Genomic DNA, 57,671 nt, shown 5'->3' on the forward strand with positions numbered 1-57,671 from the left:
GGAGGTTCTGCAACAACTTCATCTGTAGGTTCTGCAGTTCATGATTCCTGTAATTTATTAATAAGCAAAGTGCTTGGGCTGGCAAGTGAAAATCCATCTCTAAAAGGAATTCCGATTACAGATTTAACTTTTTCAAATGGTGTGATCTCTTCTAAAAAAGATAGTTCCAAAAAGGTTGGTTTAACTTCATTACTTACTGCAAATAAATTAGAAGGAATAGAAGTTGAAAACCAATCGAAAGGTACAGAGGAAGCTAAGAAATATTCTATTTATTCATTTTCAGTGCATTTTGTAAAAGTATTAGTGAATCCGAATTTGGGTAAAATACGATTAGCGCATGTGGTTTCCTGTGCCGATATCGGAACGGTTATCAATCAAAAAACATCCGCTGGGCAAATGTACGGCGGTGCAGTAGGAGGAATTGGAATGGGATTGATGGAAGCACTCGAAATCGATCATCGTTTCGGAAGGCCAATCAATAATAATTTCGCCGATTATCACGTTCCCGTAAATGCCGATATTGAAAAGCAGGAAGTTTTCTTCGTTAATAAAAAAGACCCAATCAGTAACCCAATGGGAACAAAAGGTCTTGGAGAAACCGCTTTGGTAGGAATGGCGCCTGCAATTGCAAATGCTGTTTTTAACGCCACTGGAAAGCGAGTAAGAGATTTACCAATAACGCTCGATAAAATTATAGAAACTGCAAAGGTTTAAAACAAAAAAAGAGACATTGAAAAATGTCTCTTTTTTTTAATATTTATTATTTTTAGATTTTGATGGAAAATCTAAGCTTAAAGTGTTAGTTTTAAAACTTTTCAAGGATTTAAGATTATTCTGTGAAATATATTTTTGCACTAAATTTAATAGAAATTTTTATGGCAAATTTAGCTGAAGACATCAATGAATATGCTGCTTGGGTAGTGAATGCCTTTAAAGCTGATAATTACAATTTAGATTATTCTATTAATAGTTTAATTGAAATTGATAGATTTTTTCAAAATAATCTTATTAGCAATAAACCAAAACCTAACGGGAGACTAAGTGAAAATTTGGGAAGTATTATTTTTGCTGTCTCCAGTTATGTAGCAAAAACTTTAATACGGAATGTTCCAAATTCTATATTGATTACAGATGACACTGATCCTAAAGGAGAAATAAATTTCTCAGTTAAACTTCCAAATCAAACGGTTTGTTTTCCTGCGCAAAAAACTATGAAGAGAGTAGAAAATGGTTTAGAAGATGGTATTTATCCCTATGGATATTCACTAACAAAAGAGTTTGTTAATGAACCTTTTAATGAATTGTTTTGGCAGATAGGCAATTAGCTAATGTAAAAAAAGAGACATCGTAAAATGTCTCTTTTTTTTATATCTAATAAACGATTAATTATTTAATCGTAATTGGCAATTCAACCGTTGTTTTATCCCATCCTATAACTAAGTTGGCAACAGAACCCTGTGTAGTAAAAGCGATTGATAAAGCTTCGATTACATCAGATACTGGTTTAACAGGAATTGAAACTCTTACAACATCTTTACTTTCGTCATAAGCATATCCACCCCATAAATCCAATTCTTTGTTGATAATAATAGTCCATTTATCTTTTTCTGGAATAGCAAATAAACTGTAATATCCTGCAGGAACTTTTTTACCGCCAATAGTTACATCTTTGTAAAACTTAATCTCTGTATTTTCATTAGCACCAACTCTCCAAACCTCTCCGAATTTCACTACGTCACCAAAAATTGTACGTCCTTTTACAGAAGGTCTTGAATACAGAACTTTTACAACTGGATTTGGATTATCTGTTTTTTTGAATTTTACTGCTTTGTTTGGGAAATAAGAAATGTCAACCGGACTTGCATCAAGCGGAGCAAACTTTACTATGTCTTGAGCTTGAACTGTGAAGGCAGCAAATAAAGTAACTGCCAGTAAACTTAATTTTTTCATAGGATTACAATTTTTAGAATAACTACAAAGTAAGTTAATAATGAAGAAAAATCATATAATTACAGTTTGTTTTTTGTTAATGAATTGATAACAGTTTTTATTTCTGATTGAAATGATATGAATAGTTTTTTTCTTATTCGTTTTTCTTTTTGGCGTACCAGTCCTGCATAATGTAAAAAGCTTTCTTTTTATTACCATCGTTTGAAATTAATCCTTTACGATTGTATCCATCCTGAATACCGGGAAGAAGACGTTTTGGAGATCTAAAATCAACTAAAATCCATGGACTTAATCCGCTTAAGTGGGGAATTTTTTCGATCATTTTTAAGTTCTGAATGTATAAATATTCCTGATATTCTTCTGTCCAGCGTTCGTTCTTTTCTCCGTGAAAACCTTGCTTGGCATCTCCTCCAAATTCAGAAACAATAATAGGCTTATTATATTTCGATTTCCATGTTATTTTTTCAGCATCTTCAAGATTACCGCCGTACCAGCCTAAGTACTGATTAAAAGCTACAACATCCAATATTTCTCCAATTGGGTCATCAATTGTTTCTTTTTTAGTTAATAAAGCCGCGCTGACTAATCTCGTATTATCTAGTACTCTTGTATGTGCGGCCAAATTTGTGATAAATGTATTTCTCGCATCTGAGATTGGTGTTTCATTCGCCATTGACCAAATAATAATCGAAGCTCTGTTTTTATCTCTGATGATAGAAGCCGTTAATTGATCTTCAGCATTTTGATAAGTTTCTTTGTTAGTAAATTCTACCGTCCAGTAAACTGGAATTTCTTCCCAAACCATTAATCCCATTTTATCCGCCTCTCTAACCATGTTTTCGTTATGCGGATAATGTGCCAGACGAACATAGTTGCAGCCTAGTTCTTTTGCCCAATTCAATAAACGCAATGCATCTTCTTCAGAATTAGCGCGTCCGCCTTTAGCATTTTCTTCGTGAATTGAAATCCCTCTTAAAAAGATTGGTTTTCCATTTAATAAGATTTTGTCTCCTTGCGTTTCAATTGTTCTAAAACCAATTTGATCGTTTAATTTTTGTCCGTTAAAATTAACAGTTACATCATATAATTTCGGATTTTCTGGCGACCAGTAAGAGATTTTTTTGGCTGGGATTTCAAAGTTTAAAATACCGCCGGCAGCAATTTTTCCTTTGTAATTAATCTTCAATTCAGGAATAGCAATCGAAACTTGATTTTGTGCCGAGTTAAGATTATTGATTTTAATGAATCCAGAAATAATACTGGCATTATTCTTTTTAAGCTGAATCGTATAATCTTCAACAAATGAATTTTCTTCCTCAATTAAAGTTATATCACGAGTAATTCCGCCATAATTCCACCAATCGGTATTCACAGTTGGAACATCTTCTTTATGGCGCGTATTATCCACTTTTATAACCAAATAATTGTCTTTTGGCTGAACAATCGAAGTCACTTCGTAATTAAACGGCGTAAAACCACCAATGTGAGTTCCGAGTTTTTTCCCGTTTAAATAAACATCAGCTTTGTAGTTGATGGCGCCCAAATATAAAAACAGACGTTTGTTAGCTGCTAAATTGTAATCGAAAGACTTTTTAAACCATACATTTCCTTCATAATATTTCAGTTCCGTAACCTGCGAATTCCAATCGCCTGGAATAGTAATAGTTGGCGATTTATCAAAATCATATTCTACCAGCTCCTGTTTGTTTTGAGCATGGTAATTAGTGAAAAATGCGCCTTTTGCTGGTTTTTCCTGTTTGTCGTACTGATCAAGGTGAAAGCTGTAAAATCCCGTTTGATAAGGATCTATAATGTAATTCCAAACGCCGTTTAAAGAAGTCGTATTTCGGTTTGGAACGTTTGAGATTAAATTTTGTGCAAATCCCAGAAAGGAATAGGTAAGGAGTAATGTGGTTAATAGTCTTTTCATTGTATTATAATTTGTTTTGTAATTGTGTTTTGCCACGAAGACGCTAAGGCACGAAGTTTTTTTACTATTTTTTTGTCAGGATGACAACTAGACTAAAAAAAACTTAGAATCTTAGTGCCTTAGCATCTCAGAATCTTTTTACTCAACAGAAATCTTTAAATATTCCCCTTTAAAACTCTGATTCAATGCCGTCATTTCAATCGGATTGCCTGAACCGTCTGGAACAACTTCAATAGAAGCCTTTCCGTTTGCCATTCTTATAGATTCACTTCCCGTTGGCGTTCCTTGATTTTTTAACGTTTTACCGCCTTTCATACATTGAAAATAAACACTCGCTTCATAATCCAGACAGCGTAAATTATTGTTGTCAATTGCAATTGCTGTTACCAGATAATTACCGTTTTTCAGTTTTTCTGAAGATAATTGCAACGAAGAAGCCGTATCATTTTTATTGAAACGGTAATTGACTTTTATGGTGTCAGAAACCGTTTTGCCATCTTTATTTTTACCAATAGCAATTAGGATATTTTCTCCTTTTTTAAAATTGACATCCCAAGTTAAACCATTTGCAGGATATAGCGAAAGATTTCTTTGTTTTTCGCCAAGAGATTTTCCGTTATGAAGTAAAGTCACTTTCTCGCAGTTACTAAAAACACTGATCGTTCTCGGAGTATTTTCTGGACCTTGTCTTTCTGTCCAGGTATGCGATTCTATGTATGTAAAAGGCTCTTTTGCCCAATAGCTTTTAAAAACATAATACGCATCTTTTGGAATTCCGTTTCGGTCTGTTAATCCTTTTTGGTTCATATACGGAATATCATCTTCTGGACGTAATGGCGTTGCAAAATCCTTAAATGCCCATTGAATATTTCCCACAAACGTTGGATCATTCTCGGATATATGCAAATGCCAATCGAACAAATCAACTATATAATTTTCGCTCCAATCTCCAATTTGAGCAATGTTAGCGATTTTAGTCTGTACAATGGCTTCTTCCCATCCTTCTGCTTTTATTACATTTTCGCCTGTAATTGGATTTTCGCTATGACGGCCAACATGACTGTCTCCGCCATATTCGGCATGAATAAAATGCTTGTATTCTTTTTTATAAACATCAATTGCTTTCTGGTAGCTTTTATAACTTCCAGAATACCAGCCCGACCAAATCGAAGGTGAAAAAACATCCACAATATGCGATCCTTCGTAGTATTTTCTAATCGCGGTTTTTCTAGTTGGATCCAGTTTATGAGCAATTTCGTTTAGCTCATTTAAAAAAACATTGGTTTTATCTGCATTATCTCCATCAGGGAAGTCTGGAAGCCAATTGATTTCGTTTCCTAAAGACCAGATAATAATACTCGGATGATTGTAGTTTTGAGTAATGATTTCCTCAAGCATGTTTTTGGTATTGGTTTTCCAGACATCGTTGCCAATTCCGCCACGGCACCAAGGCAGTTCATCCCAAACCAAAAGACCAAGTTCATCACAAGCTTTATATATTTCAGGGTCTTGTGGATAATGTGCTAAGCGAACAAAATTAGCGCCCATTTCTTTGATTGATTTCATGTCTGCCCAATGCTGTTCGTTGCTCATAGCGGCGCCAACTCCCGCTTGTTCTTCATGACGATGCGTACCGCGAATTAGCAAGCGTTTTCCGTTAAGGTAAAACGGACCATGATCTTTAAATTCAAACCATCTAAAACCTACTTTTTCAGAAACACTGTCCTTAATTTGATTTTTTTCTGATAAAATAGCGCTTAATTTATATAAATTAGGTTTTTCGGTATCCCAAAGTTCTGGATTTTTGATGTTTTCGAAAGTGACTGTCGAAGTTTTATCGGTAACAGGAATTGTTTTACTTGCCACTTTTTTTCCTTTCGGATTTTTAAGTGTTACGGTTAATGATAAATCTTTTGAATTATCTGAATTAACAAAAGTAGAAACGATTTGCACTGAAGCTTTTTTGGCAGAAACTTCAGGAGTTGTAATTTTTATATTTTCGATATGATTTTTGTATTTCGAAACCAGCCACACATCGCGCGTGATTCCGCCATAAATAAAGAAATCACTCTTTTGAGACGGGATAATTTCGATGTCGTAACTATTATCAACTCGAACAAAAATATCGTTGTTTCCTTCTTTAATAAAGTTGGTAATGTCAATTGAAAAGCCAATATATCCGCCAATATGCGAACCAGCTTCTTTTCCGTTTACATATACTTTTGTGGTAACATTTGAACCTTCAAAATATAAGGAATAAACACGGTTTTTATCGATTTGCGGAATGTCTAGTTTCTTCTGATACCAGCTGGCATCGCGTCTGTAACCCGGATATAAATCGGTTGCATCTTCGGCGTTCCAGGTATGTGGTAAATTAAGAGAAATCCAGTTTGAAGCTTTTTCGGCTTCGCTGAGGTTTGTTGTATGATTTTCTAAATAAAGCCAGTTGTCATTAATGTTTCTTTTTGTCTGAGCAAAGCTGCTCAGACAAATTTGAAACAAAACAAAAAGCGCAAAAATTGAAAAAGTTTTATTCGGTTTATTCATAGTTACAAAGGTTCATAGTTACAAAGGTTTAAAGGTTTTCTGGCTCAAAGATTCAAAGATTCAAAACCTTTGTTACTTTGAACCTTTGAGCCTTTGTACCTTTATTAATGCTTCTAGAAAATAATAATCGGCGTAGATTATTGGTTCGTCAATTTCATCGTGTTTAGGCCAGTTTCCTGTACTGTGGTCAAAAAGAAAAGGCGCTTTAATTGTGGTGTCTAAAATGTATTTATCGGTTTGTACCGAAGCCATCAGTTTATCGGCGAAAGCCAGATAAGTATCATTTTTAGTATAACCATACAGCTCATATAATGCTGATGCCATAACCATTGCTGCAGAAACATCTCGAGGAGAATTTGGAATACTCGGATCTTTAAAATCCCAATACGGAATTCCATCTTCTGGCAGGTTTTTATTGGTTATAAAAAACTTAGCTGTCGCTTCGGCTTGTTTTAAATAGGCAGGATCTTTTGTATATCGATAGGACATCGTAAATCCGTATACTGCCCAAGCTTGCCCACGTGCCCAAACCGAATCGTCATTATAACCTTGAAGCGTAGTTTTCTTTCTCACTTCGCCAGTCGTTGGATTATAATCGATAACATGATAACAAGAGCTATCTGCTCTAAACTGGTTTTTTAGAGTTGTATTGGCATGCTGAATCGCTACATCACGGTATTTATTGTTTCCAGATAATTTTGAAGCTTCAAAAAGCAATTCCAGATTCATCATATTGTCGATGATTACAGGATAATCCCAAATTTCCTTGTTGAAATCCCAAGAACGAATCGAACCCACTTTTGGATTGAACCTTGTACACAAAGTTTCAGCGCCTTTAATAATTACCGCTTCGTATTCTTTTTTGTTTTCCACTTTTAGAGCTTCTCCAAAACTGCAAAACACTTTAAAACCTACGTCATGCGAATTACTGTTGACACTTTCTTTTTTGCTGAAAGGAGTCCATTTTTGAGCTTGTTCTTTATATTTTGAATCGCCTGTAAGTCGGTACAATTGCCAAAGATTTCCAGCAAAAAAACCGCTTGTCCAATCTCTCGACGGCACTTTACGAATTTCAAGAGTTTTTATATTCATACTTCTAGGCATAGACATCGAATCGACTGGATAATCGAGTAACATTTTGTAACGCGTTTCCAGTTTTTCTGTCGCTGCAGAGGTAGTTTTTGTGTGAGTATTAATTCCGGATTTGCACGCTGTTACCAGCGATGCAAACCCAAGAATTAAAGAAATGAAACTGACATTCTTCATATTAAATATTTTGTGATCGTAATTTTTAGACGCGGATTTGACAGATTAGCTATCGCGAAAACGCGGATTTATACGGATTTTATTCTCTCGCAGATTTGGCAGATTTGGCAGATTTTTTTTTACTTTATCTGCTAAATCTGAGGGAAACCAATTACGCGTGACGTAATAAAAAAATCCGTTTGATCAGCGTTTTTGCGATAGCAAATCCGTTTCATCTGCGTTTAATTAATACCCAGGATTATTTGGTTTTAGATTCGGATTGATTGCCAATTCTGTTCCAGGCAATGGCCATAAATAATCTCTGTTTGGATCAAAATTTGGATGAGGTTCAAGACCATTCGGACCAAATACTTCAGGACCATTTTTTAGTCTCTTAATATCGTACCATCTAATGTATTCGAATGCCAGTTCTAATCTTCTTTCGTCAATTACCATTTTTCTAAAATCTGTCTGAGACAATCCAGGTGTTACATTTGCAGGAAAAGAAACCAGTTTTCCAGCTTTGTTTCTCGCTCTTGCACGAACACGGTTTACATAGCCGTCAGCTTCTGTTGTTCCGGGATTGATTTCGTTTAAAGCTTCAGCAGCCGTTAGTAGAACTTCTGCAAAACGCATTGTAATGTAATTGTGCTGCGAAGTTCTTCCGTTAGCACCTGCTTTTCCTGGAAAGCGGAAATATTTAGCAATGTGCGGACGAGGCGCTTTCTCATTATCGCTTGAAGGATAAACTTGCAGTGAACCGCCTGGACCAGTTTTCTTTCTGATAATCGTATCAAAGCTTACTGCTCTTCTATAATCTCTTTGATCCCAAGTTTGAAATACTTTTAAAGATGGAACGGCAACAGAAAACCCTTGTCCGTAGCTGTAACTGTCATCTTTTAAAGATCCTGTAAAAAATGCTGTATAATCCTGACCGTAGTTTCCAGATGTTAAGTTGTTAAAATCAACTGTAAATAATGGTTCTTTAAGTGAAGCTGTTTTTGTGGCATTGAATAAATCTTGAAAATCAGCATCTAAACCTAAACCAAATTTGGCTTCGTTTGTAATTACATATTTGGCTTCATCATAGGCTTTTTGGTAATTGCCTAAAGTCAGATAAACAGATGCTAAATAACCGGCTGCTGTACCTTTTCCTGGCACTGCTTTTACTTTTGGTTTATCATCCAGCCATTGTTTTGCAAATTCTAAATCGGCAATTATTTTTGGGTAAACATCTGCTTCTTTGGTTTTACTTAAAGAGTTTACCTGCGCCACATCATTTACAACAAAATCAACATATGGAATATCTCCAAAAAGGCGAACCAAATGATAGTACGTAAAAGCTCTTGCAAAATAAGCCTGAGCCACAATTGCATTTACTTTTGCAGGATCGCCAGGTGTTTTCTTAGCGCCTTCAATAGCTTGATTGGCTGCGGTAATTATTACGTACGACTGCGGCCAAAAGTTTGCAACAAGCGCATTAGTATCGTTCATACTCATATCATTTACATCGATACGCGCGGCCTGAGTAGTTCTGTCGCCAATATCTGCCATATCATCGCGAAGCATTAAGGCAATTGTAAATTCTCTTCCCCAATAGTTATTGTGGGCAATATTGGCAAAAGCACCGTTTACAGCGGCTTGTAAATCGTCTGTATTGTTAAAAAAGTTATCTGGACGAATAATTCCTACTGGTTTTTCTTCCAGATCAGAACAACTGAAGAAATTCATTGTTCCTAAGCAAAGAAGAGCTATATATTTTTTCATAGTGGTTTTAGATTAAAATTTCACATTAAATCCTGCTGTAAATGTTCTCACGTTCGGATATCCTCCATAATCCAATCCTAAATTGGTGTTACTTCTTGAATTGGTGTCGTTTAAGTAATTCGTTTCAGGATCTGAACCAGGATAATCTGTAATCGTCCAAAGGTTTTGTGCACTGATGTAAAAACGAACTTTACTTAATCCCATTTTCGAAACAATTTTTTCATCTAAACTATATCCTAAAGAGATGTTTTTCAAACGAATGTAACTTCCATCATACACAAATCTAGAAGTGATTCTTTTGGTTCTGGCAGCATTTGCAGGAACATTTGTATCTGTATTTGTGGGTGTCCAAGCATCTAAAACCTCAGTTGTTGCATTGTTATTTCCCGAGGCTAATTCCATCAAAGTATAGTTTAAGATTTGATTTCCTTGTGAACCTTGGAAGAAAATATTTAAATCCAGATTTTTATAAGTGAAATCATTGTTGAACCCGAAGATGAAATCTGGATTTGGATTTCCGATGATTGTTTTATCCTGAGAATCTAATTTTCCGTCGCCATTGTAATCTCTGAATTTTTCTCCTCCTGCAGCTGTTTCAAAATTTCCTGGCAACACCGCTTCACCTTGCTGAATTACGCCGTCATAAATAAATCCGAAGAAAGAACCAACTGGCTGACCCACTCTCAAAATCTGAGATTCAGTTGCCAAGAAGTGGCCTGGAGCAGAGTTGATTAAAAGATCTTTATTATCAGCTAGTTTTAGTACTTTATTTTTGTTGGAAGAAATATTAAAGTTTGTTGACCAAGTAAAATCTGCACCAATAAAGTTTTTAGTGTTGATTCCTAATTCCCATCCTTTATTTTCTAATTCCCCAACGTTTTGAAGCTGCGAAGCAATTCCTGAAATTCCAGGTAAAGGTCTGTTAAACAATAGATCTTTAGTAATTGTTTTATAATAATCAGCCGTAATACTGATTCGGTTATCAAATAAACCTAAATCAATTCCGTAATCCTGCTGATAGGAAGTTTCCCATTTCAAATTCGGATTATCCAAAGAAGTCAATTGCACCGCATTTACAATTACGTCACCGCTCACATCATAAATTTCAGAGAATCGCGATAAAGTAGAGTAGGCGCCAATTGAAGGGTTTCCTGTTGCTCCATAACTCGCTCTTAATTTTAGATTAGAGACCATTTTGCTGTCTTTTAGGAAATTCTCTTTTCCTATGTTCCACCCAATTGCACCAGAAGGAAAGGTTCCGTATTTGTAGTTTTTACTAAAGCTTGAAGAACCGTCTCGTCTGGCTGTAAAAGTTAGTAAATACTTATCGTCATAATCAAAATTCAACCTTCCGAAAGCAGAAATTAATTCCGTTTCAGATAAATTTGAATCTGGTTTTAAAAATACAGTTCCAGCGCCTAAATTTCTATACGAATTGGTATTGGTTAAAAATCCTCTTGAAGCAGCATATGAACTTTCATTTTTATTTTTTTGATAGGAATACCCGCCAAGAACCGTCAAAATTCCTTTTTCAATAATTTCACGTTTGAACGTCAGGTAGTTTTCTGTTAAAAAAGAAGAAAATCTGGTATTGTTTACAGAAGCTTCTCCTTTGATATTTTTTCCGGCAATTAAAGTAGAAGGAATAAACCTTCCCGTCTGCGAATTATTATCGGTTAAACCTAAAGTAGTTTTAAAATCAAGATCTTTAGTAATCTGATATTGGGCAAAGAAATTGCTTCTGTTTACAATAGAAACCGTTTCCAGAATATTTTCCATTGCCGTAGCGTACGGATTATCAATATCATCCCCAATTGGAGCTGTTGTAGTGTAAGTTCCGTCAGCGTTGTAAATTCCTTTGTCAGGCATAAATCTGTACGCAGCTGCAATTACACCCGCAGCACCAGTTCCTCCAGCTCCTGTCTGGCTGATAATTCCTTCTTTGTTTTGTTTGCTTGTAAAAGTATTTAAACCGACTTTGAATTTTGGAGACAAATCAGCTTCAAGATTTCCTACTATGGTGTATTTATCAATTCCTGAATTAATTACAACTCCATCTTGGTTGAAATACGTTCCCGAAACATAATATCTCACATTGTCAGATCCGCCAGAAAATGATAATTGTGTATTCGAAATCATTCCATCTCGGTAAATAACATCCTGCCAGTCTGTATTTGCAGGTCCTTGTGTGTGCGTTGTAAAACTTTGTCTGTATGCTGCAAACTGATCAGCATTTAATAAATGTAATTTGTTATTTACTGATTGGATTGAAGTAGAATTACTAAATTCAATAACAGGTTTTCCTGGTTTTCCTTTTTTAGTTGTTACCATGATAACCCCGTTTGAACCTCGAGATCCGTAAATTGCAGTAGCCGAAGCATCTTTTAAAACCTCAATAGAAGCAATATCCTGAGGTGCCGGCATCGAAACTCCTGCAAAACCATCAACGACAATAAGTGCATCACCGCTGGCATTAATCGAAGTTCCGCCACGCACCCTGATTTTCACTGGAGCACCAGGTTCACCACCGTTATTAGTCATTACAGAAACACCCGCAGCACGGCCTTGCAAAGCTTGTTCTGCATTTAAAAGTGGAAACGCGGTTAATTCTTTTGCTGTTACAGAAGATACAGAACCAGTGATGTCGCTCTTTTTACGCGTTCCGTAACCTACTACGATTACTTCGTCAAGGGCTTTTGTATCCGGTTTTAAACTTACGTTGATTACGGTTTTGTTTCCAACTGGAATTTCTACAGTTTGAAATCCGACAAAATTGAAAACTAAAACAGCATTTTTTTCTGAAACGATAACAGTATAATTTCCGTCCATATCTGCAGATGCGCCTACAGATGAATTTTTAATATAGACATTCGCCCCAGGAAGTCCGAGTAAATCTTCGCTCGAAGTAACTTTTCCAGTTACTTTTCTTTCCTGCGCATTCATCATGAAATTTACCAGTAAAAAAGATACCAGTAAACACCATTTAAACGGTTTGTTTTTTTGGTTTGTAAACATTCATTTTTTGGTTTTAAGGTTAATAAGTTAGATAAAGTAGAAAAGCAATAAACTCATTCCGATTATCACAATGACAAACAGAATCTGTAGTAATAAGAAGTTTGTTTTTTTGATTTTCATATGGCAAATGTAGAAGCCAAAAAAGAAATAGAAATACAAAAAAGGGTATCTAAAAATACAGATACCCTTTTTTAAGCCTTTAAAAATGCGGATTGTTTACGTAAAATGTGAGATGTGAGATGTGAGATGTGAGATGTGAAAATTGAAAAGTGAAATGTTAGACGTGAGATGTTAGATGTAAAAAGTGAAAAATAAAAAGTAAAAAGTAAAAAGTGAAAAGTAAAAGATGTTCACATCTAGCAATTCAAATTTTCACATTCACACATTTCACATTTCACATCTAACATTTCACACTTTACATCTCACACTTTTTATAAAATTTGTCTGCGTATTGCGACGGCGTTTCTCCGTATTTTTTTTGAAAGCATTTGCTGAAGTATTTCGGATTGTTAAAACCGACTTTATAGCTTACTTCTGAAACATTTAATTTATTTTGTTCTAATAATTGAGCCGCACGTTTTAATCTGATTTCATGTATGAATTCGTTTGGTGTGCAATTGGTCCAAGCTTTGATTTTTAGAAATAACATGGTACGGCTGACACCTAATTCTGAACAGAAGAAGGGAATATCAAATTGTTCGTTTGAAATGTTTTCTTCTACAATTTTAAATGCTTTTTTCAATAATTCTTCATCCAAAGAAGAAACGGTGATTTCTGATGGAATAAAACTGTCTTCGCTTGAAAATTTGATTTTTAAACGTTCAGTCGTGTTTAGAATGTTTTTAACGCGAAGTCTGAATTCCATTAAATTGAATGGTTTACTGATATAATCATCGGCACCGCTTTCCAATCCTTCAAATTTATAAACCAATGAAGATCTCGAAGTTAATAAAATAACCGGAATATGACTGGTTTTGAGATTTTCTTTTATTTTCGAGCAAAGTTCTGTTCCAACCATTTCTGGCATAATAACATCACTGATAATCAAATTTGGAACAAATTTTAGTGCTTTTTCAAAAGCAATTTTTCCGTTTTCGGCCTCAATTATATTATAATCTTTTTTGAGCAGGTTTTTCATGAACTTTCTCAAAACCTTGTGATCTTCAACAATTAAAATCGTTTGTTTTTCGTCGTTTACAATTAAATCTTCGATGTCTTCGTTTTCAATTACTTCCGATGGTTCTAATTGTGCTGTATATTGTGCAATATCATCACTGATTTTAAAATCGGGAATAATTTCGCTGTCTAAAAGGTGGTTTCGCCCAAGCGGAAGTGTAACCTTAAAAATCACACCGCCTGTTGGTTTGTTCTTAACATCAATATTTCCTTTGTGCAGTTTTACAATGTTTTTTACAATCGAAAGTCCAATTCCAGTTCCTTTATTGTAGTTTTTTTGAACTTGATTGTGCATCGGAATTTCAAAAAACAAATCAAAAATTTTATCGATGTGTTCTTCCGAAATACCAACTCCAGAATCTTCAACAGCAATAAAAAGATTTTCTTGGTCGTGATTTATTTTAATGTTGATTGAACCGCCTTTTGGTGTGTATCGAAACGCATTCGAAATCAAATTATAAAAAACACGTTCGAGTTTGTATCGGTCAAAATAAACCAGAATTTCTTCATCATCAGTTTCAAAAGTATACTCGTAACCGCCGTCTTTGGCATATTCTATAAACGATAAAAAGATTTCTTTAGTGAATTTTACAATGTTTCCGTTTGCAGATTCCAGCGTTGCCTGATTATTTTCCAGTTTTCTAAAATCCATTAGTCGGTTAATTAAACTCAGCAAATGATTCGCGCTTCCTTCAATTACTAAAAGCTTTTTATACATTTCGTTCGTTCCGTTATAGTCAGCCAGAATTTGCTGTAACGGACCTAAAATCAATGTTAAAGGCGTTCTGAATTCGTGCGAAATATTGGTAAAGAAATCCAGTTTAGCACGGTTGTTTTCTTCCACACGTTTGCTTTCCAGATATTCCAATTCGAGTTTTTGTTTCAATCTGGCTTTCGATTTCATAATCCAGATCAAACCGTATAAACCTAACCCAATTATGATTCCGTACAGCAAAAATGCCCAAATGCTGCGCCAAGGAGCCGGATTTACAATTACGGTAAGTGTCGTTGGAGTTTTGTTCCAAATGCCGTCGTTATTGGCACCGCGGACTTCAAAAGTGTAAGTTCCCGGATTTTGAATAGCAAAATTGGCTTCTGAATTTTTTGTAGTAGTCCAGTTGTTTTCCAAACCCGTTAAGCGATAGCTGTATTGATTGTTTTTGGATCGAATGTAATTTGGAATTGCAAAGTTTATAGAGAAATTGGCTTTGTCATAATCTAAGGTAATAGTTTGCGTAAAACCAATGCTTTTCTCTAAAATTTCAGCTGAATCGCCTGGATTTATGGTTTTATTTTTAATTTTCAAATCGGTAATTAAAACCTGCGGGGCATATTGATTTAAGGAAATTTTGGATGCATCAAAATAAGTCGCGCCAGACGGGCTTCCAAAATAAAATTGATTTGAACTTAATTTTAAAGCCGAATTGTCATTGAATTCATTACTTGCCAATCCATCTTTTTGATCGTAAATGACAATGTTTTTTTGATTTGTATTGTATTTGATAATTCCCTGATTGGTGCTGATCCATAGGTTTTTATCATCATCTTCTAAAATAGAATGTATAGAAGTAATTAAAGTACTTCCAAATCTGAGATTGATGCGGTTGAATTTTTTTCCATCAAAATACTGAAGTCCTTTTGCTTTTGTTCCGACCCAGATTTTGTTTTGAGAATCCTGAAACAAAGTCAAAATATCATCGCCTGATAAAGAGGAATGATCGTAAAAGAAATGCTGAATTGCATATTGCTTCGGATTAAAATTTCGTAACGGGATGCGGTTCAGTCCGTTTTGAGTTCCAACCCAAAGAAAATTATGTTTGTCGACTAAAATAGTTCGGATAATATTATTGGTCAGAAAAACAGATTTTGTATTGTCGTTTCCAATTAGCTGGAAAGTTTTATCAATTGTATTATAGCGAATTAATCCCTTTCCAAAAGTTCCAATCCATAAAATACTGCCTTCTGTTTTAAGAGAATATACACCGGTTTCTTTCAGTAAATCCGTTAAATCAGAAGCAATTCGATTGTCTTCAATTCTTTTCGTAATAGTATTGTAGGCAGATAATCCTTTAGAAAAAGTACCAATCCATAAAATACGATCGTCAGAAAGACACATCGATTTGATGTCATTTTTATTTGTCTGCCCAGTTTTGCTGTTGATGTAGCTTGTGGTTTCTGTACTTTTATTATAAATCGTAATGCCGCCGCCTTCTGTTCCAAAATAAATATTCTGGTTTTTATCTGCAATAATCGAACTCACAACATCAAAACTCATCGGAATCTTTTTTGAATTTTGATTGTAATTAGAAAAATTGACATTTGAAACGTCCCAAAGATTCACGCCTTTGTAATAACAGCCAATCCAAATAGAACCTTTTTTGTCCTTAAAAAGTGACTTTACTTTGTCGATTCCGTTACTGTTATTGCTGTTGTTTATTTTCTGCAGACTTTTATCCAAACCTAAAATATAGATTCCGTCATAAGCTCCAATCCATAAAGAACCTTGATTGTCAATTACTAAAGATCGAATGTCGGGATTAATTTCTCTGAACTTTTCATTGTCCAAAAAAGAAACATAAGATTTCTGTTTTTGATCGAATTTTAAAAGACCTTTATTTTTTGTTCCAACCCATAAATTACCATTTTTATCTTCTATAACCGACTGCACATTCAATAAATCAACATTATTAAGCGGATAATTTTTAAACTGAAATTTACCGTTTTTTCGATTGGTTAGCTGACATAAACCTTTTGTAGTTCCAATCCAGATTTCTCCTTTTTTGGTTTTTAGAATGCTTAGAATATTATTGCTTGGAAGGGTAGAAGCATCATCGTCTGAATGGAAAACCGAAGTAAATAATCCAGATTTTTTATTGTAAATCGTTAATCCTTTTGAAGTTCCAAACCACATTTCGTTGCCAATTTCCTTAATGCTCCAAACGGCGTTATTACTTATCGTGTGATTGGCTTTGGTATGCAGATATCTTGTAAATTTATTCAAAACAGGATCATAACAGTTTAATCCATTGTAAGTTCCCACCCAGATTTTACCAGAGTTATCTTCTTCAATTGCCAAGATATCATTGTTGCTGATAGACGATTTATCATTGGCATCATTTCTAAAAATAGTAAATCGGCTGCCATCGTATTTATTTAATCCGTCTCGTGTACCAAACCACATCTGCCCAAATTTATCCTGATGGATGGCAATGACAGAACTCTGCGAAAGTCCGTCGGTCGTAGAGATGTTTTTAAGACGGTATTTATTTTGGGAAAACAGGTTTCCGCTGATAAATACGATAAACAAAAGAGCTATTTTGAATTTCATAGCGTTTTTTTTTAAGGTTCAGAGAGGCAAAGGGGGCAAAGGTGCAAAGTTTCTACTTATGATTTAATCTCGCAAAGTCGCTAAAACGCAAAGCTTTTCTCATTTTTGTCATTTCGACGAAGGAGAAATCTCCACTAGTAGCTCTACAAAGATTGGCAACATCCTATATGGAGCAACTTACGAAGATTTCTCTCCCGAAGCCTCGGGATCGAAATGACAAACTATTCTTAATTAATGATTATAATGAACAAATAAAGCCTTTTGTTTTAATGACTTTTCGAAATTATTCTAATCGCTTTTTAAGCTGATACTCATATATTGACGGAATTTTTTCAATGGCTTTATTTAAAAACTCAATATAGGGATCAACATCGTATTTGATTTCAAATTTCGTATTTCCATGAACGCCAATGATTCTGGCGAAAGCACCGTCTTTCATTCCGTATAATAAAACAGGTTTAAGTGGATCAGGGTTTGAAACCTGAACATTTAAGTTCCAAAAAGTACTGAAAGGTCCGTGCGAAGGTTTCCAGTAATCCGCTCCGCCGCCGCCAAATAGGTAATAGCTGTTATTTTTATCAGCAGTAATATGAACCGTAATATTATCAAACAAATTTTGATGATTTGCTCCCGAATGCTGGTCTAAAAGAGCGTCTTCAAAAATCTCACAATTTTGATACACATTTTTAGTAGAAAAAGTATTGAAGCTCAACGGGTGAACTGCTTTATTGTAGATTTTTAAGTTCTTGACTAAAACATTATGAACGCCTCCTAAAGTTACGGTATAATGCGATAAATGAGGACCATCGGTAATGATATCCTGAACGGTTACATTAGAAACTTCTTCGGCTAGAATACCGCTGTCGGCATTGGTAATTTTGACGTCTTTTACCCAGCTGTTAAAAAGGCGCGTTAGGAAAATCGCATTATTTCCGGGTTCAACGTGATGCGCCACTCTCGGAATATCGGGAAAAGTAAAACGTAAATTTTCAATTCCCACTTCATTTAAATGTTTCCATTCGACGAGTTGTGCATGGTAACTTGGCTTTATCGAAATGGTTAAAGGTGTTTTTAAAGTAATTTTAGAGGAAGATATTTTAATGATTTCAACTTGCTGTCTTACAATTGGAAGTTTTGGAAATTTCCAATGATGCGAACCAGGCTTGACTTTTGCCCCTTGATATAAATCTTTTATAATTTCGCCGTTTTCGCCATCCTTATTAAACAACTGCAATTCGACAATATCGCCGACTTTTAAATTTTTCACTTCGGAAATATTAATGACAAATTCACCCATTTTTCCAGAACTGACTTTTGCTAACACATTAGGTTCGGGTTCATATTTATCCAAATAAGATTTCACACGTTCATTGGGAATCTGTGTCCAGATAAAACCTCCCGACCATGCATATTGTGAAAAAGGCAAATCAATATTATTTTCGGGTTCGCGTTGTCTTTTATCAAAAGAGGTTAGGTATTCTCTAAGTTCCGCAAGAGATTCAGGATCTTTAAGATACATCATTGGTCTTGGGCAGTAGATTTCAGTTCCGTTTTCACCAGAACCTGCACCGCGAAGTACAAAATTGCTTCTTTCGATGTAGAGAATATCGCTTAGAATAATTCGGCCTGCGGGTAATTGTAAAATTACATTTCCATCGACTGCATTTGCTGCTTTTAAAGCTTTGAGGAATGCTTTTGAGTCGTCTAGATTGTCATTTGCTTTTACGCCAAAATCAGCGGTATTAATAATTTTTCCTTCGGTTTCTGGAAGTTTGCTTTCTCCAAAATGATAACCTGCATAGCTAAAATCAGGAAGGTAATTGGTTTTTGAAGTAATAATTTTTGGTAATTCCTGCGCCATTGTAATATTTACAACAAGGCTGCAAAAGATAGTTATGGCTGGACGAATCATGGTTTTTGTGGTTGTGTGGTTAGTTAGTTTTTTGTTTGCCGCAAAGGCACTAAGGCACAAAGTTTTTTTATTTTTTTATTTCACGCTCCCGATAGCTATCGGCAGTGTGAAATATAAATCTTCGCGACTTTGCGATAAAGCTTTAAAAAAAACTTTGTGCCTTAGTGCCTTCGTGGCAAGCAAATTATAAAGATCGCTTAATCCCCAATTCAAGTCCTCGCAATTCTGCCAAGCCTCTTAAACGGCCAATTGCAGAATAACCCGGATTTGTTTTTTTCTTCAAATCATCCAGCATTTGGTGACCGTGATCTGGGCGCATCGGCAATTTGCTGTTATTTCTTTTTTCGACTTCTAAAATCGCTTTTACCACTTCGTACATATCAACATCACCTTCAAGATGATTGGCTTCGTAGAAACTTCCTTCCTCATCTCTCTGCGTGCTTCTTAAATGGATAAAATTCATTTTATCGCCGTGACGTCTTACAATTCCGGGTAAATCATTATCGGCTCTAACGCCATAAGAACCTGTACACATTGTAAATCCGTTTGATGGAGACGGCGCTGCATTCATTAATTCCACTAAATCTTCTTCCGTGCTTACTACTCTTGGTAAACCTAAAATAGGGTAAGGTGGATCGTCAGGGTGAATAGCCATTAAGACACCTTTACTTTCGGCAACTGGAATAATCTGCTGTAAAAAGTAAAATAAATTATCTTTTAAAGCCTGTCTGTCAATATGATTATAAGCACTTAAAGTAACTAAGAAATCTTCAACCGTATAAGCTTCTTCGGCACCTGGAAGTCCCGCTAGAATATTACGTTGTAATTTTACTTTATCTTCATCTGTCATGGCTTCAAAATAACTTTTTGCTTTTTGAATTTGAGTTTCAGAATATTCTTTTTCTGCGCCTGGTCTTTTTAAAATGAACAATTCAAAAGCCGCAAAAGCATTAATGTCAAAACGAAGTGCTTTAGAACCGTCTTCAACCGTATAAGATAAATCGGTTCTTGACCAGTCTAAAACGGGCATGAAATTATAGCAGACACATTTGATGCCGCATAAAGCCAGATTTCGAATGCTTTCTTTATAATTTTCAATGTATTGAAGGTAATTTCCAGTTTGTTTTTTAATGTCTTCATGAACCGGAATACTCTCCACAACCGACCAAGTTAAACCAGAAGCCCCTTTTTTAGGATCACCGTTTTCGTGTTCAATTTCAACTTTTCGTTTAATGATTTCGTCGATGCTCCAAACTTCTCCGTTTGGAATATGATGTAATGCGGTTACAATTCCGGTTGCTCCAGTTTGTGCTATATCTTGTAAAGAAACAGGGTCATTTGGTCCGAACCATCTTAATGTTTGTTCCATGTTTTATTTGTTTTTGGTTTGATTCCTGAAAGGTTTCCAAAACCTTGTAGGTTTAAATTATTATCTATATAAATAAAAAACATACCTACAAGGTTTTAGAAACCCTGCAGGACGTGAGAAATCTTAAATGCTTGTTGCAGCAAAACCTCCGTCGACTTTTAAGATTGTTCCAGTCACGAATTTTGACATATCGCTGCATAAAAACAAAAGCGCACCGTCAATATCTTCTGGTGTTCCAAATCTTCCCATTGGTGTATGATCGATGATTTTTTCGCCTCTTGACGTTAGTTTTCCTTCTGGAGTTAATAATAAAGCGCGGTTTTGTTCTCCAATAAAAAATCCAGGAGAAATAGCGTTTACACGAATTCCTTCGCCATATTTTTGGGCCAGTTCAACTGCCATCCATTGTGTGAAGTTATCAATTGCCGCTTTTGATGCCGAATAACCTACAACTCTAGTTAAAGGTCTTTGTGCCGATGCGGATGAAATATTAATGATATTTCCTGATTTCTGTTTAGCAAAAAGCGCCGCAAAAACCTGAGATGGAAGCATAGTTCCAATAATATTCAAATCGACAACCTTTTGCAAATCATCTGTTTTCATATCATAAACAGCTTGGTCGGGCTGAATTGTCGCACCCGGCATATTTCCTCCTGCAGCGTTAATTAGAATATCCAGACGACCGTATTTTTCTACGATAAAATCTTTTGCCCTTTCTAATTCTTCTTTGTTTAAAACATTCGCCTGAATGGCAAATGCCTGGCCGCCATTTGCTTCTATGCTTTGTACCGTTTTCTCTGCTTTTTCCAGCGATTGAGAAACAATTCCAACAACAACACCTTGTTTAGCCAGAACGTTTGCAAAGTTGCTTCCTAATACTCCCGCACCACCTGTTATAAGTGCAATTTTACCTTTTAGATTGAATATTGAATCCATTATTTAGTTATTTAAAAAATCAATAGTTTAAATTCCAAATTTCAATTTGAAAGATAAAGTATGATTAACATTTAGTTTAATTTTTAAGTTTATCTGATTCCGCTTTGAGTTTGGAATTTGGTATTTCAAAAATTGGAATTTTAATTTTAACCTCTTATTGCTCCAATCAGTTCTAATACTCTTTTAGTCTCATTTTCGATTGTATCGTAAGCTTCGTATTCCATAACATTTTTACTGATTAATTTACTTCCCATTCCCACAGCAGAAACACCAGCATTAAACCAAGTTTCAATACTTTGACGGGTAGTATCAACACCTCCAGTCGGCATAAAAATTAAGTTTGGAAAAACATCTTTGATAGCACTCATAAAGTCTGGCCCTAAAATATTTCCAGGGAAAAGTTTGATGAATTGAACTCCGGCATTTTCAGCAGCAATAATTTCAGTTGGAGTCATGCAGCCAGGCGCGTATAAAACCTCTTTACCAATTAAAAATGAAGCTACTTCAGGAACAAAACCCGGACTTATAAAAAAGTCAGCTCCAGCCAAGAAATAAGTTTCTGCCTGCGCTAAGTTTTTAATAGTACCAATTCCTAAAAGCATTCCTGGCATTTCGGCGTTTCTAATTTCAATTAATTTCTTAAAATTAGAAAGAGCTTCAGGACCTCTGCTTGTATATTCCACGGCTCTAATTCCCACGTTATAAAGTGTTTTTAAAACGGCAATACTTTTATTTTCGTCAGCATTAAAATATAAGGGAAGCATTCCTTGTTTTATAATGACATCAATAGAATTCTGAATGGTACTCATGGCTTATATTTTTACTTTAATTACAATTTTTTTCAATTCACCTTCTCCAATCATTGCGGTGTGTACATCTTCAGGAAATAATATGGCAAATTGTTTTTCCTGCAATTGAAAGAAAGTATCTGGAGCATCATGAAAAAAGCGAACATCTCTTTCGTCGCTGTAATCGCCATTTGGGTTTACACATTTCTCTCTCGGTTTCCAGGCAAAAGTTTCTGGTCCTTTTATTGAAATCTGAATGTCTATGTTTTTGTCGTGGCATTCAAAACCTTTAACGGCTTCTTCTTTTGTATTTCCTTGTCCGACAATTACAATTAGTTTTAAGCCTTCGCCAATTTCAAAAGCGCCCTCTTCCAGATTGGCAATATCATTTTGATTTACATAATCGAATGCTTTTTTAAAATTGGGATGCAGACCGTAATATTTTGCTGCGTTGTGTAGTGAATCTACTATCATTTGGTTAGATATTATTTAGTTTTTTAATCGTGTATTTTAGTTGATTAACAGAAAAAATAATTGTTTTTTTAATGTTATGTGTATATTTGCGTGTGCGTACACGGTATTTTACAAATGTATGTAAAATGAAGTGTAAAACAACTTATTTTTAATAAAATAAATTAAATTTACTGCACTGCTTTTATTTTTTTAACTTAAAAAGAATCAATATCATAACAATTAAGAAAATTGCCGAATTAGCTAATGTTTCGCCGGGAACAGTCGATAGAATTATACATAAGCGCGGACAAGTGGCGCAGGAAACTGTGGATAAGGTTAATGCTATAATTGAGGAATTTGGTTATAAAAGAAATATACTGGCAAGTAATCTGGCGTTAAATAAAAAATTTCATTTTGCAGTTTTTCTTCCAAAGTCTGAAACCTTGGAATATTGGAAAAGTCAGGTTGACGGGATTGAAAAAGCAGCCTTGGAGTTTAGCAAATTTGGAATTGTATTGGATTATTTTTTCTACGATTACAATCTGATCTCATTTCAAGAAACTGTTCAAAAAGTAATGCAGTTTGATTGTGACGGTTTATTATTTGCGCCTATATTTTATGAAGATTCTGTTCAGTTTTTAAAAGAATATCAAAAGAAGAATATTCCAGTTGTAATGATTGATTCTAATATTTCTGAAGGAAATGAACATGCGTACGTAGGGCAAGATGCTTTTCAGAGCGGTTATTTAGCGGGAAGATTAATCAGTTTTGCAGTAAAAAATGAGAGACAAGTTTTGATTTTTAAAATTACGAGAGAAATTGAAAGTACTTCGGTATACTTACAGCGTATCGATGGATTTTATTCTTATTTTAAAGATCATAACGAACTGACGAATTTTAAATTTTCAGAAGTCACTTTAAAAGATTCCAAAATAGATCAGTTGAATTTGGAAATGTTTTCTGGCGTAAGCAGCATTTTTGTGCCAAATTCCAGAGCTTATATTGTCGCTGGATTTTTAGAAAAAAACAATATAAAAGGTGTCCGTATTATTGGTTTTGATTTGTTGAAAGAAAATATCGAATATTTAAACAAAGGCATAATCGATTTTTTAATCAATCAAAGACCAGAAGATCAAGGTTATAAGGGGATTAATTATTTGTATAAGAAATTGGTTCTACAAGAAGATGTTGAACGTACACATTATATTCCGTTAGAAATTATTTTGAAAGAGAATTATTTTCCTGTTAGAAAATCAATTTAAACTATTGATAAATTTTAAACCTGACAGGTTTTTAAAACCTGTCAGGTTTCTAAAGTAACGAAATCATTACTTTTTCATCTTCACAATCAAAGGATTATTAATCTTCTCAGCAAAAGCACTCAAATAAGTTTCCCATTCTTGTTTAGTTTGAAACGGACTTCCTTTTTTCCATCCAAAACCAGCATAATAAATTGCTTTATTATTTTTTACAGTGATATTTCCATATAGATTACTTAAATCTTTTTCATCGGTAACATGATTATCAAAGCTAATTAAAGAACCTTTTGGCGCTACTAAACCCATTCCAATTTCAGAATCATCAATAGGCTCCCAGTAACTTAGCCAGCCTTTTTCTAAATTTGTTCCTGTAGTTCCTTTTTTATCATGAAGTGTCAAACCAGCAGCAATAGTTTTAGTTCCAGTAACATTGATTTCGAAGCGAGAAAGCTGGCTTCCATAATCCAAACTGATCAATTTAGATTCGGTTATTCTATTGCCTTTCGCATCCCAATCAGCGTAGGTTAAAATAAAGCTCGTTCGGATCGGACCATTCGTAATAGTTTTCCAGCTGATGAAATTTTTAGAAAAATAATATTTACCATCCACATTTACAGCAATTCCGCCAATACCTCGGCTTGGACCCACCTGAAAATTATCAAGTCCTTCTCCAGTATCTTTATGATACGTTCCAGTTCCGTTTGTGGTTTTTTCATACCATTTATTAATAATTGGATATTCCACTCTTTTTAGCCAGGCATCGATTCCGCTGGTTAATGTTCCGCCTGGAATATTTTCTTCCACCATTTTTTGAGCCACAGGACCGTAAGTTCTAAAAGCGACTTTGTTGTTTTCCCAAGCGTAATCATCTGTTCTTTCTGGAACAAATCGTGAATAACAGCTAACGACTTTGGACGCAGAAGGATTTGTACCGACTAAAATCTCAAAATCTTGCTTTGAAGAAGCTTTTATTTTGGGCTGAAACAAAAGAACATCCATAATTCCGTCGCCGTCATTGTCTACAGTCTGGGTTTCTAGAAATGAATTGCTGTTGATTTCTTTTACAGCATAATTTTCAAGTTTAGCATCTGCTTTTAATCCCAGCGTTTTTTTAGTTAATTCAACTGTTTCAAATTCTCGGTTTACAGGCAAATTATTGATAATTGTAATTGTTTTGTTTTGAGATTGAACTGTAAAGTTCGCTGCCAGAATTGCGGTAAGTAAAAGATATTTTTTCATTTTGGATGCTGCTTTTTTATTTCATAAAAATACAAATCAAAAAGCAAACAGAAATACACTATTGGAGTAAATATGTACAAATTATTGATATTGAGAGTAAGTCACAAGAAAGTTAATAATTTAAACTTATCTTTAAATATTAAAATCAAGATAAAATGAAACAAAGCGCCGGCATATTAGCCTATAAATTCATTGATAAAACAGTATTCTTCTTTCTAGTTCATCCAGGCGGACCATTTTGGAAAAACAAAGATTTAGAATCTTGGTCGATTCCCAAAGGAGAGTTTACAGATGACGAAGATCCGCTGGAGGCTGCCATACGAGAATTTAAAGAAGAAACTGGTTTTGAGGTTGATGGAGATTTCATAAAACTGCAATACGTAAAATTGAAATCTGGTAAAGTTGTTCATGCTTGGGCGGTTGAATTTGAATTTGATGAAACACAGCTAAAAAGCAATGATTTTGAAATGGAATGGCCTCCAAAATCTGGGAAACTAGCAAATTTCCCTGAAGTCGACAGAGGAGAGTGGTTTCAAACGCACGATGCCTTAAAAAAAATAAATCCTGCTCAAGCCGATTTTATCGTTCAAATGATTTCTAAAATTTCGGCTTCTCTTTAATTTCTTTGTTTCCTTAATGAGATAATTTTTGTAATTTACATTCATATCATCTGAATCATTTATCAGATTAATTAAAATGAAATAAGAATATGGATGTGAAGTGTATTATTTTCGACTGCGATGGAGTTTTGGTAGATACAGAAAAAATTGGGAATGGAATATTGCTTGAAATGGCAGCTGAGTATGGTTTTGAAATGGAAATTGAAGATGCATACCGCAATTTTAACGGTCGAAATTTAAAAGATTGTTTTCTTCATATCGAAGATGCTATCGGAGCAAAACTGCCGGAATCTTTTGAAGCAGAATACCGTGAAAAAAGTTTCAAAGCTTTTAAAACAGAAGTAAAGCCGATGGAAGGTGTAGTATCATTTATCGAAAAACTTAATATTGCGTATTGTGTGGCGTCAAGCGGACCAGTTGAAAAAATCAGGCTGAATCTTGAAGCATCTGGTTTACTGGATAAGTTTGAAAATAAGATTTTCAGTTCCTATCAAATTAACAGCTGGAAACCAGATCCTGGAATATTTTTATATGCCGCAAATGAAATGGGTTTTGAGGTAAGTGACTGTATAGTTCTGGAAGACAGTAAAGCAGGAGTGAAAGCTGGAATAGATGGCGGATTTAAAGTATTTGGACTTGCCAATGGTTATAACAACTCAGATTTGGAAGAAGAAGGTGCAATGCTTTTTTATACTTATGAGGAACTGAGTGATATTCTTGGAGTTTGATTTGTTTCAGGTTTTAGGTTTCAAGTTTCAGGTTCTGAGTAGAACTTCGACTTCGCTCAGCCTGACACTAATTAGGTTGTAATTGTCATCCTGAGCGAAGTCGAAGGAAACGTGAAATATCTCATAAAGCGAGATCAAATTTCTATTTTTTCTAATTTTCATATTCTTAAAAACAAATGTAATTTGTTACATTAAAATTAAATTTCATATATTTGAGTTTGTACATTCGTTTTTTTAATGAGTTTTTTATGATGAATTTGTAATGCTTCATTAGAAAAATCGGATGATTTAGCTAGAAAAAGACTTTTCCCAAAGAGTCATTCTTTAGAATGTGATTTCCCAAAAGTCACATGCAATTAACCTACAGACAGACAAAATGACGAAATTTATAATTAGAATTTTAGTTCTATCACTATTACTCGTTTCTTCAATCGAAGCCCAGATTAAAAAGATTGGTGTTCCTTTTATAAGCAATTATAATCCGAAAACGTATAAAGCAGCTTCCGAAAATGGAGATGTTGTACAAGATTCTAAAGGCATGATGTTTTTTGCCAATCACTTCGGAATCATGCAGTTCGACGGTGTACGATGGAGTATTGTTACACAGCCTGAAAACAGAAGTATGGTTCGTTCGCTGGCAATCGATAAAAATGATAAAATTTATGTTGGAGCACAAGGCGACTTTGGTTTTACAACGCAATTGCCTAATGGCCAATATCGATATACTTCGCTGGTTAAATTACTTCCTGTTTCAGTTCGAAATTTTGGCGATGTACTTCACACTACTATTCAAAATGGGAATGTGATTTTTTTCTCTTACGAAGGAATATTTATTTATAAGAATAATAAAATCAAGGTTTTAAAATCAAATTCTAGTTTTGATGATTTTTTTGAAGTCAATAAAGAGATTTATGTTTTAGATAATGAAAGAGGATTATTGAAATTAAAAAACGACTCATTAATTGCAATTTCAAATGCTCAGAAATTTGCCGGCATGAAGATTAGGAAAATCTTTAAAACAAAAAAAGGACTTTTATTATGCACACAAAAGAATGGTCTTTTTATTTATTCCGATAATCAAATAAAACCTTTTGTAACAGAAGTTGATTATTTATTAAAGCAAAATCAAATCTCTGCTGGAATTGAGCTTTCGGATGGATATTTTGGAATTGGAACCCGCCAAACAGGATTGATAGTTATAGATGGTTCAGGAAATTTGATTCAGCATATCAACAAACAAATAGGTTTGCAAAATGATTATGTAACAAATCTTAAGGTTGATAAGGAGGGAAATTTATGGGTTACGCTTAAAGAAGGTATTTCGATGATTCAAATTTCTTCGCCTTTGTCTAAGATTTTGGATAAATCAAATTCAGAAACCAAAATATACTGTAGTCAAATTTATCAAAACAAGTTATACATCGCTACAGATAACGGTTTATTCTCGCTCGATTGGGAAGCTTATAAAAACGGGAAGCGTGAAAATGCCAATTTTCTGCATATTGCTGGCATGTCTGAAAATGTTTGGAATATTGGCGTTTTTGGAAATTCTCTTTTGGCTTTTGAAAAAAACGGAATATATGAAGTGTCTGGTAATTCGGCAAAAATACTAGCAAAAGTAGACGGCGCTTGGAAAGGGATTTTAGTTCCAAATCATCCAGATTTACTGCTTGTAGGCGGTTACAACGGTTTGTATCTTCTAAAAAAAATAAATAATTCTTGGATTTATCAGCATAAAATAAAAGGTTTTCAGGAAAGCAGCCGTATAATTGAAACGGACAAGAACGGCAATTTCTGGATTGCTCACGGTTACAAAGGAATTTTTAAACTTCAATTTAATACCGCATTCGACTCGGTTTCTAATGTCCAGTTTTATAATCAAGAAGATGGTTTTCCGTCGAGTTTATTTTTGAATACTTTTAAAATTGATAATCAGATCTTTTTTGGAACGACAAAAGGGGTTTACAAACAGAATACATCTTCAAACAAAATGATTCCAGACGCTATTTTTAAAAAATATCTGGGAATGGAAAATCATATTCGGTTATTAAAAGAGGATAATCAGAATAATATTTGGTACGTTTCTGGAGAAAATACTGGGAAAATGACTAAAAAAGCAAATGGCAGTTTTGATGTTGAAGAACTTCCATTTAGAAAACTTAGATATTTATATGTTCCAGGTTTCGAAAATATTCAGACAACAACAAACGGCGATGTCTTTTTTGGCACACAAGATGGTTTAATTCATTACAATTCAGTTAAAAAAAAGAAATACCAAACCAAATACAAAGCTGTAATTTCAGAAGTTAAATGTATTTTTCCAAAAGACAGTCTGCTGTTTTCAAGTCGTTACGATGTGCTTCCGAATAAAACAAAATCTGCAGAAAAAGAAATTTCAAGAGTTTTATCGTATTCCAATAATGCCGTTCATTTTTCTTTTTCTTCTCTTTTTTATGATGAAGCTGATGCCACAAAATATGAATATTGGCTGGAAGGTTTTGAACCAAAATGGTCGGAATACAGTCTTCAAACCGAAAAAGAATATACCAATTTACCTGAAAATGAATATGTGTTTCATGTAAGGGCAAAAAATATTTATGATGTTGTAAGCGAAGAAGCTGTTTTTCGCTTTGAAGTTTTACCGCCTTGGTACAGAACGATTTGGGCTTATGTTTTATATTTAATTCTCTTTGGTGTTTTGATTTATACGATTATCAAATACCAAAAAAATCTTGCGGAACGTGACCTCCAGCAATTAATTTTGAATCAGGAAAAAGAATTACTGCAGAATCGTGCAGAACTTAATGAACAAAAATTGGCATTAGAACAAGAAAATATGGTGATAATGCGGGAGAATCTTGAAACAACGATTAATCTCAAAAACGCTAAAGTAGCTTCAAACACTGTCAATCTTATCCATTTAAATGAAATTCTGCTTTCTATAAAAGAACTCATCGGACAAATGGATAAGAAGAATGATCCTAATGTCAATTTCAGTTTGTTAACTAAAATAAATAAATTGATCGATCATGAATTGCAGGGTGATAAACATTGGAATGAGTTTGAGGAAATTTTCAATCAGCTGCACGATAATTTTATGCAGAGACTCAAAACAAGTTATCCTGAATTGACGCCGCGTGATATGCGATTGTGTGCATATCTGCGAATGAATTTCAATACGAAGGAAATTGCACCGCTCTTGGGAATTTCTGTAAGAGGTGTGGAAGATACCAGATATCGCATTAGAAAAAAACTACAGCTTCCTTCTGAAGCAAACATAACCGAGTTTATTCTGAATTTTTAGTTTTCCTCATTTAAGTGAAATTTTAAGTGATTTTATGCTTTTCATCGATGCTTTGTTACATTTCTTCGATAGTACCGTAGTCAAACCGTACTCCAAAATGTAAGTCTTGCCTGGTTTTTTAGTTAATATTGCGTTGTTATTGTCGGAAAATACAAACTATTTTTTTTAAATGGCATTTATTGAAGAAATAACATTTACTAACTAAAAACCTATTTAAAATGAAGCAAAATGACTTTTTTTTCGGCCGACCACCGAAAAGCAAATCTTATTTATTAAAACAATTTTGTGTTGCAGTTTTATTTCTACTGCTGCCATTTCTGAAAGCCCAAGCTCAATGTAATACGCTTGTTTGGTCTGATGAATTTAATGGTACGACAGTAGATTTAACCAAGTGGCAAAGCATCTCAGGAAACGGCTGTCCATCGCTTTGCGGATTTGGAAATGCCGAAGCGCAGCGTTACGAACCGAATCAGGCAACAATTGTAAAAGAAGGAACGAATAGTTACTTGAACATTGAGGCTAAATATCAGCCCACGTCACAGTTTCCAGATCAGCCGTATGCGTCTTCCAAATTAACAACAGAAGGGAAGTACGCTTTAAAATATGGAAGAGTTGAAGCTAGAATGAAGTTATCTAATGGCCAGGGAGCGTGGCCTGCTTTTTGGATGCTTCCCGTAAATGGAAATTGGCCGTATACTGGTGAAATTGACATTATGGAAGCCAAACACAGAAATCCACAATCTGTAGATGGCACTATTCATTATGATGGAAACGGCTATCATTTTACAGGAAGAAGCTACAGTTCTCCAACCGATTTATCTTCTGATTTTCATGTTTATGCGGTAGAATGGGGACCAAACTTTATAAAATGGTTTGTTGACGATGTTTTATTTCACACAGCAACTCCAAATACAACTGTAAACAGCGGATGGCCTTTTAATGATAATCAGTTTTATATTATTTTAAATCTGGCTGTTGGTAGTGCCGGAACTCCATATACTAGTGTAAATGGAGCTGGGGTACCGCCGCTTCCTGCTGATTTTCCAGCAAAATTGCAGGTAGATTACGTTCGTGTTTATGACGGAAGTTATAAATATGGAGTTGCGGGAGATGCAAAAGTATATCAAAATGAAAGCAGTAAAACTTATTCTATAAATGCTATAACAGGTGCCTCTTATAACTGGACGGTCCCTGCAGGTGCGACGATTACTGCGGGACAGGGAACAAATGCTGTTACGGTAAATTGGGGAACTTCGGGTGGCGATGTTTCTGTAACAGCGACCACTTCCGGCTGTACGGCAAATACATATAAACTAGCCGTTGTAACAGAACCGGTAATTCCTGTAGAGAAAATTCAGGAAGATTTTCAATCCAACAGAAATATTGTTTACGGAAACAAAACTGGAGTTTTGACAGAAGCGGTTGCCAATCCTTCTGCAACAGGAATTAATACTTCGGCTTTGGTTGGAAAATATGTCCGTAATTCATCTGAATTGTACGATGTTTTCAATATTAAAAACGTAGTCATCAGTAATGCTAATGATTATGTGTACGGAAGAAAAAGAATTTCTTTTGACATTTATACTTCGGCTCCAGTTGGAACTAAAATTTCAATGCAGCTTGAAAACAGCTTGGTAACCACAGCTACTAATTATCCGTCTGGAAGACACAGCGGTTATAAAGCGACTACTACAGTTCAAAATAAATGGGAAACTATTGAATTTGAGTTTGAAAAAATAATAGATCCAAACACAAGTGCTTTGACAATCAATAATATTGCTTTCCTTTTTGAATCGAATTCAAATTCTGGTACAACCTATTATTTTGATAATCTGCTGACTAGAGCAGCGCCAGAAAAACCAATTATTGCAACCGACGTTTTGCAAAATTATGACGGCATCAATAAAATCATAAAAGGAACTACAACTGGAACGTACTCTGTGGTAGCAAATCCAGGTGCAAATTCTATCAACTCATCTGCGAATGTGGCAAAATATGTTAGAAATGTAACCGAACAATACGATGTGCTTTTCTTTAATACACAAACTTCGATCGAAGATGCTGGTTTATTTAAAAATCAGACTAATAAAATCATGATCGACGTTTATACCTCGGCACCAGTTGGAACGGTTGTAAGTATGAATTTTGAAAATAGCGCAACATCGCTCCCTGCGAATTATCCAACGGGAAGAAATAGTAATTATGTGGCTATTACAACCAAACAAAACCAGTGGGAAACCTTGACTTTCTATTACAATTCAAGTCCAGATGCTGGAACTTCGAATCTGGCAGTAAACCAAATGGTTTTATTGTTTAATTCAGGTTCTTATACAAACGATACGTATTATTTCGACAATATCAGAATTGGTTCAACCAAACTGCCAGATACTTTTACACCAGGAGTTGTTTACGAAGATTATCAAAATACCCACAACATTACGTTTAGAGACGCTATTGGAACTTATATACCAAACACTGTAAATCCGAGTGCATCGGGAATTAATACTTCTTCGAATGTTGGAAAATACGTGCGTAAGTCCACTGAAATGTATGATAATTTCTCTTTCAATACGACTTTAAACAATATTGGAGATTTTAAAGCCGGCACTAAAAAATTCGCTATGGATATTTATACATCTGCGCCGGTTGGCTCTATAATTTCTTGGCAGGCAGAAAGCAGTGCTTCGGTTCCTGCAAATTATCCTGTTGGCAGACACAGTATTTATCAAGGCGTTGTCAAACAAACCAATACTTGGCACACCATTACTTTTACCTATGTGAGTACGCCCGATGCTTCGACTTTAGATAGTGAAGTAAACCGCTTTGTATTTTTATTTGAACCGGGAACAAATTCTGGAAATACTTATTATTTTGATAATATCAGAGCTTTAAATTTAGTTTCTACCGAAACACCAGCAGGATTGCCTTCACCTTGGATTAGCACAGATTTAGGAGCTGTTACCCCTGCGGGAGAAGCATCACATTCTAACGGAACTTTTACAATTAAAGGTTCAGGAAATGATATTTGGGAAACAAGCGATCAATTTCAATTTGTAAATCAGTCTATTACTGGAGATGCGGAAATTATTGCTAAAGTAAATTCATTAACGAATACCAATACGTATGCAAAAGCTGGAGTAATGTTCCGTGAAACGCTTACGCCGACTTCTAAACATGCCATGACAGACGTAAGTGCCGCAGCTGGTATAGAATTTTTATCTAGAGAAGCAACTTCTGGAGTAACAACAGCTCAAGTTGTGGCAGGAACAGCTCCAAAATGGATTCGTATCGTAAGATCTGGAAACATATTCACTTCTTATTCATCTGATAATGGAACGACATGGACACAAGTTGGAACTCCAAAAAACATAGCAATGGCCAATACGATTTATGTTGGAATGGCAGTGACATCTCACGCGAACGGAACTTTAGCAACAGGAGTTTTCAGCGATGTTATAGTTCGTACTATTACATCAAACCCAAATGTCAATTTAGCTTTAGGCAAAACAGCAACGGCTTCTACCGAAGAAAATGCAACGCTTTCTGCAAATAAAGCAACTGACGGAGACGGTACAGCATCAAGATGGGCAAGTTCTTTTGCCAATGCAACAGAATGGATTTATGTCGATTTAGGAAGCAATTACACACTTAACAGAGTTGTTTTAAAATGGGAAGCGGCTTTTGCAACTCAATATAAAGTACAGCTTTCGACAGATAATGTTTTCACCGAAAATGAAACAATAAATACGCAGACAGCCAGTGATGGAGGTACGGATGATTTAACGGTAAGCGGAACAGGAAGATATCTTCGCATTTTATGTACAGCAAAAGCTTTGGCTCCTTACGGATATTCATTGTATGAAATTGAAGCTTATGGATCGTCTTCAACGGCTAAAATGGCTTTGAATGTTGCTGAAGAACCTCTGGCGGAAGAAGCTGTTTTTGCAGTGTATCCAAATCCGACCACAAATTATGTTCAAGTTTCATCTCCTGAAAACCTAGACAATAAAGTCATTACGATTTATGATAATTCTGGGACTTTAATTTTGCAAAACAAGCCTCAAGGGAATGAAAGTGTAATTGACGTGAGTAAACTTCGCAGAGGAATATATATTCTAAACTTCAAATCAGACCAAAAAAGCTGGAGTAAGAAGTTAATTAAGAAATAATTTTTAAATCCGTTGGGTGCAATTCAAGGAGGGCATACCAGTTGTACCTGACGGATTTAGTTAGTCATTTATTTGAAAATGACTTTGGTTTTAGAATCTATTTATTAACCCCAAAACTATTTAGATATGAATAAAATTAGACTTCAAAGATTTTCTTTTTTGATGACACTTTTTTTAGTGTTTTCAAGCCTAATGCATGCTCAAGGGCCTGTACCATTTACGATTAGTAATAATTCGACGTTTGCCGACAGCGATTTATATGTTGCCATTGTAGGAATCGATTATACTACAGGAAACCACGTTTGGGTAAATGCCAAAACAAGTCAGGTTTTGCCAATGAGCGCTTCTTACAACACAGTTACAGGACCCACTTATGGCGGAAATACAGGACCAGGGCAAAACTCCAAATATGCCGCTTGTTTTACTAAGTTGAGTGAAATTCCAAACAAGACCTTTACACTTCCATTAATAGCAGGATGTCGAGTTTTTATTTCTAAAGGTTCGCAGTTGTATTTTTACTTTTTTGGTGCTAACGGAGCTCCGTCAGGATACGCATCGCCAAATCCGCAGAATGCTACAGATCCAAATCAGGGAATTTTGTATGAAATGATCGAATTGACCAATAATCAATATGGTTTCTTCGGAAATCCAACAAGAGTCGATTCATATAAATATCCAATGGGATTGGAGTTATTTGGTGCTAACGGTTATCAAAAGAAAGTGGGAGACTTGAAAAAGCACGCTGATATTGTAGCTGCTTTTAAGGCCAATGTTCCAGCAGAATTTCAAGGCTGTGTCAATGACGCAACGGGAGAAATTACAGCTCCGTCTAAAACTCCAGCTTATGCTGAAGGATCAGGGCCATACGCAAACTATTTAAAATCATATATCGACGCAATTTGGAATAAATACAAAAATGAAGATTTGATTTTTTATGCAGGAGATGCGGGAGTTTTTAAAGGACGAGTTATTGGAGAACAACTAGAAATGGTGGGACAGTCTGGAGCTTTTGTTGGAAGAACAGGACGTGTACAAAACCGACCAACAACGCAGGAAGCCCTTGAAGGAAAAGGCGTTTTGGACAGAAGATTGGTTGACGGGGATTTAGATCTTGTAATTCAGGCGCAATTAACAGCTGCGATTAATCGACATGTGGTAAATACAACAACGACAAATCCTGGACAGCAGAATTGGTACGATGCATCGAAATATTATCAAGTAAATCCAACCAATCATTATTCTAAATTCTGGCATTTACCGGGAATTAATATCGATAATTTGGCTTACGGATTTGCTTATGATGATGTTGCCGATCAGTCGCCATCTCTTCATTCGCCACAGCCAACAAAAGTTATCGCAACATTTGGGGGTTATTACGGACTTACGACGCCTTCAGTTCCAGCTACAACAGATGTAATAACAGTTTACAAAGATTGCAATTATGCAGGATTCTCTGGCGGATTGACAATTGGTGATTACAATCTAGCTCGTTTAAATTCTTTAGGTGTTTTAAATGATGATATTTCTTCACTAAAAATTACTCAAGGTTATCAAGCGATTTTATATCAAGATGATAATTTTACAGGAGCTTCAACCGTAATTAATTCTGATAATTCTTGTTTGAATACCACTTGGAACGATAAAGTAAGTTCGATTAGAGTTATTGCAAACGGAACAACGACTTTAGGCAACCAGACTTTCTTTCTTCAAAACAGAAACAGCGGTTTGTACATGGACGTTTGGAATTCCAGCATGTCAAACGGAGCAGGAATCAATCAAGGGGCTTTGAATTCTGGTAACAATCAGAAATTTACTTTCACGCATTTAGGAGACGGAATGTACAAAATCATTGCCAACCACAGCGGAATGTCAATGGATATCAATAACTTCAATAAAGCCAATGGCGCAAGAGTAGAGCAGTATCCGTACAATGCTACAACAAATCAGCAGTTTATTTTGGTTTCAACTGGTGATGGCTATTATAAAATTGTTGCCCGTCACAGCGGAAGAATTGTTGAGGTAGCAGGAGCAAGTACAGCTTCTGGAGCGATCGTTCAGCAATGGGATAATAACAACCAGACTTGTGGACAATGGAAATTAGTTCCAGCCACAAGTTCGCAGACTTCAGTTTTAATTCAAGCAGAAGATTATTCAGCGATGAGCGGTATTCAAGTTGAAGCAACAACAGATACTGGAGGAGGTTCAAATGTTGGTTATACAGAAACAGGTGACTGGTTAGCGTATAATAGCATTAATTTCCCAACTACAGGTTCTTATTTAATAGAATACCGAGTGGCTAGTGCTGTCAATGGCGGAAGATTATCATCTGATTTAAATGCTGGAGCAGTTGTATTAGGAAATGTTGATATTCCAAATACCGGAGGTTGGCAGAACTGGCAGACCGTTTCTCAAACCGTAAATGTTAATGCAGGAACATATAATTTCGGAATCTATATTCAGAATACTGGAATGAATATCAACTGGATTAAAATTACAAAAGTAGCGGGAGGAACAGCACGAATGGCTTCAGTTGAAACAATGGAAGAACCAGCCGAAACAATTTTAAATGTTTATCCAAGTCCAGTTGAAAGTACACTTTATGTAACAGCAGATCTTTCTGGAGGAAGCGTAAAAATTGTAGATTCTCAAACAGGATCTACTGTAGCATCTCAAAAAATCAACAACAATAGTTTTGATGTTTCGCATCTTAGAAAAGGAATCTATTTTATAGTTTTTGAAAAAGAGGGCAAACAAACGATCAAACGATTCATAAAAAAATAGTTTTAAAAAGTGATCTCAGGCTTTAGATTTAGATAATAAATTAGGTAGTGTTAGTTCTACGAAATTGGATTTTAAGTCAAATCTAAAATCTAAAGTCTGAAATCTAAAATAAAAAAAATGCAACTCAAATAACCGTCCCATGTTTACGAGTTTATTAATCTATTAAAACAATTATTATGAAAAACAATTACAAAAGAATGCTGCAGAAATGCATGATTATTTTAGTCTTGGGCGCTTTTAATTTAGCGACAGCTCAGAAGAAAGTCATTGCTTATATTCCGAATTGGATTGATTTGAATGCTTTTTCGAGTACTATTCAATACAGTAAATTAACGCATATTAATATTGCGTTCGAAAATCCTGATGCCAACGGATATTTGAGTTTTAATTCAGGAAGTAATACCATAATAAATGCGGCACATGCCCAAAATGTAAAAGTGTTTGTTTCTCTTGGAGGAGGTTCAGTTTCAGAAGGAGGCCCAATTCGCGATAATTACTTCAATTTGATTACGCCAGCCAACAGAACGGCTTTTATTCAAAAAATCTATGATTATGTGGTAGCTCACAATTTTGATGGTGTAGACGTTGATTTGGAAGGCCCAGCAATAAATGGAGATTACGGCGGATTTGTTATTGCTCTTGCCAATAAACTGCATGCCAATGGCAAATTGATTTCGGCGGCGCTTTCAGAAGGATATGGTGGTGCCAATGTACCTTCATCTACTTTTGCAGCTTACGACTGGATTAATATCATGGCTTATGATGCAACAGGGCCTTGGGCACCAAATAATCCGGGACAGCATTCGCCTTACAGTATGGCGGTAAATCAGTTTAATTACTGGACAGGAAGAGGATTGCCTGCAAGTAAAGCCATCATCGGACTTCCTTTTTATGGCTATGGTTTTGGTGCTTCTGCCAATCAAGGAATTTCTTATGCTAATATCGTAGCTCAATATCCAGGTGCTGAGAATCTAGATCAGGTAGGAAGCACCATTTATTACAACGGAATTCCAACCATAAAACAAAAAACGACTTTTGCGATTCAAAATGCAGGGGGAGTTATGATTTGGGAATTGTCTCAGGATGCAACAGGCTCAAAATCTTTACTGACAGCAATTAATCAGGTAATTACAGGAAGCAATCCTCCCGCAACAGGAACTTTAATTCAAGCCGAAAATTACAATACAATGAGTGGTGTTCAAACCGAAGCAACAACCGATACAGGCGGTGGATTAAATGTAGGGTATTGCGATACAGGCGATTGGATGGCTTATTATAATATTAATTTCCCAACTTCTGGTTCTTATCAAATAGAATATCGTGTTTCAAGTGCTGTTACAGGCGGAAGGTTATCCTCTGATTTAAATGCAGGAACAATTCAGCTTGGTGCTGTAAATGTGCCAAATACAGGAGGATGGCAAAACTGGCAGACGATTACTCAAACTGTAAATGTAAATGCTGGGACGTACAATTTCGGGATATATGTTCAAAACACAGGGTTTAATATAAACTGGTTTAGAATTACAAAATCGGGTTCAACGGCAAAATCTGCTCCTGTAAACTCAGAACAATCAATTGCAAGTTTGGAGATTTATCCGAATCCGACTGAAAGTCAGCTTTTCTTCAGCACAGAGGTTTCTGGTGGAAATGTAAGTGTCATCAATACAGAAGGTGGTGCAACTGTTTTTTCTCAAACCGTAAACAATAACAGCATTGATGTTTCGACTTTAAAAACAGGAATTTATCTAATTTCAGTAGAGAAAAACGGAATCAAAACGGTAAGACGTTTTATTAAAAAATAACCCTAACCCATTTGCCATAATGGTTTTAGATACATTAAATTTTAGGTTTTAATGTGATGAAAAGGCTGTCATTTTTTGTGACGGCCTTTTTTTGTTTTAACCGCAAAGACCGCAAAGGTTACGCAAAGACCGCTAAGTTTTTTTTAAGCTAAATTTATAAATTAAAAAGTTCGCAAAGCATTATGGGATTAGCTTTGCGAACTTTAATTTATAAAACTATACTCAAAATCCTTTGTGACCTTTGCGTAACCTTAGCGTTCTTTGCGGTAAAAAACGTCTCTTAGAATAAATTACTTCACACTTTTAATTTCGCCATTTTTCAAATCAACTGTAAAATGATCTGCTGGAACTTCATGCATAAATTTATTGAAGATGATCAGGAATAACTTCATTTGTTTTTGTAATGGAGTGTCTTTTGAAAGATCAGCTTTAGAACCGTCTAAAAATAAATTGGATAAGACTTTGTATTCTTTTGCTCTTTGAATTCCAACATCGACTAGAGCCAATTCATCGGCACTTCTGAAACGATAAAAATCTACTAAAAGATCATAACCTGTCCAGTTAAAAGCGTCTTTTTTAAAATTACTCTGAGTTAAGATTTTTTGCGATTTAGCTTCAGCTTCATTCCATTGTTTTTGAAACTGTTCTTTATTTTTAAGAATAAAATCAAAATCTTGATCAGATTGCATATTGGCTAAAATCAGTAAATCTTTTGCAGAAACATTCAAAATGAAATCTTTAAAATCAGAAGGCCAATCGTCTTTTAAGAATCGAAGGCGAACTAATTCTTTTAAATGAAAATCGGTAAAATCATGATAGTTTTTTGTTTTTAAAATATCAATATTCCAAATATCTTGCACATTCTGGCTTTTCAAAAACTGATATTCCATTTCATATAAATCAAAAAGTTCGTTGTATCTCGGAACATTATCAATACTGATAGTCTGAATATCTACAGTGTTATTTTTCTTGAAAGTCAATAATTTATAAGCGGGAATATATGCGGCAAGCGATGGTGTCTGAATATTAACTAAAGTATTTCCTTTTGCAGAAGTCCGAACTCCCGTATCGTTGATGTGCATATGGCCTCCAAAATGAATCTTCAACCCTGCATCTGCAAAAACCTGAGCTACTTCTTCAACTGGGACACGATTTAACTGCCATTTGTTTGGACCAAGCAACTCTTTTATTTCCGCAGAAGCGTCATCATTAAAATCAATCATTGGGAAATGACTGAAAGCGATCAGCGTTTTTCCTTGTTTCTTGGCTTCAGCCGAAATAGTTTCAACCCATTTTATCAGATGTTTTTTATTAGAAAGCACATTGTTATAACCCGTACTGGCTTCATTGTAATTTTTAGAATCTTTTTCGGCAGAAGCATTTTTCTTTGGGATATAAACATTTCCGTCAATTGCCATTAGCCACAGCCCGTCAATTGGTTCGACAACATAACTAACATCTGGAACTTCGTAACCTAGAGCTACTTCATACCCACGGTTTGTCAGTTTAGCACTTTCCGCTGCTTTTTCAAACGAGTAATTTTCACTAGTATAATTAGAAAAAGGCGTTGCCCAGAATTTGTATTTTGAATTCGGATGAAAGCCAAAATTCTGAAGCTGTTCGGTGATTCCTAAATAACCCATTTTAGCAATGTCGGCGGTGACAACTATTGGCTGTTCGATGTTTAAATTTGGCTTATAAAGGCCTTCTTTGCTAAAAATGGGCTGACTTTTGCCTTCTTTTCCTAAGAAATCTTCTTTTCCAGATTCTTGCGCAAACGGTCCGACTGGATCATGATTTCCAGTAGTGATAAAGAATTCTATTCCGTATTTTTTGGTGTATTGTTTTAATATTAAAGCTAACCCACGAACGTGAATTGGCTGGCCATCATCTGTATAATCTCCCGGAAGTGCAACATATTTGATTTTTCGTTTGGCGATATCTTCTAATGCTGCTATAAATGCAAAATAATTTTCATTGAAAATTCTAGTAGAATGAAGCTGAGACGACATGGTTCGCAACAAAACATACTGTCCCGTTTTCGGATTCAAAACTCCTTTATAATCGTAATCTGAAAAGTTGCCAAATAAATCTTGTAAATGCACATCGGATAAAAATGCGATTTGTTTTCCGTTGAGGTTTTTTACTTTTTGTGCTGATGCAGTATTGTTGAAGAAAACAACAAAGAACAGTATATGTAAAAATGTATATCTTGAATTCATAATTGTTTTTAACTTTTGAGTTTTTTTTAACCGCAAAGACCGCTAAGGTTTTTCGCAAAGACCACAAAGATTTTGTGCGAAGTTTATAAAATAAATAAGTTCGCAAAGCTTTGCGAACTTCGCGTTTATAACGTAATCTTAAAAATAACTTTGCGCTCTTTGCGGTTAAAATTATTATTTTTTCAAGTTTCTCGGTCAAGTAATAACTTGAAACCTGAAACCTGAAACAAAAAAACTATTTTCCAGTCACAGGATTATTTCGAACATAACTTCCGTCGTCGTATTTAATCTGATACGGTGAATTAAAGAAAGTGCTTGGCAAATAATAATCGGTTGTGATAATTTGTGCGCCCGATCTTTTAGCTGCTTCAAAATGAGAATAGTCGTTGGCGCGTGCTTCTTTGGTATCAGAATCGGCACGGGTTCTTATGATGTAGCCTTTTTGTACTAAATCTTCAATTTCTGGATCTTCAGAATTATTTTTAAATAAAGTTGCAGCTTCTGGTTTTCCTGGTTCGGCATTTATAAAAACGGCGCGTCCTTTAAGGGACGGATGATTCAATGCGTACAAATCTCTTTTTGCGCCGTTGTTATCTAATAGAAATAGAAATCTGCCTTTGGCTTCTTTTAAAGTGGGCCAGTTGTTGTTTAAAACTGCTTCTTCGAGCGTCTTGTATTTTCCTCTTACCATATCTGGTGTAATCAGTTTGTCTTTTCCTAATTCTTTTCTGATTACTTTATCCATTTCATCAAAAACAGCTGCAGTAAAATCTTCTGGTTTGGTTCCGAAGAAATTAGCATCGCCGTCTTTTGGTTCTAAAGTGATAAAAACGGGAACATGATTCGGATTAGCATCAGACCATTTTTTTAATTCTTGAAGACAGATTTCGAAAGTGTAGCAAGAAGTTCTAAAATCGATATCCGGCATATGGAAAACTTTAAAGCCAGGTTTTTTCATTAATCCCTCTGGATCGTAGGCTTCTTCAGATTTAACAGCATCTAAGCCTTTTGGATGTGCATATTTTCCGCCTTTAGCGTCAGCAAAAATATCAATTTCAAGATTGCGTAAACCTTTGTTTAATTGATCTGTAATACTAATATGAGTGTATTGTAAACCTTTTAAGGAACGTGAAGTGTCTTTGGCTTGAATAAGATTGTATAAATCAGTTTCAATAGCATGACGATAGCTGTTATGCGAACCAATGACTTGAAGCTGATTAATTTTAAGATTTTCGTTTTGGGCCTGAACGCTGTAATTTACAGCACCGGCAAGAAATAAAGTGAACAAAATTTGTTTCATGATTCTAAAATGGAATTGATACTATTTGATTGGGACGCATCAAAAGAAAATTACATTTTTGAAAAAGACTAAGTTAAATGTAGTCTTTGATTTGTTTGTTAGTTAAAGAAAAAGAAATCGCAAAATCATTAGTACTTCATCCCTAAAAAAGTAGTATTTATACATCAAAAGTTTTCATTTCTTAATTTAAAGATAACCTTGACGCAAAAAACATTGGCTTTTGATTTTATTATTTTACGATATGAATCAGTCTGTAATTGCCTTATGAATAATCCTGAAATTTTTGAAAAAACGTATAACGAATACTGGAAAAAACTCAATGCGTTTTCCTATACGATGACTCAGGACAAAGACTTGGCACAGAACATTGTTCAAGATGTTTTTGTCGATTTATGGGAGCGCAAAGAAGAGTTGAATATTAATGCAATCGAACCTTTTTTATTTCGTGCCGTAAAGAATCAGGTTTTTAAGCATTACCAAAACAATCGCTTTGACAAGACTATTTTAGAAGAAAAATTTGAAGACTACATTATTGACAATTTTTCGTCTATCGATCCAGAAGTTATGGATCTGCTTTATTCTTTATTAGATAAACTTCCAGAGAAAAGAAAAGAAGTTTTATTGATGTATAAGTTTCAGGATATGACAATCGATCAGATTGCAGAGGAACTTGGAATTTCTAAACAAACGGTAAAAAACCAAATTTCATCTGCTGTAAAACAACTTCGCGAAGGCTTGAAAGATCTAGCTTGGCTGGCTCCATTTATTATTTTTAATCAAAAATTTTAAAATAACTTTCGCTTGATGTTTTCATAATATTTGGCGATAGTACGATTTCGAGATTCTGGTACTTATTCATAACAATAAGTATTTATGATAAAAAGAATCAAACATAGTTTAGAATATCTGCTTGATAAAAGTTCAAGAAGCAAAACTTCAGCAGCTGAAGAAAATCTGCTAAATGATTTTGCTTTTAACGAATATCAAAATTCAAAATGGGATAATGGTTTAATGGGAAATCCAGAAGACGCTTCTCAAAATATTTATGACGGAATTCAACTTAGAATAGGAAAGAAGAAAACCTTCAATCCTTATTTAAAATATATAGCTGCTGCCAGCATTCTTTTTCTAGTTGGTTTAGGATTTTTATTTAGACCAAATGTTTTAGACCAAAAACAAATCACATTTAAAACGTCATCGATTCCCCAGTCTATCAAATTAAGTGACGGTTCGAAAATTTATCTGGCAGCAAACTCATCATTTCAGTATCCTGAAAAATTTGAAGGCGACCATAGAACGGTTTCTTTATTAAAAGGAAATGCCTTTTTTGAAATTGCTAAAGACAAACAGCATCCTTTTGTTATTTATTCTGGTGAAATAAAAACCAGAGTTGTCGGGACTTCATTCCATATTCAATTATCGAAATTGAATTGTAAGGTTATTGTCGTGACCGGAAAAGTAAATGTTTCTGGAAAAGGGCAAAGTGTAGATTTGGTTCCGAATGAAGAAGCTTTATTTGAATCGGAAAAACTAATCAAACATTCAGCAGATAAAGCTTTCTTGGTCAATTGGTATAATGAAGATGTAACACTCGACCAAACTACGCTAAAACAAGTTATTACAATTTTACAATATAAATACGTAGTTTCATTTCAGTACAATAATGAACACGTATTAGCAACGCCGTTAACGGTATTCATCAAGAAGGACGCAACATTAGAGAATGTTTTGGAACAAATAAATTATATCACAAACCTAAAATTCAAAGTTTATGGCGAAATAGTAAAAGTGGATTAAAAACAAAAAAGCAGTTGCGGGAACAACTGCCATTAATAAATTAAGCATCGTAAAAACAATTACTTAAATCATGTATTTTAAACCTTCTTATTTAAATCTAAAGAGTTTTGTCTTTTTAGTTCTGGCTTTACTGGCTTTTCAAAGCGGTTATAGTAGAACAAATTTATTAGAAAAGCCAAATGTAAAAAATAAAATAGAAAAAGCGACTCTTGTTTCTATTTTTTCAAAATTAACGCAGCAGACTGATTATAAATTCAGTTACGGGCAAGCTGTAATAGCAGATAATACTGCGTATGCGGTAAATTACAGCGGAGAATCTATTACAGAAATTTTGAATGATCTTTCTAAAAAAGCCAATTTTAATTACAACATTAACGGAAAATTAGTTTTAATACAGAAAAAAGCTGCGCCAAAAACGGTAAATACAAAAGCGGTTGATAGAATTAAAGTTAAAGGAAAAATAGTAGACGAGAACAAAGTGCCAATTCCAGGTGCAACTGTAATTGAAACAAGTACTTCTAACTCTACTGTAACTGATTTTGACGGAGTATTTGAACTTTCTGTTGGAGAAGGAAAAACTATAGATGTGTCTTACGTTGGTTACAAAACCAAAACGGTTACAGCACAAACTGGTTTTATGACTATTCAGTTAGAACCAACTACTGCAGAATTAAATGAGGTTTTAATTGTAGGGTACGGTAAACAATCTAAAAAAGACGTTACTGGAGCAGTTACACAATTGGAAGCTTCAAACTTTAAGCAAGGTGTAAGCATTTCGCCAGATAATTTAATTCAAGGAAAAGTTGCCGGTGTTCGTGTGGTTAGTACAAGTGGTGAGCCAGGAGCTGGGGTAAATGTAACAATTAGAGGAGTTGGATCTATTAGAAGCGGAAGTACGCCTTTATTTGTTGTTGACGGAATTCCATTGTCTAATGATGATGTGAGCCCATCTGGAACGAATGTTGGTTTTGGTAGTTCTCAAGCTAAAAATCCATTAAACTTTTTAAATAATAGCGATATCGAATCTATTACAGTTCTAAAAGATGCATCTGCATCTGCCATTTACGGAGCAAGAGGATCTAATGGAGTTGTTTTAGTAACGACTAAAAAAGGAGCAAAAGGAGATGGAACTTTAACTTTTGATTCGTCTTTAGGAATTTCTACTGTAGCCAACAAATTAGATGTTTTGAGTGCTGATGAATACAGAAACGCTATTAAAGACAAAGCTTTTGATCACGGAGGTAATACAGACTGGCAGGATGTTATTTTTAGACAAGCTGTTACAAAAAGTAATTCGCTGGCATTTTCTAAACAAACAGAGTCTGGAAATTACTATGCATCTGTATCGCAATTGGATCAAGAAGGTATTATTAGAAACAGCGATTTTAAACGTCTGACAGGAAGAATTAATGCTGCTGAGTCGTTTTTGGATAAAAAACGTTTAAAATTAAAATTTAATCTTACTGCCAGCGAAACTAAAGACGATGGCGTTCCTACAAGTGATGACGGAGGTTCTAATGGACAATTGCTGGTTCACACACTAATGGCAAATCCAACGAGATCAGTTTTTGATGCAAATGGTAATTATACCAATTTTAATATGAATGCGCACTACAATCCAGCGTATTTATTAAGTATTTATACCGATCAAACGCGTACTTTGAGAGTGTTAGGGAATTTTGAAACTTCTTTACGAATCATTGACGGATTAGAATATAAATTAAACCTTGGTATCGACCGCTCGATGTCAGAGAGAAATACTACTATTTTTCCAAACTTAACAGATTTGAATCCAAAAGGAAAATATGTTCAGAATAATCTAGATTCTAAAAACTCTTTGGTTGAACATTATTTGACTTACAATCTCAATTTAGATAAACATAAAATTGAAGCTTTAGGTGGATTTTCATATCAAAAATTTGAAAGATCTGGAACAGCTTTCAGTATTGACGGAATTTCGAATCAAGGTGAAGGTGTACCTCCTTCAATTAATCCTGGCTTTAAAGGCACACAATCTGGAACGACTGGTTATGCTCAGGAAAATGAATTACAGTCTTATTTTGGAAGATTAAACTATAGTTTCGACAACAGATATCTTTTAACAGCTTCTATGAGAGGAGACGGATCTACTCGTTTTGGTAAAAATAATAAATACGGCTATTTTCCATCTTTTGCCTTAGGCTGGAATATTGCTAATGAAAGTTTCTTCAAAGATTCGACATCATTAAACAATTTAAAACTAAGAGCAAGCTGGGGACAAACAGGAAATCAAGAAGTTGAAAATAAAATTACACAGGCGAGTTATTCTTTATCTGGAGCTGACGGATATTATTTATACGATGACTTGAATTTAGTTAATGGAGTTTCAGTTAACAGAACACCAAATCCTGATTTAAAATGGGAAGTTGTAACGCAATATAACTTAGGTTTAGATTTCAATTTATGGAATGATAAATTTTACGGAACATTAGATTATTTCAACAAAACCACTACAGATGCAATTTTGAATGTTCCTTCACAAGCTTTAAGCCCAACAACTACAATCTGGACTAATATTGACGGTAAAATCATTAATAAAGGTTTTGAAATTATGTTAGGTTCTAAGATAGTAAATACTAAAGATTTTACTTGGAATGTTGACATGAACGGTGCGACGTTGAATAATAAAATTCAAGATCTGCCAGTTTCAGAAATCTTAACAGGAACAATTTCAGGACCTGGACAATCTGGTGTAAATGCAAATATCTATAAAAGCGGTTACGCAGCAGGATCTTTCTACTTGTTAGAACATACTGGTTTTGATGCTAATGGAGCTAATATTTTTAAAGATCAAAACGGAGACGGTAAAATTGATAACAGTGACAGAATTATTATTGAAGGTGCGCTTCCAACTTTCTATTACGGATTAAACAGTGATATGAGATATAAAAACTTTACATTCTCATTCTCTATCATCGGACAAACTGGAGGTTATTTATTAAATAATACAGGTTTGAATGCTTTAAATATAAACAACTTAGCATCAGATCGTAACGTAGCAACAGGGTATTACGAGTCAGGCGCGAACCCTACAAACTCACCAATTTTGTCAACGCTTTTCTTAGAAAAGTCTGATTTCATTAGATTGAATACCGCTCGTATTGGATACAATTTTGACTTAAAAGGATTGAACTGGATCAACGGCTTAACACTATATGTAACAGGTCAAAACTTAATTACGATTACAAATTATACAGGTTACGATCCGTTAATCAACAGCCCAAAATCAAACGGAGGAAACCAATCTATTGGTATCGATTACGCAAGTTATCCAACTTCAAGAACATTCAGTTTTGGAGCAACTTTAAAACTATAATTTATTATGAAGACAAATACTATTTTTAATATTAAAACATTAGCATTATTTTCTTTTATTTGGCTTTTTGCAAGCTGTACAAATCTTGACGAAGTGGTTCTAGATGAGGTTTTAGGAGAAGATGCTTCAAACCCTGCAGGGGCACTTGCTGCTGCTTACGACCGATTGGGAGACGGAACTTTTGTAGATCACGGTGGAATTTTTTCGCTGCAAGAATACACTACAGACGAGGCAATTTTGCCAACTAGAGGAAGTGACTGGGGAGATGGAGGAAAATGGAGAGACATGCACGAATTTACATGGAAGTCTGATAATGCAATCGTGGTTGATAACTGGAACAAACTTACTAATGGAATTACTCGTTCTTTAACAGCAATTCAGTCAATTGAAGAAAGTTCAATTTCAGAGAAAAAATTGTTTTTAGCAGAAGCTAAAGGACTTTTAGCGTATTATTTATATACAACATTAGATTTGTACGGACAAGCGCCATACAGAGATCCAATGAATCCGAATGCGCCTTTACAGATTTTAAAAGCTGATACACAAATCGATATTTTAATTGCCGATGTTGAGGCTTTAATTCCAGATTTGGCAAGTATGGGAGAGCAGCGAACACATCACGGAAGATTTACAAAAGAAGCTGCTTATGGTTTGTTAAGTACAATGTATTTGAATCGTGCTGTTTTTAAAGATCGTTACAATACAGCTTCAAATTTTAATTTTAATGAAGCTGCAGCAACTGGTACAGGAACAGATATGGATCGTGTAATTTACTATACTTCATTATTGATCAATTCTGGAAAATACAGTTTAGAAAGCGATTATTTCAAAAACTTTGCAAGAGATAATGAAAATGGGAAAGAACTTATTTTTGCGATTTCTCAAAAAATAGATTACATCCGTAACGGTTCAAACAGTTTTGCTTATGTATGTATGGAACGTAACCAAAGAACTTCTGCAGCAAACAGAGGAACAAATGCGGCTTGTACAACTCCAGAGTTTTTTGCAACATGGGATGGAAACCACGATGATCCGAGATTTCAGCAAAAATACCAATATGGAGATGGTACATGGTTTATGAACGATGGTACAGATGTAAGTGTTCCAGCAACTGATATCGTACCAAAAAGTGCTAATTTACCTTGGTTCCACTTTAACAGAGGTATTCAATACGGACCACAATACGGACCAATATTGCTAGCTTCAGGATCTTTGGAAATGACAGGAAACCGTATCAAAGTTTCTCCATTATATATGGAAAAAAGCACCACAACAAGAATGGATTTTACACCTTCTTTGACTTTTAAAAATCCTGCACAATCTGTTTTTGCTCAAAACGAAATCAATCAAGGGGCTCGTATTTTCAAATACGAATTTGATCCTGAAGGAGGAAACGGAAATAGTAATGTTGATATTCCATTATTTCGTTTAGGAGGAATCTACATTATGAGAGCCGAAGCTTATTTTAGAAAAGGAAGCACAGGATTGGCAATGGATGATCTTAATAAATTGCGTACAAGCAGAAAAAGAGAATCTTTATACGGAGGTGTAACTGGAAAACCATTAACATCAATAGATCAAACTATTTTATATAAAGAAATTGGATTTGAATTGTACTGGGAATTGCAAAGAAGACCACAAATGATCCGTTTTGGAAAATTTGATTTAGCGGGAACTGCAAAACCTGCTTCAGAACCATTTAGAAGAATATTTCCAATTCCGCAGTCAACAATAGATGTGACTAAAGAATTCAAACAAAACCAAGGATACAATTAAGTTTGTGTGTTAGTTTATTTTTTATTTTTTTTTCAAAAAGCCTGTTTCGAAAGAGATAGGCTTTTTTTTAAGGTTCTGAGGTGCTAAGGTTCTGAGGTGCAAAGGTTTTGTAGTGGATATGTATTCTGTAGAGACGCACCGCAGTGCGTCTACGCAACGAATATCCATTTAATTTTAAAAACTGATTTTCAATTAATCTATGGATGCGTCCAATGTGAAAAACTCAGCACCTTAGCCTCTCATCACCTCAGAACCTTCAAAATATATAATAATCAAATGAAAAAATATAAGATTTAACTATCATTGAATCAGTACATTTGAGATGGATTTGGTATTTTGAATACAACTGTCTTCGAAAAATATCAAAGAATAAAACTCAAATTAATAACTCAAAAAAAGTGTAAAAATCATGATACATCAAATTGACACTACCGATAACATAGTTGCATTTAGAGCATTAGCAGAAGTAACCAAAGAAGATTTTTTAACAGCAGTAGTGCCTGCGGTTGAACATTTAGTGAAACAAACCAACGAAATTAATTTTTTATTGGTCCTCGATACAGATATTAAAAACTTTACTGCTGGAGCGTGGCTGGAAGACGCACTTTTAGGATTAAAACATCTAGGAAAATGGAATAGAGCAGCAATCATTACAGATACTGAAGAAATTATTTCGTTCACAAACGGATTTAGTTATATAGTTCCAGGAGAATTTAAAGGTTTTAAAAAAGTAGATTTTAATAAAGCCTTAAATTGGGTTGAAGGAAATATCGAGGTAAAATAAGATCCCATAGCACATCCTTTGAGTAGTAATACTGTAAAATTTCTACTCAAAATGGAAAATAAATAGTTCTCAATAGAGAAGATTATAAAAAGAAAGCCTATAAAATTAATTATAGGCTTTTTTGATTTTATCACAAATGATGATTAATGATTGTATTCGATACCGCTGCTTGTTTTAGCGTCGATTTTTTCTTTAGTAACTTCACTATACTTTTTATAACAAGCCGAAGCTAAAATTGGCAATGCAATACTTCCAACAACAGCACTCGCTTTTGGGTGTCCTGTTTTTTTCAAAACTGCAGAAGCCAAAAGAGCACCAACTCCTGCGCATACCATTTGTTTAACCGAAAGATTAATTGATTTATTCTGTGGTGTAATTCCGTGTAATAATGGATCTATGAAATTTAAATTCTCCATGACAATAATTTGTTTAGTTATACTTATTTTTTTAATTTTTATTCTTTTTCAGAGTCAGTTTCACTTTCGATTTTTTCGATTTCAACTTTTTCTTTTTTGATCGCCTGACGCAGCAATGCAAAAAGACTCATATAGACATTTGCTGTAAAAACCAGAGAAAACCCTGCCAAAATATAGCCTCGCCAATCATTTAACAAAAGTTTATAATCACAAAGAATTAAAAATGCAATTGTGACATAATGGCTAAAACAGTATTCACACGTAAAGAGGTAGAAAAATTTTCTCGACACTAAAAATCGGTCATTTTTAGAACGTCTGACACACCATTCATGTGGTTCTCTAAATATCTCTTCGTGCGTTACAGTCCAGCTTATACAGGCAATTGGAATTGCTAAAATAAATAACCAGACAATTTGTGTTACTATAGTCATAAACAATTGTTTTGAAGCTATGATAAATGGTTATTCTCTAGGATGGTTTTCTGGATAATGTTCAGCATCAAAATCATCTAGTTCTTCATCATTGTCTAAGTCATCATCTTTCTCCAAATCATTGTCTAAATCTAGATCTGGATCATACTCATCATTCAAGTCGTCTTCCGTATCGTCATTTGTAATGGCATCATCTTCATTAATAATACGTTCTTGATTTGGTATATTCTCAGATCTTACATTTGTATTCTTTTCAAAATCTTGTTCTGGATGAGATAAATCTTCTACAAATTCTTCTTGATATTGATACGGATCTTCATCTCTTGCGTAATTGTCATTGTCAATTAATGTATTTTGCTCAATCACATCAGGATCGCTTTCGCCAAATTCGCGTTCATCGTGTTTTTTCAGCTCTTGTTTATATTCATCTTCAACTGAATAAGTTCCGTCTACAAGAGTATTTTGATCTATATAATCAGGGTCGAATTGACCATAATCATGGTTGTGTTGCTTTTCCATAATACTATTTTTTTAATTTTTTGTCGTAATACTTTTAAACTTAAAAAGTAGGGTTTTACAAATTTAACAAGCAGGTAACTAAAAGCCTTTACAAGAAAATTATTTATAGTTGCATAATTAACAGTTACTTATAATATAATAACTGTAAGAAATTATGTAAGATAACCATATTACTTACATTCTAATTTTGATATGAAATAGTAATTAAAAATTAAATAATTATGGCATCTCATAAAGTGACCGCTTGCTGTCAAGCTCTAATAGAAAAAAACTTGACCATATCATTTGCAGAAAGTGCTTCTGCTGGAAAAATGTGTTATGAATTTTCGACAGTTTTTAATTCAGGGAAAATCTTGATAGGAGGGATAGTAAGTTACCATTCTTCTATGAAAGAAGATTTACTGCATATTCCTTGGGGAACAATAGAAAAATACAGCGCAGAATCTGCCGAGGTGACTAAATTGATGGCACAGAATTTTTGTCGTTATATTAGCTCAGATATCTGTGTTGCCCTCACTGGTCTTACAACTCCAGGCGGAAGCGAAAGTGAAGAAAAACCAGTAGGAACCATTTTCATACATATTATTATTGCAGAAAAAGAAATTGCCAGACATTTTGAGTTTGAAGGAAATCCTGAAAGTATAATCAATCAAGCAATCGATGCAGTTGCAGAATTGATTTTGGAGGAGATTTAAAAGTAACCAACAATAATTTACAAAAGCCGCAAGTTATCTTGCGGCTTTTCTGTGTTTTTTAAGATTTAGCTTAAAATGATATTTTAATGACTTCTATGAGATATATCGATTTTTAGCATTTTGGAAATTTGTACAAAAGGAACATTAATCGGTAGAAATCATATGGCAAATACATATACACAAATACACATACAATTTGTTTTTGCAGTAAAATTTAGAAAAGGATTAATTGGAAAAGAATGGAAAGACAGATTACATCAATACATAACTGGTATTGTACAATCAAATCAACATAAAATGCTTTGTGTAAATAGTATGCCAGATCACATTCATATATTTATAGGGATGCGACCAACACAATCTATTTCATCCTTTATTCAAAATTTAAAAACAGAAACCTGCAAATGGATTAAAGAGGAAAAACTGTCTCCAAATTTTGCATGGCAAGAGGGTTATGGTGCTTTTTCTTATTCAAGAAGTCATGTCCCCAATGTAATACGTTATATTCAAAATCAAGAACAGCATCATAAAAAAGAATCATTTTTAGAAGAATATCAAAAATTACTCAAAGCATTTGAAATTGAATACGATAACCAATATATTTTTAAAGAGCCAATTCTTTAAATTCCAAACGTCCCTACGGGACGACACAAAAAAACAAATATTTTTTCTACCAATGAAATGTTCCTAACGGAACATGGTTTGGATTTTTATGTTGTTTTACAAGTAAGTAAATAGAGTATAAAATTCATTGAATTTAAAAAAAATAAAAGAGTCATAAATGTTCCGTTAGGAACATCTCATCGGTAGAAAAAAAAATAAATAAATGTATCGATTTTACGTTCCGTAGAAACGTTTGATTGTCGCAAGCGCATAATTTTAAAGAGCCAATTCTTTAAATTCCAAACGTCCCTACGGGACGACACAAAAAAAACAAACATTTTTTCTACCAATGAAATGTTCCTAACGGAACATGGTTTGGATTTTTATGTTGTTTTATAAGTAAGTAAATAGAATATAAAATTTATTGAATCTTAAAAAAAATAAAAGAATCATAAATGTTCCGTTAGGAACATCTCATCGGTAGAAAAAAAAATAAATGTATCGAATTTACGTTCCGTAGGAACGTTTGATTTTCTATTATAATATTTCCAAATTTTTATGTAGATCAAGAATTTTTAAATGTTCCGTTAGGAACATCTCATTGGTAGAAAAAAAAATGAATGTATCGATTTTACGTTCCGTAGGAACGTTTGATTGTTGAAATGACAATATTTTAAATAATCAAATTCATGACCCAAACGTGCCTACGGGATGATATCTAGAAAAATATTTATTTTCTACCAATGAAATGTTCCATGGGACATTTTAAAATTACTTACTGTAAAGCGAACCATTCTTTATAGACATTTTACCTAACTTTCCTCTTGCATGCAATTCTTCTAATATAATTTTTGCTTCGTTAACAGAAATGTCATGAATTACGGCATATTCTTTTGGTGCTAACGAAGGATATATTTCAAAAATCGATAAAGGATTTTCTTTAACGATACTTTTCTTTTTTGCTTCTGGAAATAAAGCTAATAAAGCATTCTCGTAAGAAGAATAAGGTTTAGAACCGTAAACAGTTAATTTATTATTATTTTCATCAGCAAAAAAAAGCGTTGGAAAACCTCTTACTCCAAGAGTTTTGGCATAATTTAAATCTTCTTGAAAAAGCTTTTTTGCATCACCACCATCGTAATCTGTTTTTAGTTTTTCGATATTAAGATCTGCGATTTTTGCAGCTTCTACAATATTTTCCCATTGTGCTATGTTCTTCTTCTCCAGATATAATTTCTCACGTAGGACTCTCATAAATTTTACTGCTTTTTCTTTACCCTGTATCTGCGCAGCTTTCATAGCAATGCATGACGGATAAGAAGAATCTAACGGGTCTTCAAGCCAAACATCTCCATCAATTGGCATTTCGTAATGTAAACTAGCTTCATCCCAATGATGAGCAACATCTGAAGGTTTGCTTATACCGCCGCTATTATAACTCCAATCTGGTAATAAACCGCCCATCCTGTAATCAATATCAAAATAATCGCCGTATTCCAATTTTAGTTTTCTAAGTTGAGGTTCTATTCCCCAGCACGACGAGCAAATAGGATCTGTGTAATAAACGATTTTTATAGGTTTATTTTCAATTTGAATATTAGCGGTTTTATTAGAATTTTCGCTTATTGGTATTTCACATGTTGCGCTTATTGGATCGCATAATAGCGGATTTGTTTTATTTTCATTCATTTTTGAATTTGTTTGAGATTGACAGCTTAAACTGCAAATCATGATTAATAATAGCGACAGTATTTTCATAACAACTGTGTTCTTTTACGCTTTGTTTTTATTTTAATACAAAGTTCGTTTGATATCAATCGCGAGTCAATTAGTCAAGAAAATGTGACTAGTAAAATATTTGAAATTAAATGTAGTTTAAATCTTATGAAAATGTATTTTTGTATTGGTTTGAAAAAACTAATTTATATATAAAATATTATGCTTAAAATAAAGTCTATACAGGACATACAAAATGATCTTTTGATAAATAAAAAAGGTATTAGAAATTTTCCTAAATCAACATCATTTCCGTTTGATGCATTATATTTAGATATTGTAACTCAAATTAAAACAGTTGAGATTTCATCAGAATGTATATTATTAGATAGTGTACACTCTTATAATGAAAATAAAGAATTTACTGATCCAGAATATTGGAAAGATAATTATGATCAAAAGATAATTATGATCAAAATGAAATTAATAAATTTTGGTTCTTTGGACAAAATGGACAAGGTGATTTATGGTTATTTGACATTAATAAAAAAGTATATTTCTACGATCACGAAAAAGAGCAAATGTGTAAAGAAAATTTTATTGATTTAGATTTGAATTTTAAAAGATGGATGCAATTTTCTTATCTAAATAAGCAGCTTGATGAATATTATGATGTTGAAAATGAAATAAGCCAGGAAATTAAAATAGAATACAAAACTAAGTTGAAAGAAATTAGTAAATCTTTATTAGATAATTATCCGTTTGAAATATAAATTTTATATTTATGAAAGTTAAGAAGATTTATATAAAGCTAAAATAAAATGCCAGTATACAAATTTGATGAAGTACTAAATGACTTAATGGATTATTTCCTACTAGGAGATGTTGATTATTTATTTCAATACAAAGAAGAAAATAACTTGCCAGACGATTTATTGACAGAATTCACTACAAAAGAAACTGGTGATGAGGCTGTAGAAAATGGTGTAATAGTACCAATGATTGGTGTTGAAAATCATCCATATACTATATATTTTAATCTTTTAGATGAAAATTCGATATTATTAAAACCTGAAAATGATCTACAACATCAACGTGAAGGATATTGTTTGAGAGTAGTTAATGAGCGTATTTATCTTTACACAATTCCTTATTTAAAAGATTTTACCACTACTAAAATTGAAGCATTAAAGAAATTCAAACATGCAACAATTGAACTGCAAAATGGCTGGTATACTGTGTCTATACTTGCAGGGTTAACAAAACAAATAGAAGAAGTCAAAACTGTTAAAGGTGAAATTAAAACAATAGAAACTATGGAACCTACTTTTGAATTTTTATTAAAACCATCTAAAGATAAACCAGTTTTCACAGCAGATTTCAATTATCAGTTTAAAGTAGATTAAAGAATTTAGATTTTCAATTAATAAATTTAATAAATGTGGAGTGATAGATATAATTATTATAATATTCAAAGCAATCTTTCTTTTTCCGAGAAAATAGATTCAAAAATTGTAATTGATACTATATTAAATACAAAATGTTTTTTTCAAAAAGGAAATCAAAATTTCTCTAATGCAGAACATTTTCCGTGGTTAGACCTGGTTTTGGTTGAGGCAGATGAAGGAGGTTTTATAACGGAAGAAAAAGAAATTCCATTTATTAATTTAATCGCAATAGTTTGTTCAAAAGGGATAAATATAGATCAATCAATTTATATTGAAACTTTTTTAAAAATTGCTAAAGATTTAAATTGGAAATTGTATTTGGAAGAGGATGATTATGGAAATGAAGATATCGAAATTACTTAATCTGAATCTCAAAAAAAGCATGTAGTTTTTTCTACAGATGAAATACCCCTACGAAGTATAAGTAATTTTTTTTTTTGATTATAGGCCTTAGCGCACTTTGCGGTTAATTTAAACCTATTAAACTTTTATTAACAAAAAGTAAGATTTCATTACTTTATATTTGTAAGGCACAATTTAATCCTAAAGCATTGTATTCTTATGAAAATCAAGTCTTTTTACTATATAATTTTAATTAGTATTTTTTCAGTTTCAGCTTATAGTCAAAACGTAAAGTTGTTGAATATAAATCAGCTTAACGAGAGAATTAAAAATGGAAAAGATAGTACTTACGTTGTGAATTTTTGGGCAACTTGGTGTGCACCCTGCATCAAAGAATTACCTCATTTCGAGAAATTAAAAGCAGAACATAAGTCAGAGAAACTGGCTGTTTTATTGGTAAGTTTAGATTTTAAGTCTAAACTAGAATCGAACGTAATTCCGTTTGTAAAAAGAAAAAATCTTAAAAACGAAGTTTTTCTTTTAAACGAAAGCAGTCCGCAGGAATTTATTGACCGAATCGATCCAAGCTGGTCAGGAAGTATTCCGGCAACGTTATTCATTAAAAATGATAAACGAAAATTTGTCGAGACGGAATTTACATACGAACAATTATTAACTGAATATAAAAAACTATAAATCCAGAAACCATGAAAAAAATAATTTTATTACTAGCACTGGCATTTTCAGCCTTTCTTTCTCAGGCACAAACTACAACTCTTAAAGCTGGAGATACTGCACCAGATTTTAAACTAAAAAATGTTGACAACAAAGAAGTTTCTTTTGGAACTTTTAAAGATGCAAAAGGTTATATCGTAGTTTTTACTTGCAACACTTGTCCGTATGCGATTGGTTATGAGCAAAGAATTATCGATTTAGATAAAAAATTCAGACCACAAGGATATCCTGTAATTGCCATCAATCCAAATGACCCAGAAGCTTCTACAGCAGATACTTTTTCTAAAATGCAAGACTTGGCAAAAAGTAAAAAATATCCTTTCCCATATTTATTTGATCCAGGACAAAAAGTTACTGACGAGTACGGTGCAAAACGTACACCGCATATTTTCATCGTTTCTAAAACCTCAAAAGGAAATATTGTAGAATATGTTGGAGCAATCGACAATGATCCAGAAGGAAATAAAGCAGATAAAGTAAAATATGCCGAAGATGTTATCGCATCTTTAAAAAGCGGTCAAAAACCAGCAATTACTCAAACTAAAGAAATTGGCTGTACAGTAAAAAGAAAAGCAAAAGCTTAATTAATTCTTTATTTTATAAAATACGAAACGCCCCATATTATGGGGCGTTTTTGGCAAATATAAATGAACAAGTTTGGTTTACTTCTGTTTTTTATCAATTTTGTAAAGTCTTCCTTGATCAGTAACGGCGTATAATGCTTCATCTTTTCCTTGTGTGATATCTCTAAATCTTTGTCCCTCACCAGCCAATAATCTTTCTTCTCCAGCTACTTTATTATCCTTAAAAGCTAAGCGAACAATATGCATGCCACTTAATGCTCCTATGAAAAGATTATTTTGCCACTCAGGTACACGGTTTCCTGCGTAAAAAGTCATTCCACTTGGTGAAACAACAGGATCCCAGTAGTATACAGGCTGTTCCATTCCAGTTTGCTGCTGAATACCTTCGCCAACTTTGGCACCGCTGTATTCAATTCCGTATGTAATAGTTGGCCAGCCGTAGTTTGCTCCGGCTGTGATTCGGTTAATTTCATCTCCGCCTCTTGGTCCGTGTTCACTCTGCCATAGTTCTCCAGTTGTTGGGTGAAGAGCCAGTCCCTGTGGGTTTCTATGTCCGATAGTGTATAACTCTGGTAAAGAGCCAGTTTGCGAGAAAACTGGATTTCCTGGCGCAGCTTGTCCATTCGTAGT

At 34.2% G+C, this 57,671-nt stretch carries 41 protein-coding genes (2 of these 41 running past the window's edge); 21 read left to right on the top strand and 20 right to left on the bottom strand.

What is annotated here, in order from left to right; genetic code table 11:
• Together EDB96_RS16325 and EDB96_RS16330 are read left to right on the top strand one after the other, a co-directional pair.
• Positions 1-714, top strand: the 3' end of a protein-coding gene (locus tag EDB96_RS16325; RefSeq protein WP_134141969.1) for a xanthine dehydrogenase family protein molybdopterin-binding subunit. It extends 1,491 nt beyond the left edge of the window; the window shows 714 of its 2,205 coding nt (coding positions 1,492-2,205); its start codon lies off the left edge, out of view; it ends in the stop codon at positions 712-714.
• A 161-nt stretch (positions 715-875) separates the two neighbouring features.
• The gene (locus EDB96_RS16330; protein ID WP_057116155.1) at positions 876-1,325 is read left to right on the top strand and encodes a hypothetical protein; all 450 of its coding nucleotides are present in this window, start codon (positions 876-878) and stop codon (positions 1,323-1,325) included.
• Between the two features lie 61 nt (positions 1,326-1,386).
• Here the strand turns inward: EDB96_RS16330 and EDB96_RS16335 are convergent, their stop codons facing one another.
• The 12 genes from EDB96_RS16335 to EDB96_RS16390 all read right to left on the bottom strand — a co-directional run bounded on the left by EDB96_RS16335 (position 1,387) and on the right by EDB96_RS16390 (position 22,437).
• Positions 1,387-1,950 (bottom strand): DUF2911 domain-containing protein, encoded by a 564-nt coding sequence (locus EDB96_RS16335; protein WP_134141970.1) that lies wholly within the window; start codon positions 1,948-1,950, stop codon positions 1,387-1,389.
• Positions 1,951-2,083: 133 nt separating this feature from the next.
• The gene (locus EDB96_RS16340) at positions 2,084-3,880 is read right to left on the bottom strand and encodes a glycoside hydrolase family 2 protein (protein ID WP_134141971.1); all 1,797 of its coding nucleotides are present in this window, start codon (positions 3,878-3,880) and stop codon (positions 2,084-2,086) included.
• Between the two features lie 138 nt (positions 3,881-4,018).
• Positions 4,019-6,427, bottom strand: coding sequence for a glycoside hydrolase family 2 protein (locus tag EDB96_RS16345; RefSeq protein ID WP_134141972.1), 2,409 nt, complete (start codon positions 6,425-6,427; stop codon positions 4,019-4,021).
• 72 nt (positions 6,428-6,499) lie between these two features.
• Positions 6,500-7,693, bottom strand: coding sequence for a glycoside hydrolase family 88 protein (locus tag EDB96_RS16350; RefSeq protein ID WP_134141974.1), 1,194 nt, complete (start codon positions 7,691-7,693; stop codon positions 6,500-6,502).
• A gap of 225 nt (positions 7,694-7,918) precedes the next feature.
• Positions 7,919-9,439 (bottom strand): RagB/SusD family nutrient uptake outer membrane protein, encoded by a 1,521-nt coding sequence (locus tag EDB96_RS16355; RefSeq protein ID WP_057116152.1) that lies wholly within the window; start codon positions 9,437-9,439, stop codon positions 7,919-7,921.
• Positions 9,440-9,451: 12 nt separating this feature from the next.
• Positions 9,452-12,454, bottom strand: coding sequence for a SusC/RagA family TonB-linked outer membrane protein (locus EDB96_RS16360; RefSeq protein ID WP_134141975.1), 3,003 nt, complete (start codon positions 12,452-12,454; stop codon positions 9,452-9,454).
• A gap of 415 nt (positions 12,455-12,869) precedes the next feature.
• Positions 12,870-16,958, bottom strand: a complete 4,089-nt coding sequence (locus EDB96_RS16365) for a two-component regulator propeller domain-containing protein (RefSeq protein WP_134141977.1) — start codon at positions 16,956-16,958, stop codon at positions 12,870-12,872.
• Positions 16,959-17,241: 283 nt separating this feature from the next.
• Positions 17,242-18,870, bottom strand: a complete 1,629-nt coding sequence (locus EDB96_RS16370; RefSeq protein ID WP_134141979.1) for a hypothetical protein — start codon at positions 18,868-18,870, stop codon at positions 17,242-17,244.
• 184 nt (positions 18,871-19,054) lie between these two features.
• On the bottom strand, positions 19,055-20,239 hold the full coding sequence (gene uxuA / locus EDB96_RS16375; protein WP_134141981.1) for a mannonate dehydratase: 1,185 nt from the start codon (positions 20,237-20,239) through the stop codon (positions 19,055-19,057).
• A 123-nt stretch (positions 20,240-20,362) separates the two neighbouring features.
• Positions 20,363-21,175, bottom strand: a complete 813-nt coding sequence (locus EDB96_RS16380) for an SDR family oxidoreductase (protein ID WP_134141983.1) — start codon at positions 21,173-21,175, stop codon at positions 20,363-20,365.
• Between the two features lie 146 nt (positions 21,176-21,321).
• On the bottom strand, positions 21,322-21,984 hold the full coding sequence (locus EDB96_RS16385; protein ID WP_134141984.1) for a bifunctional 4-hydroxy-2-oxoglutarate aldolase/2-dehydro-3-deoxy-phosphogluconate aldolase: 663 nt from the start codon (positions 21,982-21,984) through the stop codon (positions 21,322-21,324).
• 3 nt (positions 21,985-21,987) lie between these two features.
• Positions 21,988-22,437 (bottom strand): YhcH/YjgK/YiaL family protein, encoded by a 450-nt coding sequence (locus tag EDB96_RS16390; protein WP_134141985.1) that lies wholly within the window; start codon positions 22,435-22,437, stop codon positions 21,988-21,990.
• A gap of 227 nt (positions 22,438-22,664) precedes the next feature.
• On the opposite strand from EDB96_RS16390, the gene EDB96_RS16395 reads away from it, so the two are divergent.
• The gene (locus EDB96_RS16395) at positions 22,665-23,678 is read left to right on the top strand and encodes a LacI family DNA-binding transcriptional regulator (RefSeq protein WP_134141987.1); all 1,014 of its coding nucleotides are present in this window, start codon (positions 22,665-22,667) and stop codon (positions 23,676-23,678) included.
• A gap of 66 nt (positions 23,679-23,744) precedes the next feature.
• On the opposite strand, the gene EDB96_RS16400 is transcribed toward EDB96_RS16395, so the two are convergent.
• Positions 23,745-24,914, bottom strand: coding sequence for a DUF4861 family protein (locus EDB96_RS16400; RefSeq protein WP_134141988.1), 1,170 nt, complete (start codon positions 24,912-24,914; stop codon positions 23,745-23,747).
• Between the two features lie 155 nt (positions 24,915-25,069).
• Here EDB96_RS16400 and EDB96_RS16405 point away from each other — a divergent pair, with 155 nt between their 5' ends.
• The 6 genes from EDB96_RS16405 (at position 25,070) to EDB96_RS16430 (ending at position 38,318) form a co-directional block, all read left to right on the top strand.
• On the top strand, positions 25,070-25,534 hold the full coding sequence (locus EDB96_RS16405) for an NUDIX hydrolase (RefSeq protein ID WP_134141989.1): 465 nt from the start codon (positions 25,070-25,072) through the stop codon (positions 25,532-25,534).
• 89 nt (positions 25,535-25,623) lie between these two features.
• The gene (locus EDB96_RS16410; RefSeq protein ID WP_134141990.1) at positions 25,624-26,262 is read left to right on the top strand and encodes an HAD family hydrolase; all 639 of its coding nucleotides are present in this window, start codon (positions 25,624-25,626) and stop codon (positions 26,260-26,262) included.
• Between the two features lie 376 nt (positions 26,263-26,638).
• Complete coding sequence (locus EDB96_RS16415) at positions 26,639-29,566, top strand: triple tyrosine motif-containing protein (protein WP_134141992.1); 2,928 nt, start codon at positions 26,639-26,641, stop codon at positions 29,564-29,566.
• Between the two features lie 218 nt (positions 29,567-29,784).
• Positions 29,785-33,735: a family 16 glycosylhydrolase gene (locus tag EDB96_RS16420; RefSeq protein WP_134141993.1), complete on the top strand. Its 3,951-nt coding sequence runs from the start codon at positions 29,785-29,787 to the stop codon at positions 33,733-33,735.
• 126 nt (positions 33,736-33,861) lie between these two features.
• Positions 33,862-36,516, top strand: coding sequence for a beta-1,3-glucanase family protein (locus EDB96_RS16425; RefSeq protein WP_134141994.1), 2,655 nt, complete (start codon positions 33,862-33,864; stop codon positions 36,514-36,516).
• A 176-nt stretch (positions 36,517-36,692) separates the two neighbouring features.
• Positions 36,693-38,318, top strand: a complete 1,626-nt coding sequence (locus EDB96_RS16430) for a glycosyl hydrolase family 18 protein (RefSeq protein WP_134141996.1) — start codon at positions 36,693-36,695, stop codon at positions 38,316-38,318.
• Positions 38,319-38,608: 290 nt separating this feature from the next.
• On the opposite strand, the gene EDB96_RS16435 is transcribed toward EDB96_RS16430, so the two are convergent.
• Both EDB96_RS16435 and EDB96_RS16440 read right to left on the bottom strand, forming a co-directional pair.
• A complete protein-coding gene (locus EDB96_RS16435) occupies positions 38,609-40,540 on the bottom strand; it encodes a metallophosphoesterase family protein (protein WP_134141998.1) in 1,932 nt (643 codons plus the stop codon).
• Between the two features lie 235 nt (positions 40,541-40,775).
• Complete coding sequence (locus tag EDB96_RS16440) at positions 40,776-41,840, bottom strand: phosphatidylinositol-specific phospholipase C1-like protein (protein WP_134142000.1); 1,065 nt, start codon at positions 41,838-41,840, stop codon at positions 40,776-40,778.
• 264 nt (positions 41,841-42,104) lie between these two features.
• Here EDB96_RS16440 and EDB96_RS16445 point away from each other — a divergent pair, with 264 nt between their 5' ends.
• From EDB96_RS16445 to EDB96_RS16465, 5 genes are all read left to right on the top strand, one after another.
• A complete protein-coding gene (locus EDB96_RS16445) occupies positions 42,105-42,629 on the top strand; it encodes an RNA polymerase sigma-70 factor (RefSeq protein WP_057116135.1) in 525 nt (174 codons plus the stop codon).
• 84 nt (positions 42,630-42,713) lie between these two features.
• On the top strand, positions 42,714-43,637 hold the full coding sequence (locus EDB96_RS16450) for a FecR family protein (protein ID WP_134142002.1): 924 nt from the start codon (positions 42,714-42,716) through the stop codon (positions 43,635-43,637).
• 70 nt (positions 43,638-43,707) lie between these two features.
• Entirely contained in the window at positions 43,708-46,992 is a 3,285-nt protein-coding gene (locus EDB96_RS16455; RefSeq protein ID WP_057116133.1) for a SusC/RagA family TonB-linked outer membrane protein, read from the top strand.
• Between the two features lie 6 nt (positions 46,993-46,998).
• A complete protein-coding gene (locus EDB96_RS16460) occupies positions 46,999-48,768 on the top strand; it encodes a RagB/SusD family nutrient uptake outer membrane protein (protein ID WP_057116132.1) in 1,770 nt (589 codons plus the stop codon).
• A 409-nt stretch (positions 48,769-49,177) separates the two neighbouring features.
• Positions 49,178-49,552: an STAS/SEC14 domain-containing protein gene (locus EDB96_RS16465; protein ID WP_057116131.1), complete on the top strand. Its 375-nt coding sequence runs from the start codon at positions 49,178-49,180 to the stop codon at positions 49,550-49,552.
• A 143-nt stretch (positions 49,553-49,695) separates the two neighbouring features.
• Here the strand turns inward: EDB96_RS16465 and EDB96_RS16470 are convergent, their stop codons facing one another.
• From EDB96_RS16470 to EDB96_RS16480, 3 genes are read right to left on the bottom strand one after another with little or no spacing between them, the layout of a single operon-like run.
• Entirely contained in the window at positions 49,696-49,968 is a 273-nt protein-coding gene (locus tag EDB96_RS16470; protein ID WP_057116130.1) for a PrgI family protein, read from the bottom strand.
• Positions 49,969-50,006: 38 nt separating this feature from the next.
• Positions 50,007-50,399, bottom strand: a complete 393-nt coding sequence (locus EDB96_RS16475; RefSeq protein ID WP_134142004.1) for a hypothetical protein — start codon at positions 50,397-50,399, stop codon at positions 50,007-50,009.
• Between the two features lie 30 nt (positions 50,400-50,429).
• Entirely contained in the window at positions 50,430-50,918 is a 489-nt protein-coding gene (locus EDB96_RS16480; protein WP_134142006.1) for a hypothetical protein, read from the bottom strand.
• Between the two features lie 221 nt (positions 50,919-51,139).
• Here EDB96_RS16480 and EDB96_RS16485 point away from each other — a divergent pair, with 221 nt between their 5' ends.
• Positions 51,140-51,613, top strand: coding sequence for a CinA family protein (locus EDB96_RS16485; protein ID WP_057116127.1), 474 nt, complete (start codon positions 51,140-51,142; stop codon positions 51,611-51,613).
• Between the two features lie 162 nt (positions 51,614-51,775).
• A complete protein-coding gene (gene tnpA, locus EDB96_RS16490; RefSeq protein ID WP_134142008.1) occupies positions 51,776-52,237 on the top strand; it encodes an IS200/IS605 family transposase in 462 nt (153 codons plus the stop codon).
• A gap of 750 nt (positions 52,238-52,987) precedes the next feature.
• Here tnpA and EDB96_RS16495 read toward each other — a convergent pair.
• Entirely contained in the window at positions 52,988-53,905 is a 918-nt protein-coding gene (locus EDB96_RS16495; RefSeq protein ID WP_134142010.1) for a DsbA family protein, read from the bottom strand.
• 249 nt (positions 53,906-54,154) lie between these two features.
• Here EDB96_RS16495 and EDB96_RS16500 point away from each other — a divergent pair, with 249 nt between their 5' ends.
• The 5 genes from EDB96_RS16500 (at position 54,155) to EDB96_RS16520 (ending at position 57,041) form a co-directional block, all read left to right on the top strand.
• A complete protein-coding gene (locus EDB96_RS16500) occupies positions 54,155-54,541 on the top strand; it encodes a hypothetical protein (RefSeq protein ID WP_134142012.1) in 387 nt (128 codons plus the stop codon).
• A gap of 212 nt (positions 54,542-54,753) precedes the next feature.
• A complete protein-coding gene (locus tag EDB96_RS16505) occupies positions 54,754-55,338 on the top strand; it encodes a hypothetical protein (protein WP_134142014.1) in 585 nt (194 codons plus the stop codon).
• 33 nt (positions 55,339-55,371) lie between these two features.
• A complete protein-coding gene (locus EDB96_RS16510) occupies positions 55,372-55,743 on the top strand; it encodes a hypothetical protein (RefSeq protein ID WP_134142016.1) in 372 nt (123 codons plus the stop codon).
• A gap of 276 nt (positions 55,744-56,019) precedes the next feature.
• A complete protein-coding gene (locus EDB96_RS16515; RefSeq protein ID WP_243839367.1) occupies positions 56,020-56,418 on the top strand; it encodes a TlpA disulfide reductase family protein in 399 nt (132 codons plus the stop codon).
• An 11-nt stretch (positions 56,419-56,429) separates the two neighbouring features.
• On the top strand, positions 56,430-57,041 hold the full coding sequence (locus EDB96_RS16520; RefSeq protein WP_134142019.1) for a thioredoxin family protein: 612 nt from the start codon (positions 56,430-56,432) through the stop codon (positions 57,039-57,041).
• A gap of 78 nt (positions 57,042-57,119) precedes the next feature.
• Here the strand turns inward: EDB96_RS16520 and EDB96_RS16525 are convergent, their stop codons facing one another.
• A protein-coding gene (locus tag EDB96_RS16525; protein WP_134142021.1) for a PQQ-dependent sugar dehydrogenase crosses the window boundary here: on the bottom strand, positions 57,120-57,671 show its final stretch. The gene runs 681 nt beyond the window's last position; only the last 552 of its 1,233 coding nucleotides appear in the window; the start codon falls outside the window, past its right edge; it ends in the stop codon at positions 57,120-57,122.

Origin of the sequence: Flavobacterium sp. S87F.05.LMB.W.Kidney.N, assembly GCF_004366435.1 — a bacterium.
In the GTDB taxonomy this organism is placed as follows: Bacteria; Bacteroidota; Bacteroidia; order Flavobacteriales; family Flavobacteriaceae; genus Flavobacterium.

Coding starts and splice junctions, on each gene's coding strand:
- EDB96_RS16330 (WP_057116155.1), top strand. CDS start 876: ATGGCAAATTTAGCTGAAGACATCAATGAATATGCTGCTTGGGTAGTG.
- EDB96_RS16335 (WP_134141970.1), bottom strand. CDS start 1,950: ATGAAAAAATTAAGTTTACTGGCAGTTACTTTATTTGCTGCCTTCACA.
- EDB96_RS16340 (WP_134141971.1), bottom strand. CDS start 3,880: ATGAAAAGACTATTAACCACATTACTCCTTACCTATTCCTTTCTGGGA.
- EDB96_RS16345 (WP_134141972.1), bottom strand. CDS start 6,427: ATGAATAAACCGAATAAAACTTTTTCAATTTTTGCGCTTTTTGTTTTG.
- EDB96_RS16350 (WP_134141974.1), bottom strand. CDS start 7,693: ATGAAGAATGTCAGTTTCATTTCTTTAATTCTTGGGTTTGCATCGCTG.
- EDB96_RS16355 (WP_057116152.1), bottom strand. CDS start 9,439: ATGAAAAAATATATAGCTCTTCTTTGCTTAGGAACAATGAATTTCTTC.
- EDB96_RS16360 (WP_134141975.1), bottom strand. CDS start 12,454: ATGTTTACAAACCAAAAAAACAAACCGTTTAAATGGTGTTTACTGGTA.
- EDB96_RS16365 (WP_134141977.1), bottom strand. CDS start 16,958: ATGAAATTCAAAATAGCTCTTTTGTTTATCGTATTTATCAGCGGAAAC.
- EDB96_RS16370 (WP_134141979.1), bottom strand. CDS start 18,870: ATGATTCGTCCAGCCATAACTATCTTTTGCAGCCTTGTTGTAAATATT.
- uxuA (WP_134141981.1), bottom strand. CDS start 20,239: ATGGAACAAACATTAAGATGGTTCGGACCAAATGACCCTGTTTCTTTA.
- EDB96_RS16380 (WP_134141983.1), bottom strand. CDS start 21,175: ATGGATTCAATATTCAATCTAAAAGGTAAAATTGCACTTATAACAGGT.
- EDB96_RS16385 (WP_134141984.1), bottom strand. CDS start 21,984: ATGAGTACCATTCAGAATTCTATTGATGTCATTATAAAACAAGGAATG.
- EDB96_RS16390 (WP_134141985.1), bottom strand. CDS start 22,437: ATGATAGTAGATTCACTACACAACGCAGCAAAATATTACGGTCTGCAT.
- EDB96_RS16400 (WP_134141988.1), bottom strand. CDS start 24,914: ATGAAAAAATATCTTTTACTTACCGCAATTCTGGCAGCGAACTTTACA.
- EDB96_RS16405 (WP_134141989.1), top strand. CDS start 25,070: ATGAAACAAAGCGCCGGCATATTAGCCTATAAATTCATTGATAAAACA.
- EDB96_RS16410 (WP_134141990.1), top strand. CDS start 25,624: ATGGATGTGAAGTGTATTATTTTCGACTGCGATGGAGTTTTGGTAGAT.
- EDB96_RS16415 (WP_134141992.1), top strand. CDS start 26,639: ATGACGAAATTTATAATTAGAATTTTAGTTCTATCACTATTACTCGTT.
- EDB96_RS16420 (WP_134141993.1), top strand. CDS start 29,785: ATGAAGCAAAATGACTTTTTTTTCGGCCGACCACCGAAAAGCAAATCT.
- EDB96_RS16425 (WP_134141994.1), top strand. CDS start 33,862: ATGAATAAAATTAGACTTCAAAGATTTTCTTTTTTGATGACACTTTTT.
- EDB96_RS16430 (WP_134141996.1), top strand. CDS start 36,693: ATGAAAAACAATTACAAAAGAATGCTGCAGAAATGCATGATTATTTTA.
- EDB96_RS16435 (WP_134141998.1), bottom strand. CDS start 40,540: ATGAATTCAAGATATACATTTTTACATATACTGTTCTTTGTTGTTTTC.
- EDB96_RS16440 (WP_134142000.1), bottom strand. CDS start 41,840: ATGAAACAAATTTTGTTCACTTTATTTCTTGCCGGTGCTGTAAATTAC.
- EDB96_RS16445 (WP_057116135.1), top strand. CDS start 42,105: ATGAATAATCCTGAAATTTTTGAAAAAACGTATAACGAATACTGGAAA.
- EDB96_RS16450 (WP_134142002.1), top strand. CDS start 42,714: ATGATAAAAAGAATCAAACATAGTTTAGAATATCTGCTTGATAAAAGT.
- EDB96_RS16455 (WP_057116133.1), top strand. CDS start 43,708: ATGTATTTTAAACCTTCTTATTTAAATCTAAAGAGTTTTGTCTTTTTA.
- EDB96_RS16460 (WP_057116132.1), top strand. CDS start 46,999: ATGAAGACAAATACTATTTTTAATATTAAAACATTAGCATTATTTTCT.
- EDB96_RS16465 (WP_057116131.1), top strand. CDS start 49,178: ATGATACATCAAATTGACACTACCGATAACATAGTTGCATTTAGAGCA.
- EDB96_RS16470 (WP_057116130.1), bottom strand. CDS start 49,968: ATGGAGAATTTAAATTTCATAGATCCATTATTACACGGAATTACACCA.
- EDB96_RS16475 (WP_134142004.1), bottom strand. CDS start 50,399: ATGACTATAGTAACACAAATTGTCTGGTTATTTATTTTAGCAATTCCA.
- EDB96_RS16480 (WP_134142006.1), bottom strand. CDS start 50,918: ATGGAAAAGCAACACAACCATGATTATGGTCAATTCGACCCTGATTAT.
- EDB96_RS16485 (WP_057116127.1), top strand. CDS start 51,140: ATGGCATCTCATAAAGTGACCGCTTGCTGTCAAGCTCTAATAGAAAAA.
- tnpA (WP_134142008.1), top strand. CDS start 51,776: ATGGCAAATACATATACACAAATACACATACAATTTGTTTTTGCAGTA.
- EDB96_RS16495 (WP_134142010.1), bottom strand. CDS start 53,905: ATGAATGAAAATAAAACAAATCCGCTATTATGCGATCCAATAAGCGCA.
- EDB96_RS16500 (WP_134142012.1), top strand. CDS start 54,155: ATGCTTAAAATAAAGTCTATACAGGACATACAAAATGATCTTTTGATA.
- EDB96_RS16505 (WP_134142014.1), top strand. CDS start 54,754: ATGCCAGTATACAAATTTGATGAAGTACTAAATGACTTAATGGATTAT.
- EDB96_RS16510 (WP_134142016.1), top strand. CDS start 55,372: ATGTGGAGTGATAGATATAATTATTATAATATTCAAAGCAATCTTTCT.
- EDB96_RS16520 (WP_134142019.1), top strand. CDS start 56,430: ATGAAAAAAATAATTTTATTACTAGCACTGGCATTTTCAGCCTTTCTT.